This is a genomic window from Streptomyces sp. CA189 (genome assembly GCF_056428985.1).
Window position 1 is genome coordinate 1 of record NZ_JBWJVM010000051.1, and the last position, 57,671, is coordinate 57,671.

Genomic DNA, 57,671 nt, shown 5'->3' on the forward strand with positions numbered 1-57,671 from the left:
CTTCTACGGGGCTGCGAACACGCTCCGCAACGACGCCGCGGGGCCGCCCCGCGCCCGGCCGCCCTTCACCTATCCGGGTCGGTCCCCGGCTGCCCCCGGGCCCCGCCCCGGGTCCCGCGAGGAGCGAGGTGGACGCCGCGCGGCCCCGCCGCGGCACCCCGAAGGGGGACGCGGGCCGTCACGGACGGAGTCCGGGACCTCCGGGCGTGCTCCCGGCGTGACCCCGTCCGGCCCGGGCCGTCACCGGACGGAGTCCGGTACAGCCCGCCGAAGCAGCGGAGGCCCCCGGGGCCGAGGCGTGCGAGGGGGCGCCGCGAAGGAGTGGCGGCGGCCCGGTCGTATCCTGGGGGCGTTTCCGACTACCGAAAGCAGCCGGCCATGCGCGTGTACGTCCCCCTGACCCTGCCCGGGCTCGCCGAGGCGCACCGGGCGGGTGAGCTGGGCCCGGCTCCGCTGCGGGCGTACGCCGTCACGCCCGGGCTGCGCGAGTGGTACGTGTCGGACGACATCGAGGAGCTGGAGTACGCCGCCCTGACCAGGGCCGCCGCCGCCTCGCTCCGGATGATCGCCGAGGACGGGGCCGCGCCGCACAAGCGGGTCGTGGTGGCCGTCGACGTGGACGACAGGGCCGCCACCGCCACCCCCGGCGTCGACGAGGCCGCGCTCGGCCAGGTGGCCCTCGACGGGGCCGTACGGCTCTCGGTGGCGGCCGCGGTGCACGTGGACGCGGAAGAGGCCCTGGAGGACGTGAGCGCCGCCGTGGCGGCCGTTCCGGCCGCGGACGGGGGCGACGAGGACGCGCGGTCCACCGTCGACGGAGCCGAGGACCACGAGCTGCTGTGGTTCGGGGTCCAGGAGATCCCGGGGCTGCTGAAGTGAACCCGACACCCGAGAACCCCGTATCCGAGGGCCCCGCGCCCGTGCTCCCGACCCCCGAGGGCCCGGCGCTCGTGGTGCCGGCGCTCGTGGTGCCGGCGCCGGCGGGCACCGCTCCCGCGGGCCTGGCGGCCGCCGCGCCCGCTCCGGTGGTCCCGGCCCCCGCGCCGGCCCCGCACATCGTCTGGGACTGGAACGGCACGCTGCTCCACGACATCGACGCCGTCATAGCCGCCACCAACGCCTCCTTCGCCGAGCTCGGCCTCGCGCCGATCACCCTGGAGCGGTACCGCGAGCTGTACGTCGTACCGGTGCCGAAGTTCTACGAGCGCCTCATGGGCCGGCTCCCCACGGACTCCGAGTGGCTGGTCATGGACGAGGCCTTCCACCGCCACTACTGGGTGGCCGCCGAGGACGCCGGGCTCGCCGAGGGGGCGCTCGAACTCCTGCGGGGCTGGCAGGCGGAGGGGCTCACCCAGTCGCTGCTGTCCCTCGCGCCCCACGAGCAGCTCGTCCCGCTCGTCCGGGCGCACGGGATCGACGGGCACTTCCTGCGCGTCGACGGGCGTACCGGGCCCTCCCACACCACCAAGGCGGGACACCTCGTACGCCACATGGCTGCCCTGGACGGGACGGGAGTGACGGCCGGCCGTACGGTCCTCATCGGAGACGCCGTGGACGACGCGCTGGCCGCCGCACACGTGGGCGCGCGGGCCGTCCTCTATACGGGCGGTTCGCACAGCCGCGGCAGTCTGGAATCAGCCGGTGTCCCCGTCGTGGACAGCCTGGCGGAGGCCGTACGCACTGCTCGCGAGCTGGCCGGATAGCGACCGGAAGATGAGCGGAGAGCGACCGCGCCCCGGCCAGGCACGCACGGCCGGGCCAGTCCCTATCCAGAGTGTCAAAGTTACCCCCCCTCTTTTGTACACATACAGCTCATGACGAGCCGGGGGTGGAGCGAGATAGCCTGGTACCCGTGATCAGCGCGATAGTTCTCGGAGGCACTGAAGCCTCCGGCCGGCGCCCGGCGCACCACCGTGCCCGGGCCGTCGCTGATCCCCGCCCCCGGGACATCCTGCCGATCATGGCCGATTTCCTCCCGGTGGGCTCTCTCGACGGCATAGCGTCGATCCCGAACGGACACCGACATCCCGCCTCGCGGTGCTATGCCATTCCTTCCTTCACCTACGTCACGCAATGGCGCGCGACAGGAGCCAGAGGACATGCAGACCAAGCTGGACGAAGCAAAGGCCGAGCTGCTCGCGCGGGCGGCACGGGTAGCTGAGAACAGCCCGGCCGGGGGGCTACTTCCGACTGGGTCCGAGCAGGGGGAGCGTCCCGACCGGGACACGACTCTCGCCTACCTCCAGCGCTACTACCTGCACACCGCCCCGGAGGACCTGCTCGACCGGGATCCGGTCGACGTGTTCGGGGGCGCGCTCTCGCACTACCGGCTCGCGGCGAACCGTCCGCAGGGCACGGCGAACGTGCGGGTGCACACGCCCACGGTGGAGGAGAACGGCTGGACCTCCAGCCACTCCGTCGTCGAGGTGGTCACCGACGACATGCCGTTCCTCGTGGACTCCGTGACGAACGAGCTGTCCCGCCACGGGCGCGGCATCCACGTCGTGATCCACCCGCAGGTCGTCGTCCGCCGCGACGTCACCGGCAAGCTGATCGAGATCCTCGGCCCCGACTGCGACGCGCACGGTCCCCGCACCGAGCGCCCCCACGACTCGCTCGTCGAGTCCTGGATCCACGTCGAGATCGACCGCGAGACCGACAAGGCCGACCTCAAGCAGATCACCGCCGATCTGCAGCGCGTCCTGTCCGACGTACGCGAGTCCGTCGAGGACTGGGAGAAGATGCGCGACGCGGCGCTGCGCATCGCCCAGGACCTCCCCGAGGAGCCGACCGCCCCGGACCTGCGCGAGTACGAGCTCGAAGAGGCCCGCGAGCTGCTGCGCTGGCTCGCCGACGACCACTTCACGTTCCTCGGCTACCGCGAGTACAACCTCGTCGACGGCGATGCCCTGGCCGCCGTGCCCGGCACCGGCCTCGGCATCCTGCGCTCCGACCCGCTGCACCACGGTCAGGACGAGGCGCACCCCGTCTCGCCGTCCTTCAACCGGCTGCCGGCCGACGCCCGCGCCAAGGCCCGCGAGCACCGCCTGCTGGTGCTGACCAAGGCCAACAGCCGCTCCACCGTGCACCGCCCCTCGTACCTCGACTACGTGGGCGTGAAGAAGTTCGACGCCGAGGGCAACGTCGTCGGCGAGCGCCGCTTCCTCGGCCTGTTCTCCTCCGCCGCCTACACCGAGTCGGTGCGCCGGGTCCCGGTCATCCGCCGCAAGGTCGCCGAGGTCCTCGAAGGCGCCGGCTTCGCCCCGTCCAGCCACGACGGCCGCGACCTGCTCCAGATCCTGGAGACCTACCCGCGCGACGAGCTGTTCCAGACCCCGGTCGACCAGCTCCAGGCCATCGCCACCTCCGTCCTGTACCTCCAGGAGCGCCGCCGGCTGCGGCTGTACCTGCGCCAGGACGAGTACGGGCGCTACTACTCCGCGCTGGTCTACCTGCCGCGCGACCGCTACACCACCGGCGTGCGGCTGCGGCTGATCGCGATCCTGCAGGAGGAGCTCGACGGCATCAGCGTCGACTTCACCGCCTGGAACACCGAGTCGATCCTCTCCCGCATCCACTTCGTCGTCCGCGTCCCGCAGGGCACCGAGCTGCCCGTGCTGACCGACGCCGACGTCGAGCGGATCGAGGGCCGGCTGGTCGAGGCCGCCCGCTCCTGGGCCGACGGCTTCGGCGAGGCGCTCGTCGCGGAGCTGGGCGAGGAGCGCGCCGCCGAGCTGCTGCGCAAGTACGCGAACTCCTTCCCCGAGGGCTACAAGGCCGACCACTCGCCGCGCTCGGCCGTGGCGGACCTGGTCCACCTGGAGCGGCTGTCGGCCAGCGACCGCGAGTTCGCGCTGTCGCTGTACGAGCCGGTCGGCGCGGGCCCCGGCGAACGCCGGTTCAAGATCTACCGCACGGGCGAGCAGGTCTCGCTCTCCGCGGTCCTGCCGGTCCTGCAGCGCCTGGGCGTCGAGGTCACCGACGAGCGGCCGTACGAGCTGCGCTGCACCGACCGCTCCAACGCGTGGATCTACGACTTCGGTCTGCGGATGCCGCTGGCGACCGGCAACGGTGACGGCACGGCGACGGCCAACTACCTCGGCGACGACGCCCGCGAGCGGTTCCAGGACGCCTTCTCGGCGGTCTGGCAGGGCGACGCCGAGAACGACAACTTCAACACCCTGGTGCTCGGCGCCGGACTGACCTGGCGGCAGGCCGTGGTCCTGCGCGCGTACGCCAAGTACCTGCGGCAGGCCGGTGCGACCTTCAGCCAGGACTACATGGAGGACACCCTCCGCAACAACGCCCACACCACCCGGCTGCTGATCTCCCTCTTCGAGGCCCGGATGTCGCCGGGCCGCCAGTCCGCGGGCACCGAGCTCGTCGACGCGATGCTGGAGGAGCTGGACGGGGCCCTGGACCAGGTCGCCTCCCTCGACGAGGACCGGATCCTGCGGTCCTTCCTCACGCTCATCAAGGCGACGCTGCGCACGAACTTCTTCCAGCTGACCAACGCCGGCGAGCAGCACTCCTACGTGTCGATGAAGTTCGACCCGCAGGCCATCCCCGACCTGCCGGCCCCGCGTCCGGCCTTCGAGATCTGGGTGTACTCCCCGCGCGTCGAGGGCGTCCACCTGCGCTTCGGCAAGGTCGCCCGCGGCGGCCTGCGCTGGTCCGACCGCCGCGAGGACTTCCGTACGGAGATCCTCGGCCTGGTCAAGGCGCAGATGGTCAAGAACACCGTCATCGTGCCCGTCGGCGCCAAGGGCGGCTTCGTCGCCAAGAACCTCCCCGACCCGTCGGTGGACCGCGACGCCTGGCTCGCCGAGGGCATCGCCTCGTACAAGATTTTCATCTCGGCGCTGCTCGACATCACCGACAACATGGTCGGCGGCGAGGTCGTCCACCCCAAGGCCGTGGTCCGCCACGACGAGGACGACACCTACCTCGTCGTCGCCGCCGACAAGGGCACCGCGACCTTCTCCGACATCGCCAACGGGGTCGCCGAGTCCTACGGGTTCTGGCTGGGCGACGCCTTCGCCTCCGGCGGCTCGGCCGGCTACGACCACAAGGGCATGGGCATCACCGCCCGCGGCGCCTGGGAGTCCGTCAAGCGGCACTTCCGCGAGCTCGGGCACGACACCCAGACCCAGGACTTCACGGTCGTCGGCGTCGGCGACATGTCCGGCGACGTCTTCGGCAACGGCATGCTGCTCTCCGAGCACATCCGCCTGGTGGCGGCCTTCGACCACCGGCACATCTTCATCGACCCGAACCCGGACGCGGCGACCTCCTACGCCGAGCGCCGGCGCCTGTTCGACCTGCCGCGCTCCTCGTGGGCGGACTACGACAGCTCCCTGCTGTCCGCCGGCGGCGGGATCCACCCGCGCAGCGCGAAGGCCATCCCGGTCAACGCGCAGGTCCGCGCGGCCCTCGGGATCGAGGCGGGCGTCTCCAAGATGACCCCCGCCGAGCTGATGCAGGCCATCCTCAAGGCCCCCGTCGACCTGCTGTGGAACGGCGGCATCGGTACGTACGTCAAGGCGACGGCCGAGACGCACGCGGACGTCGGCGACAAGGCCAACGACTCCATCCGCGTCAACGGCTCCGACGTGTGGGCCAAGGTCATCGGCGAGGGCGGCAACCTGGGCCTGACCCAGCTCGGGCGCATCGAGTTCGCGCGCAGCGGCGCCGGCGGCGAGGGCGGCAAGGTCAACACCGACGCCATCGACAACAGCGCGGGCGTGGACACCTCCGACCACGAGGTGAACATCAAGATCCTGCTGAACTCGGTGGTCGCCGACGGGGACCTGACCGTCAAGCAGCGCAACAAGTTCCTCGCCGAGATGACCGACGAGGTCGGCCGGCTGGTGCTGCGCAACAACTACGCCCAGAACGTGGCGCTGGCCAACGGCGCCGCCCAGGCCCCCAGCCTGCTCCACGCCCAGCAGCGCTTCATGCGCCGCCTGGGCCGTGACGGCCTGCTGGACCGCGCCCTGGAGTTCCTGCCCAACGACCGGCAGCTCCGCGAGCTGCTGAACAACGCCAAGGGCCTGACCCAGCCGGAGCTGGCCGTCCTGTTCGCCTACACCAAGATCACGGTGGCGGACGAGCTCATCCACACCGGGCTGCCGGACGACCCGTACCTCGCCCGCCTGCTGCACGCCTACTTCCCGGGCGCGCTGCTCGCGAAGTTCCCCGAGCAGGTCGACGGGCACGCGCTGCGCCGCGAGATCATCACCACGGTGCTGGTCAACGACACCGTCAACAGCGGCGGCTCGACCTTCCTGCACCGCCTGCGCGAGGAGACCGGGGCCTCCCTGGAGGAGATCGTCCGGGCGCAGCTCGCGGCCCGCGAGATCTTCGGCCTGGCCGGGGTGTGGGACGCGGTCGAATCCCTCGACAACGTGGTCGCCGCCGACGTCCAGACCCGGATCCGGCTGCACTCGCGGCGGCTGGTCGAGCGCGGTACGCGCTGGCTGCTGAACAACCGTCCGCAGCCGCTCCAGATCACCGAGACCATCGAGTTCTTCGCCGAGCGGGTGGAGCGGGTCTGGTCGGACCTGCCGAAGCTGGTGCGCGGCGCGGACCTGGAGTGGTACGAGGCCGTCATGGCCGAGCTGATCGGCGAGGGCGTGCCGCAGGAGCTGGCGGCCAAGGTGGCCGGCTTCTCGTCCGCCTTCCCGACGCTGGACATCGTCGCGATCTCGGACCGTACGGGTGTCGAGCCGCTGGCCGTCGCCGAGGTGTACTACGACCTCGCCGACCGGCTGGACATCACCCAGCTGATGGACCGGATCATCGAGCTGCCGCGGGCCGACCGCTGGCAGTCGATGGCCCGCGCGTCCATCCGCGAGGACCTGTTCTCGGCGCACGCGGCGCTCACCGCGGACGTGCTGGCGGTCGGGAACGGGACCTCGACTCCCGAGGAGCGCTTCAAGGCGTGGGAGGAGAAGAACGCGGCGATCATCGGGCGGGCGCGGACGACTCTGGACGAGATCCAGGGGTCGGACGACTTCGATCTGGCGAACCTGTCGGTGGCGATGCGGACGATGCGCTCGCTCTTGAGGGCGCACGCGTAGCCCTGCGGGCGGCTGTACCGGTACGGGCCGGGCCCGGGACCCTCTTCGGGGTTCCGGGCCCGGCCCGTTCGTGTTCCGGTCCGTCGTGGGCGGGTGCGGCGCCGTTGCCGGGGGCGCTGCCCCCGGACCCCCGCTCCTCAAACGCCGGAGGGGCTGGATTTGGCCCGGAGGTGGTGGAGTTGGGTCAGCGCTTGTTGGTGAACTCTTCGTACGCGTCGCAGACCTCTTCCGAGGGGCCGTCCATGCGGAGGACGCCTGTTTCGAGCCAGATTGCGCGGTCGCAGGTTTCGCGGACCGTGCCGATGCCGTGGCTGACGAGGAAGACGGTGCCGGCCCGTTCGCGGAGCTGCTCGATGCGGGCCTGGCTGCGGCGCTGGAAGGCGGCGTCGCCGGTGGCCAGGGCCTCGTCGATCATCAGGACGTCGTGGTCCTTGGCGGCGGCGATGGAGAAGCGCAGGCGGGCTCCCATGCCGGAGGAGTAGGTGCGCATGGGCAGGGAGATGAAGTCGCCCTTCTCGTTGATGCCGGAGAAGTCGACGATCCCCTGGTAGCGCTCGCGGATCTGCTGCTTGGACATCCCCATGGCGAGGCCGCCGAGGACCACGTTGCGTTCGCCGGTCAGGTCGTTCATCAGGGCGGCGTTCACGCCGAGCAGGGACGGCTGGCCGTGCGAGAAGATCCGGCCGCGCGCGACCGGCTGGAGGCCTGCGATGGCGGACAGCAGGGTGGACTTGCCGGAGCCGTTGGTGCCGATCAGGCCGATGGCCTCGCCCTTGTACGCGGTGAAGCTGACGCCCTTGACGGCGTGCACCTCGCGGATGCCGGGAGCCGGCTTGCGGGAGAACAGCCTGCTCAGGGCCGCGGTCGCGCCGCCCTTGCGGCCGCCCGAGCCGTGCACCTTGTAGATCACGTGGACCTCGTCGGCGATGACGGTCGGGGTCCGGGTCTCGATCGGGGTTGCGGTTGCGGTGTCAGCCACGGCCGTACTCCTCCTCTGCCTTCCAGAAGAAAACGAACCCGCCGACGCCGGCGAGCAGCGCCCAGCCCAGGGCGATCAGCCAGACGTGCGGCGGGAGCTGGCCCGCCTTGTACGAGTCGATGAGCGCGAAGCGCATCAGGTCGATGAAGACGGCTGCGGGGTTGAGCTTGAGGGCCGTCGAGACCCAGTCCGGCAGGTGGTCCGTGCGGAGCATCTGGTCGATCGACCACATGACGCCCGAGGCGTACATCCAGGTCCGCAGGACGAAGGGCATCAGCTGGCTGACGTCCGGGCTCTTCGCCCCGATCCGCGCCATGGTCATGGCGCAGCCGGCGCAGAAGGCGGCCATGAGGAGGAGGGTGGGGAAGGCGAGCAGCCAGTTCAGGGTGGGGGTCTGGCCGAAGGCGAGCAGCAGGACGATCAGTGCGCCCATGGTGATCAGCAGCTGCTGGAAGAGCTGGACGACGGTGGACAGGGGCAGTGAGGCGCGCGGGAAGTGCAGGGCGCGCACCAGGCCGAGGTTGGACTGGACGGCGCGGGTGGAGGCGTTGATGCAGCTTCCGATGAAGTCCCAGACGAAGACGCCGGTGATCAGGAACGGCACGTAGTTCGTGATGCCGCGGCTGGCGTGCATGACGATGCCGAAGATGAAGTAGTAGACGGCCGCGTTGAGCAGCGGGGTCATCAGGTGCCAGACCTGGCCGAGGCTGGCCTGGCTGTACTGGGCGTGCATCCGGGCGGTGGCGTACGCGGTCACGAAGTGGCGCCGGCCCCAGAGCTGTGCGAGGTAGCGCGGGAGGGTGGGGCGGGCTCCGCTGAGGGTCAGGTCGTGGGCCGCCGCCAGCTCGGCGATGGGGTCCGGGGCCTGGTCCTTGCGCTTGTCCTTGGTCCGGCCCTTGGTGTTCGTGGGGGCCGGGGGTGGCGCGGTGGTCACAGTCACGGGGGTCGCTTTCGACGGGGTCAGGGCGTCGGCTGGCGATGGGACGGGTCCGTATCGTCGCTACGGTGAGGTTAGGTCGTTCGACGTCGGAACGCAACCGTATCGTCGTCGCGGGTTAAGCTCTGCTTATGACGCCTGAGCCTGCCGCCGCTGCCGCCGCCCCTGCCGCCCGTAGAGCCCCCGCGGGGGCCGCCGTTCTCCGTGAGGACGTGACCGAGGCGATCCGGGCGGCCGTCGTCGAGGAGCTGGCCACCGTCGGGTTCTCGAAGATGTCGATCGAGGGCATCGCGCGGCGGGCGGGCGTGGGGAAGACGGCCGTGTACCGCCGGTGGAAGTCGAAGCTGCACCTGGTGCTGGACCTGGTGGGGGCCTTCGCCGTGGACGGCCTGCCGGTGCCGTCGACGGGGTCGCTCTACGGGGACGTACGGGCGCTGCTGGAGGTGATGTCACATGTGCTGCGGCATCCGGTGGCCTCGGCGGTGATCCCCGACCTGCTGGTGGAGGCGGCGCGGAACCCGGAGATCGCGGATGCGGTGCGGGGGGCTCTGCTGGAGGGGCAGCGGCGGATGGCGGAGGGGATCGTCTCCGAGGCGGTCTCCCGGGGGGAGCTGCCGGTGGGGGTGGACGCGGGGAGGGCGCTCGATCTGGCGATCGGGCCGTTGTACTGGCGGCAGGTGGTCGTGCGGGACGCGGTGTCGCGGGGGTATCTGGATGACCTTGCGCGGTCGGTGGTCGCCGGGCTGACGGTCGGGGGGCCGGCGGCCTGAGGGGCTTCCGCTGCGCGGTGCGGAGTTCCCCTACCCGCCCTTCGCCCGTTCCCCGGGCTGTGCCCGGACCCCCCTGGGGCTCCGCCCCAGACCCCGCGCCTCAAACGCCGGCGGGGCTGGATTCGGGCTACGGCCAGCGGCCCGTCGTCAGGTGGGCCAGGGTGGGTTCCGGGGTGGCGGAGGGGGCCGCGGGGGTGGGGCGGCGGTCTTCCAGCGGGGTGATGGGGGTTGCTGGCTGGCTCAGGAAGACGCGGCGGACTACCCGCTCCGCCGCCTGGCCGTCGTCGTGCGTGCAGAACCGGGTCCGGAAGGACGTGCGGAGCTGTGCCGAGCGCGAGCCCTGCCAGTGGCCGGTGGAGAAGATGTCCACCAGCTCGTCCTCGGTGCGGGCGATCGCCCCCGGGGGGAAGGCGCGGAGGTCGAAGTACGTGCCGCGGGAGGCCTCGTACGCCTCCCAGTCGTCCGCGTGGATCACGATCGGGCGGTCCAGGGACGCGTAGTCGAACATCAGGGACGAGTAGTCCGTCACCAACGCGTCCGAGGCCAGGCAGAGTTCCTCGACGGAGGGGTGGGAGGAGACGTCGATGAGGCGCGGGTGGGGGTCCGGGGCGGGTGAGCCCGCGTACGTGAGGTGGGTGCGGGTGAGGATCGTGTAGCGCGGGCCCAGGTCGCGCAGGATGCGGTCGAAGTCCAGGTGTTCGGGGCGGCTGCGGCGGTAGTCGCGGTGGGTCGGCGCGTACAGGATCGCCGTGGAGCCCGGCGGGATGCCGAGGCGTTCGCGCATCTCCAGGACGTCGGCCTGGGTGGCCTGGTGGAACACGTCGTTGCGGGGGTAGCCGTATTCGAGCGTCGTGTACGAGGAGGGGACCGCCTTCTCCCAGACGAGGGTGGAGTGGCGGTTCGAGGAGAGCAGGTAGTCCCACTGGTCCGCGCCGCGGAGCAGGCCCGCGAAGTCCGTCGTGGGGGTGGCCGCCGGGCGGTCCTGGAGGTCGAGGCCGACCCGCTTGAGCGGGGTGCCGTGCTGCGTCTGGACGAGGATCTGGCCGGGGCGCTTGACCAGCGCACGGTCGAAGTTGACGTTCGTGACGAGGTAGGTGGCGCGGGCCAGGGCCGTCCAGTACGCCGCCGAGCCCGGGCGGAGGGCGGTGGTGTCGCGGGGCAGGGTCGAGGCGTGCGCCGGGTCGCAGATCCAGGCCGTCCGCATGCGCGGGGCGAGTTCGCGCAGCTTGGCCTCGATCGCCGCCGGGTTGCAGGCGTAACCGCCGTGCCAGTACGCGGAGAAGACCGCGAGCTCCGGGCGGAGCGGGAGCAGCCGCTGCGCGCGGTAGTGCAGGCGCAGAGCGGTTTCGCGCAGGCCCCGCCCCAGGGCGGCCCCGGCGCGGCCCGCCGTGAGCGAGGCCGAGCGGAGCAGGGAGAGGACGCGGTACGCGCGCCTCGTGCCCAGCCGCATCAGGAGGTGGCGGGTACGGTCCGTCCGGCTCAGCGACAGCGGCCGGGGGCCCGGCACCCGGTAGCGGCGCAGCAGGGCCGAGGCCCGGGCGAAGAACTCGGCCCGGGCGGCGCGCGGGAGCCGGCGCGGGTCCGCGTACAGGGCGCAGAAGTGCTCGGCCATCCGCCGGTGCACGGCGGGCCGCCAGCGCTCCAGCTCGGGGCGGGTGGCGAGGTAGCCGAAGACGCGGTCGTACTGGTCGAAGACGTCCAGGTGGCGGCGGGTGGACGTGGTCAGGATCGAGCCCGTGCGGCGCTGGCGGTAGTGCACGCAGACCCGGTCGAGGACGGCGACCGACTCCGCCGCCAGGAGCGCCGGATAGGTCCAGGGGGTGTCCTCGTAGAAGCCGGGCGGGAAGGCGAGGCCCTCGCGCTCCACGTACTCGCGGCGGTAGGTCTTGTTCCACACCACCATCAGCATGCCCAGGAGGGCGGGGCGGTCGGCGAGGCGGAAGCTGGCCGGGCCCTCCTCGGAGAGGCGGTGGGAGAGGCTGTTGCGGACCAGCTCGCCGGTCCAGTAGGTGCGCGCGTAGTCGTAGACGAGGACGTCCGGGGAGCCGGTGGCCTTCAGCCGGTCGGTGATGGCCTGCAGGGCGCCGGGCGCCAGGGTGTCGTCTCCGTCGAGGAAGACCAGGTAGTCGCCGGTGGCCCGGGACAGGCCCGCGTTGCGGGCCGGCCCCAGGCCCAGGTTGTGCGCCAGGTGCACGGCGGTCACCCGGGGGTCGCGGGCCGCGTAGTCGTCGATGATCGAACCGCAGGCGTCCGGGGAGGCGTCGTCGACCACGATCAGTTCGAGATCCGGGTACGACTGGGTCAGGACCGAGTCCAGACTCTCCTGGAGGTACGCCTGGACCTTGTACGCGGGCACGATGACGCTGAACCGGGGCACGGCACATCCAGGGGTCGGCGCGGGCATATGGCCCAGGAACCCCCGGCGTGGTGATCGGGTTACGCAGGGTGCGGCATTCGGGTTACGGAGCGTCAACCACGCACGTCAATGCCGTGATCCACACCGCTCTACTTGATCGCTCCGGCCATCACCCCCGAGACGAACTGCCGCTGGAAGGCGAAGAAGACGACGAGCGGCACGACCATCGACAGGAAGGCGCCGGGCGCCAGCACGTCGATGTTGTTCCCGAACTGCCGTACCTGCTGCTGGAGCGCGACCGTGACGGGCGGGTGCGCCGAGTCCGCGAACACCAGCGCGACCAGCATGTCGTTCCACACCCACAGGAACTGGAAGATGCCGAGCGAGGCGATCGCCGGACCGCCCAGGGGCAGTACCACCCGCGCGAACAGCCGCAGTTCGCCCGCCCCGTCGAGTCGGGCCGCCTCCAGCAGCTCGCGCGGGATCTCCGCGAAGAAGTTGCGCAGCAGGAACACCGCGAACGGCAGCCCGAAGGCGGTGTGGAAGAGGACCACGCCCGCCGTGGTCTCGAACAGGCCGATGGAGCCGAAGAGTTCGGAGACCGGGATCAGCGCCACCTGGACGGGTACGACGAGCAGCGCGACCACGATCAGGAACAGCCAGTCGCGGCCGGGGAACTCCAGCCAGGCGAAGGCGTATCCGGCGAACGCCCCCAGCGCGAGGACGAGCAGGGTGGCGGGCACGGCGATGGCCGCCGTGTCGAGGAGCGAGCCGGTGACGGTGTCGTTGGCCAGCAGCCGCTCGTAGTTGTCGGCCGTCAGCCGGGAGGGCGCCGTCAGCGCCTGCCACCAGCCGCCGTCGTTCAGCGCGGTGGGGGACAGGAAGGAGGAGACCAGCAGCCCGAGCGTGGGCAGCAGCCAGAACAGGCCCGCGAGGACCAGGAAGACGCGCAGCGCCCCGCCGGCCGCCCGGGAGGCGAGGGACCGCGCGGTCGGCGGGGTACGGGGCGGGGCGCCCGGCAGTGTGCTCATCGGCGGGCCTCCCGGCGCATCCGGCGGATGTTGTAGGCCATGACGGGAGCCACCAGGACCAGCAGGAGCACCGCGATGGCGCTGCCCAGCCCCGGATCGGCGTCCGTGCCGAAGGAGGTCCGGTAGAGCTGGAGCGCCAGGACGTTCGCGTCGTCCTGCACCGCGCCCGGGGCGATCACGAAGACCAGGTCGAACACCTTCATGACGTTGATGACCAGGGTGACCAGCACGACGGCCAGGACCGGCGCCAGCAGCGGCACGGTGACCCGCCGCAGCACCTGCCATTCGCTCGCCCCGTCCACCCGCGCCGCCTCCAGCAGCTCGCGCGGTACGGCGGCCAGCCCGGCCGCGATCAGCACCATCGCGAACCCGGCCCACATCCACACGTAGGCCCCGATCACCGCCGGGGTCACCAGCGTCGGGCCGAGCCACTCCACGCCCCCGTACGCCTCCCGGAAGTTCGAGGCGGGCAGCCGCAGCAGTGCGCCGTCGGCCGCGGCGGACAGGGTGAAGGTGCCGTCGGCCCGGGTTTTCGCCGAGTCGACCACCCGGCCGTCCTTGACCGCCTCGACCCGCAGCCCGGAGAGCGCGGACTCGGTGGCGTCGACCGTGTTCGTCGCGCCGCCCCCGCCCCGGGTGAAGTCCTGCCAGGCGGTGCCGGTGACCTTCCCGGGCTCGGCGGCGGCCGGCCGTGCCGTACGCGTTCCCGGGGGAAGCGCCTCCGGGGCGATGCCGACCAGCGGGAGCGGTGCGGGCACGCCCGCCCGTACCGGATCGCGGGTCACGTACGCGCCCCCGTCCGCCGGGACCAGCGGGGAGTCCCGGCCGGGGCGGGCCTTGGGGAACGCGGAGGACTCGGCGAAGGTGTCGTGGACGCCGACCCAGACGGCGTTGGCCACGCCCCGGTCGGGGTCGGCGTCGTAGACGAGCCGGAAGATGATGCCGGCGGCGAGCATCGAGATGGCCATCGGCATGAAGACGATCAGCTTGAAGGCCGTGCCCCAGCGCACCCGTTCGGTCAGCACGGCGAAGAGCAGGCCGAGCGCGGTGGCGGTGACCGGGGCCAGCACGACCCAGATCGCCGTGTTTCCCAGGGCGGTGCGGATCGTGTCGTCGCGCAGGATCTCCCCGTAGTTTCCGGCGCCCACGAACTCCTCGCCCGAGCGGTCGAAGAAGCTGCGGTAGAGCGAGTACCCGATGGGGTGCACGACGAGCGCGCCGAGCAGGACGAGGGAGGGCAGGAGGAACGCCGCCGCGGTCAGCCGGCGGCGCCGGCTCTCCGCGCTCCTGCGGCGCGACGGGGAGCCGGGGCCGGTCGCGGGGCGGCGCATCACCGGGGAGGCCCCGGGGGATCCGGTGGGGGAGGCCACGGGATCAGTTCCCGTAGGCCTTGGCCGCGTCCGCCTCCAGCCTCGCCTGCGTCCCCGCCACGTCGGCCGGGTTCGCCAGGAAGTCCTGGAGCGCCTTCCACTCGCCCGCGCCCGGGGTTCCGCCGAAGGCCGCCGGGGCCTGGTCCGACATGTCGAAGCGGAAGTCGTCGCCCGCCGCGATCAGGGCCTCGGCGATACCGCGCTGGATGTCGTTCGGGTACGCGGCCGGTTCGAGCGCCTTGTTCGGGGAGAGGAAGCCGCCCTCACGGGCCTGGATCCGCGCCGAGTCCGGCGAGGCCAGGAACGTCAGCAGCGCCTGCGCGCCCTTCGAGGCCTTCAGCGCGACCGCCACGTCGCCGCCCGAGACCACCGGGGCCTTGCCGCCGACCGAGGGGAAGGGGAAGACCAGCGCGTCCGTACCCACCTTCGCGTCCGTCTGCGCGATGTTCACCGCCACGAAGTCGCCCTCGAAGACCATCGCGGCCGCCGGCCGGTCGCCGCCGGTGAAGGTCTGCGTCACCGACTTCGGGAACTCGGTCGCCAGCGCCCCGCTCTGGCCGCCCGCCAGGAAGTCCTTGCGGCCGAAAAGCTCGGCGAGCGAGGTCAGCGCGCGCTTCACGCTGTCGTCCGTCCACTTGATCTCGTGCTTCGCCAACTGGTCGTACTTCTCCGGGCCCGCCTGCGAGAGGTAGACGTTCTCGAACCAGTCGGTCAGGGTCCAGCCGTCGGCCCCGGCCACCGAAACCGCCGGGGTACCGGACGCGGACAGGGTGTCGGCCGCGGTGAGGAGCTCCTTCCAGGTGGCCGGGGGACTCACGCCCGCCGCCTCGAAGGCCTTCGCGTTGTACCAGATCAGCGACTTGTTGGCGGCCTTGTAGTACACGCCGTACTGGGTGCCGTCGACCGCGCCCAGCTTCTTCCAGCCGGGCGAGTAGTTGTTGTCGAGCTGGGCCTGCGCGTCGGCGCCGACCGGCTGCGCCCACTTGTTCTTGACCGCCGAGACCAGCGCCCCGACCTGCGGGAGCAGCGCCACGTCCGGCGGGGCGCCGCCCGCGATCTTCGAGCCGAGGAAGGTGACGATCGGGTCCTGCGCCGGGACGAAGGTGACCGTGGCGCCCGTCCGCCGCTCGAACTCCTTCAGGACCTTGACGAAGTTCGCCTGCTCCGCGCCCGTCCAGACGGCGGCGACCTCCAGCTTCTCCCCGTCGAGCCGGGGCAGCGCGACGACCGGCCCGCCCGCGGTGCCGGTGCCGTCGGTGCCCTTCGCGGGCTCCTTGCCGTCGCCGTCGCCGCCGCAGGCGCTGAGCGCGAGCGCGCCGGCCACGGCCAGAGCGGCCCAAGTGTGCTGTGTACGCAGGGATTTAGTGCGGCTCGTTCCGTGCTTGCGCATGGCGGTGCCCCCGATGCCTCGCTGGCGATGGTGTGTCCTGAGCCACAAGGTCTACGCCGCCCCGCGCACCCCCGCAATACCGCCTCGCGGCGTACGGGGGTGTGCGGAGGACCGCTCGCGGGGCCGCTCGGGTGCCCGGTTCAGGGGGCCGGCGGGAACAGCACCGGTACCGCCGACACCAGGTGCGAGGCCCGGTCCAGGGCGCTGGCCAGCAGCGCCAGGTCCGTCGGGCCGTTGCCCAGCTCGCGGACCGGGCGACGGGCCGGCGGATCGCCCATCCGCTCCCACTCCACCGGCACCACCGTCGGCCGCAGCGTCGCCGTCCGGGGGATCCGGCCGGTGACCCGGCCGCCCTGGAAGGGGACCGTGCGGCCGTCGGCGTACCGGAGCACGCCGCGGCCGGGGCCCGGCTGGTCCGGGGCGTCGAGCTCCACCCGCAGGGTCGTCAGCCGGGCCAGCTCGGTGTCGGCCGTCCGGTCCGGGCGGGCGCTGGTGGCCACCAGGTGCACCCCGAGCCGGGCTCCCTCGCGGGCCACCGCCTCCAGCGCGCGGACCACCGAACCGGCGGCGGGCCGGCCCGTGCTGCCCAGGCCCGGCGCGACCAGCGCGTCGAAGTCGTCCACGAGCACCACGAGGCGGGGCAGCGGGCTGGGCCCGGCCGCCTGATCGGTACGGGCGGCCGAGGAGCGCAGCCGCAGGGTGCCGGAACGCTGCGGTTCGAGATCGCCGCGCAGCTCGCCGGGGGTGGGCTGGCGGGGCGAGACCATCCGGTCGGAGACCTCGTGCACAGCGTGCCACTCGGAGAACGGCACCCCGTCCAGGAGCTCGGCCCGCCGTTTGAGCTCGGCGCCCAGCGCCTGCGCGAACTCCCGCATCCGCAGCGGGTCCGAGGCCACCAGGTGCGCCGAGACGTGCGGCAGCTCCGTACAGGGCAGCAGGCCGTCGCCGCGCTCGCCGCCGGCGCCGTCGAGCAGGACCAGGCCGAGCCGGTCGGGCCGGGCGGCGGCCGACAGGGAGGCCGCGACGGAGCGCAGCAGTTCCGTACGGCCGCTGCCGGCGGGCCCCTCGATCAGCACGTGCGGCCCGTCGGTGACCAGTTCGGCGCCCACCGGACCGCGCCGACCGGTGCCCAGGACTATCTCCGCGAGCCCGCCGACGCGCTGCCCCTGGTCGGTGGCGGCGGCCCAACGGGCCATCAGGGACGCCGGGGTGGCCCGGGCCAGCCCCAACTCGTCGAGCAGCCGGGAGGTCTGGGGCAGGTTGGCGGCGGCCGGCCGGTAACCGCCCTCCGCGACCGGGGAGTCGGCCTTGAGGGGGGCCAGGGCGCGGGCGAACCGCTCCGCCCAGGCCGCCGATACGGCGTCCGCCGTGGCCGTCCCGCCGGAGGCGGCCGGTTTGCCGCCGGAGACCGCGAAGGTCCGTACGGTCGTGGCCACATCACCGCTGAGCAGCGCGGCGGTCGAGCAGTCCCGGAAGGCGGGGGCGGCCGCGCAGGCCGCCTCGTAGGTCTCGGCGACCGGTGAGGCGGGCGTCGCGGCCGGGGCCTCGGCCAGGGCCAGCACGTGGATCCCGGCGGCCGGCCCGTGCGAGGTCAGCCGGGCGGTGATGTCCCGCAGCGCCCCCGGACCGGGGTCCCCGTCGAGGACCAGGAGGGTGAACGGGCCCCGGTAGCCGTACGAGGCCTCGCGGACCGCGTCCGGGCCGGCGGCGGCCCAGTGGGTGCCGAGGGGGCCGTCGTCGAGCCGCCGGGTCAGCTCCCCGGCGCGGGCGGCCGCCTGATCGCGGTCGTACGCGAGCAGCAGCCGGCAGTCCTGACCGTGCGCGGGGCGCACGTGGGGCAGCCAGCCGAGCCAGCCCCAGTCGCGGCGGCGTTCGGCGAGCGGGCGGGCCCGGTCGGTGGAGATCAGCACGATCTCCAGGCGCTGGCCGGGGGCGTGCAGGGCCGCCAGCCGTGCGATGACGGAGCGGGCCACACCGGTCAGCCGGGCCCGGGGTCCGGCGACGCCGAGCGCGCCGGTCTCGCGGAGCGCGACCTCGCTGCCCGCGCCGAGCGTGACATCGAGCCCGGCGGGCCCGGCCCACAGCCGCGGGGCCGGCCCGAGGGCGGTGAGGAGCAGGGCCGCGGGATCGTCGGAGCCGGGCCGCGCGGCGACGGCTGCCGCCGTCTCGGCGACCACCTCCACCTCGGCGGCCTCCGCCCCGCGCACCCACTTCCGCGCCCAGGCCCCGATCCCGCGACGCCCTCCACGGCGGGGTTCGGCCCCGGCCCCGGCCTCGGCCTCGGCTCCGGATCCGGCCCCGGCACCGGCCTCGTGGGACGGCGCGGGTTCCTCCCAGCCGCCCGCGCCGTGGTGCTCGACACCGGTCCGCGGCGACGACCCCGACCCGGCCTGGCCCTGCGGGCCGGCGGGACCGCCCGGGTGTGCCGGCCCGGCGGCGTGCGGGCTGGGGGCTGCGCCCGGGTGTGCTGCGTAGGGCTCGGTGTTCGGTGAGGCCGGTCCGGCCGCGGAACCGGTCCCGGCGGGCCGGTTGGGGAGCACGTGGTGCCCTGCTCCCGAGGTGCCGGACCCGGGCCCGGGCCGGGCGATGCGGCCCGCCCGGAGCGGGCCGGCGCCGTCCCGGTCGGCCTCGTCGTACGGCCAGGGGTCCGGGGAGGCGGAGCCTGACCCGCCCCGGGCGGCGGGGGCAGCTCCGGCGTGGCCGTCCCAAGGGGCCCCGGCCGCGGCCGGGGTGCCGTACCCGGGGCCGCCGGCCACGGAGTCGCGCCGGACGGGGTCGGGGGCGGAGCCCCCGTTTCGGGAAGGGGCGGGGTGGGGGATCTGCCCCGGTGCCCCCCGGCCCCCCGGGCCGGGGTACGCCCCGCCGGTGGCGCCGGGCGCAGCGCCGGCCCAGGCTCCGCCGTCAGGGTGCGACCCCCCCGCGCCGGGGCCGGTCCACGCTCCGCCGGAGGCGCCGCCCCCGGGGTGCGGTCCCGCCGCGGGGGCGGGCGTACCGCCGGTGCGGACCGCATCGGGGTGGCCGGGGTCCCCGTCCGGGTGGGGTCCCGGGAGGGGCACGGAGAGGTGGCCCTCCAGGTCCGGGGTGAGGGGGAGGGGAGCGGGGGCCGGGCCCACGGCCAGCCGGAGGGTGGACTCGCCGACCCGCAGCAGCGCCCCCGGCGCGAGCGCCACCCGCTCCGCGCCGACCACCGCGCCGTCGAGCGTCGTACCGTTCGTCGACCCGAGGTCGGCCACGGCCACCCGCCCGTCGGGGAGCACCGTCACGGTGCAGTGCAGGCGCGATACGTCCGGATCGTCCAGCGGGACGTCCGCGTCGGCCGAGCGCCCGATCCGGATCGCTCCGGGGTGCAGCAGGTGCACCCCGCCGGCGTCCGGTCCGGCCACGACGTGCAGCTGCGGCCCGTCGCCGAGGGAGGTCGCGGCCGCGGTCCCGTCCGTCCGGACGTCGGGGCCGGGCACGTTCAGGGACAGCACCGCCCCGTCCACGAGCGGCGGCTCGCCGAGCGCGCACCGCGCGGGGTCCAGGCGCTCCGCACCGGCGTACAGCACGACCGTGCCGCCGGTGTCGGGTCCGCCGACGGTCGCCGCGAGCCCGGAGGCCACCGCGGACAGCGCGGTGCCGGCGGGCGCGGTGACGAGTACGTCACAGCTCGCCGGCGCGCCTCCTCCGCCGGAACCCCCGCCGGAGGCGGTCGCGGTGGCGGTCTGGTGGCCGCTGCGCGACCCCGACCCAAGGACGGTCAGCCGGATCTGCATCGCCGTCAGCGGTCCCTTCTGCGCGGTGCGCGGTGCGTGCGCCCGGCAGGGACCCGCGGGACGGTCACCCATGCCGTTCGCATGCGGTGCCCGTCCGTCCGCCCCCACCCGGCACGGACGCGTCGTCCGGTCAGGTCTGCTTGGAAGGCGGGGCTCCCGTCCCGGCCGTTCCGTACGGGTGCATCCTCGCACCTGTCGTCCTCAACACGCCCGCCACCCACCGGCAAGTGATCTTGATCGGTCGCGGACCGGCACCGGACCTGCAAGCGGGCCGATCGGATATCGACACCAAGGCCGGGAAAATCGCCCGCGGCATACGCCGCAAACATCACCCTTCGCGCATATGTCCGGCAACCAACCTCCCTCACCCCGCGTCTTCCCTCGGGACAAGCCCTAGAGTGGGCCGGAAAACCATTTCGCAGATCAGACGACAGCAGGGAGCGCGCGACGTGCGGCCAGTCGGCAGCAAGTACCTGCTCGAGGAGCCGCTCGGGCGCGGCGCCACGGGCACCGTCTGGCGCGCCCGCCAGCGGGAGGCGGCCGGTGCGGAGGCGGCGGTAGCCGGCCACCCCGGCGAGACCGTGGCCATCAAGGTCCTCAAGGAGGAGCTGGCCCAGGACCCGGACATCGTCATGCGCTTCCTGCGCGAGCGCTCGGTCCTGCTGCGCCTGACCCACCCCAACATCGTCCGCACCCGCGACCTCGTCGTCGAGGGCGATCTCCTCGCCCTCGTCATGGACCTCATCGACGGCCCGGACCTGCACCGGTACCTGCGCGAGAACGGTCCCTTCACCCCGGTCGCCGCGAGCCTGCTCACCGCCCAGATCGCGGACGCGCTCGCCGCCAGCCACGCCGACGGCGTGGTCCACCGCGACCTGAAGCCCGCCAACGTCCTGGTCGACGAGCGCGACGGCCAGATGAAGCCGATGCTCACCGACTTCGGCATCGCGCGCCTGGCCGACTCCCCGGGCCTGACGCGCACGCACGAGTTCGTCGGCACCCCGGCCTACGTCGCCCCCGAGTCCGCCGAGGGCCGCCCGCAGACCTCCGCCGTGGACATCTACGGCGCCGGCATCCTGCTCTATGAGCTCCTCACCGGCCGGCCGCCGTTCGCGGGGGGTACCGCGCTGGAGGTCCTGCACCGCCACCTCAGCGAGGAGCCGCAGCGCCCGCCGAACGTGCCCGAGCCGCTGTGGACGGTCATCGAGCGCTGCATGCGCAAGGAGCCCTACGAGCGCCCGAGTGCGGAGACCCTGGCGCGCGGCCTGCGCGTCGTCGCCTCCGGCATCGGCGTGCACTCCACGGCCGCCGAGGTCGAGGCCGCCCTCGGCGTCGGCGCGCTCCTCGCACCCGATCCCTCGCCCGCGCCGGTGCCCGAGACCCCGGGCGCCGCGGACGCCACGCAGATGCTGCCCGGCGCGGCCGGGGCCTCCCCGATGGGGGCCTACGACCCCAACGCGATGACCAGCGTGATGCCGCCGGTCGGCGCGGCCGACGCCACGTCCGTACTCCCGAGCACGGGGGCGCCCGGGGCCGACCCGACCTCCGTGATGCCGCCCGTGCAGCGGCCGGACCAGCCGCACCCGTGGCAGTCGCAGATGCAGGCCGCCCGTGACCGCAACGAGCAGACGCAGATGCACTACCTGGACCCGAGCGAGGATCCCCTGCGCCGCCGGCCGCAGCGCCAGGGCCCGCCGCCGCAGCAGCACCAGCAGCCTCAGCGGCCCCAGCAGCAGCCGCAGCGACCGCAGCAGCCTCCGCAGCAGCAGCCGTACCGGCAGGCTCCGCCGCCGCAGCAGCAGTACCAGCAGCCCCAGCAGTACCCGCAGCAGCAGTACGCGCCGCAGCCCCCGCCGCAGCACTATCAGCCGCAGCAGCAGCAACCCCAGCAGTACCAGCAGCCGCAGGGGCAGCCCCAGTACCGCCAGCCCCAGCCGCCGCCCCAGCAGCAGCCCCCTCAGGGGCCGCCGCCGCGTCAGCAGCCGCCCCGGCGGGAGCCCCGCGAGCCGCGCCGCAGCGCGAACCCGGTGAAGATCCCGGGGCTGGGCTGCCTCAAGGGCTGCCTGGTGATGATCCTGGTGTTCTTCGTCGCGGGCTGGCTGGTCTGGGAGTTGACCCCGCTCCAGGAGTGGGTCGGCACCGGCCGGGGCTGGTGGGACCAGGTGTGGACCTGGGGCTCGGACGTCGTGGACTGGGTCACCGCGATCGGCGAGGCCACGGGCGGCGGTACGAGTCCCTGATCTCCGCGCGCTTCCCGAGGGCGCTGTACCGGCGCAATCCACCCGAACCGGGCCTTGTACCGGTGACTTCGTGGATTTGTCGACTTCCGGGACGTGATTTCGCCCGCAGAAGTGAAGGTCGCCGCGATCCGTGGACTCCAACACCCACCTGGCCGCGTAGCTTTGGTGCGTACGCCAGCCGCTGAGGGAGCAGTTGTGGCACGGAAGATCGGCAGCCGGTACACCGCGCACCAGATCCTGGGACGCGGCAGCGCGGGCACGGTGTGGCTGGGCGAGGGGCCTGACGGCCCCGTCGCCGTCAAACTGCTGCGCGAGGACCTCGCGTCCGACCAGGAACTGGTCGGACGGTTCGTCCAGGAGCGCAGCGCGCTCCTGGGCCTCGAGCACCCGCACGTCGTCTGCGTCCGCGACCTCGTCGTCGACGGCAACGACCTCGCCCTCGTCATGGACCTCGTCCGCGGTACGGACCTCCGCACGCGCCTCGACCGCGAGCGGCGGCTCGCCCCCGAGGCGGCCGTCGCCATCGTCGCGGACGTCGCCGACGCGCTGGCCGCCGCGCACACGGCCGGGGTCGTGCACCGGGACGTGAAGCCGGAGAACGTCCTCCTCGACATGCAGGGCCCGCTCGGCCCGGGCGGCGCGCATCCCGCGCTGCTCACCGACTTCGGCGTGGCCAAGCTCATCGACTCACCGCGGCGGGCCACCGGCGGACGGGTCTCGGCGCCCACGACCCGGATCATCGGCACGCCCGACTACCTGGCGCCGGAGATCGTGGAGGGGCTGCCGCCGCGCGCGGCGGTGGACATCTACGCCCTGGCCACCGTGCTGTACGAACTGCTCGCCGGTTTCACGCCGTTCGGCGGCGGGCATCCCGGGGCGGTGCTGCGGCGCCACGTGACGGAGACCGTCGTCCCGCTGCCCGGCATCCCCGACGAGCTGTGGCAGCTGATGGTCCAGTGCCTGGCCAAGGCCCCCGCCTCGCGGCTGCGGGCCTCGGAGCTCTCGCTGCGGCTGCGGGACCTGCTGCCGCTGCTGGCGGGGATGCCGCCGCTGGACGTGGACGAACCGGACGAGCCGGAGCAGTCGGACTTCGTTGAACCGGAGGCGGCCGCGGATCCGGTGCGGCGGCGGGGCGTGGTTCCGCTGGTCCCCGGCTCCTCCACGGATTCCAACCGGGACACCCACACCTCGATGCGGGTGCCGGGGCCGGACGAGCTGGCGGGCGGGGCCCTGGGCACGGCCCGGGTTCCGCGCCCCGCCGGGGGGCACCGGCCGGGCTCCGCGCGGCACCGGGCGGAGACCGTCCGCAAGCGGCGGCTCGCGCTGTCGGCTGCCGCGGTGGCGCTGGTCGCGGCCGTCGGCGTCGGCGGCTGGCTGGCCGTCTCCTCCGACTCGGCGCCGCCCCAGGACAACAAGCAGTCGGGCTCCACGGCCCCGTAGCCGGGTGCGGGTGGGCGGGCCCTGCGGGGCGAAGTCCCCTACCCGCCCTTCCACCGTTCCCCGGGCTGCGCCCGAACCCCTCCTGGGGCTCCGCCCCAGACCCCGCGCCTCAAACGCCGGCGAGGCTGAAATGTCGCTCCGCGCCAACCCACCCCAGGCAAATCCAGCCCCTCCGGCGTTTGAGGAGCGGGGGTCCGGGGGCTGGCCCCCGGGGAACGGGCGAAGGGAGGGTAGGGGACTGGCTCCGCGGAGCAGCCCGAGCCTGCTCCGCGGGGGCTTCGGCGGCTACGCCCCCGTCAGCTCCGGGTGCCAGCGGTGCGCCACCGCCGGGTGGGCGCGGACCCAGCCCTTCAGTTCGTTGCGGCCGTACTCCGCGTGCAGCGGGTTCGACGCGTCGTGCGCTATCCCCGGCGCCGCGTCCAGGTAGTCACCCGGGACCGTCTCGATGACGGCGTCCAGCCGTGGGTTGTAGAAGAACGGCACCGAGAACCGCTCCACGCTCCCCGCCGGGCTCACCACGCGGTGGTCCGTCGCCGTCAGGTACCCCTCCGTCGCGATCTCCAGCAGCTCGCCCAGGTTGACCACGAAGGCCCCGGGCATCGGGGGGACGTCCAGGAAGGCGCCGTCCCGGACCACCTGGAGCCCGCCCACCGAGTCCTGGAGGAGGAGGGTGAGGAAGCCGTAGTCCTTGTGGGCCCCGACCCCCTGGTCGGTGCCCGTCGGGGCGGATCCCGGGTAGCGGATCAGCTTCGTGTGCAGGTGGGGCCGGTCCGCGAAGGCCGCGTCGAAGAAGTCCTCCGGGGCGCCGATCGAGGCGAGCAGCTCCCGGAGCAGGCGGTGGGCCACCGCCGCCAGCCGGGACTGCCACTCCAGGACCACGTCCCGCAGTTCCGGGAGCGCCCCGGGCCACTGGTTCGGGCCCTCCAGCCACAGGTACGCCGGGTCGTCCGGGCCCACGTCCCGCGCCGCCCGCTCCGCGCCCACGTCGAGCTGGTCGCGCCAGTCGGAGGCGCCGCCGGTCAGTTCGTGCCCGATGCGGGTGTAGCCGCGGAAGTGCGGGGAGTTGAGATTGCTCACGGCCAGCCGGTCCGCCTCCGGGAGGGCGAAGAACGCCCTGGTCAGCTCCAGGATGCGGGCGGTCTCGGCGGGGGTGACCCCGTGCCCGGTGAGGTGCAGGAAGCCGCTGTCCCGGGCGGCCGCGTGCAGTTCTTTGCGGAAGGAGTCGCGCAGCTCCGGATCGTCCGCTTGGGACAGGTCCAGGACCGGGAGGGAGGGCGGAGAAGAGGGAGAAGGGTGCGCGGACGGCATGACGGCTCCGTTTCGGGATGTCACGGGGTCCTGTCCCCAGGGATGGCGGGGGCCGCGGCTGGGGAGGGCCGCCGGCAGGGTTGGCGCCGGGACCGCGAGGCCGCGTACAGGACCAAGTCGGATCGGGGTGGATCAGGCTTGGGGATGGTCCGGCGGCAGACAGCTCGTCGTCGTGACACGCATGTGGTCCACATGGCGGCGCTTGACGAGGAAGACGGTCATATCGTGAGCGTACGCCCGTGCGACCCGCCATTAGTACGGGTGATTCGGCCTGGCCGGAGAGCGCCCCCCGGGGACCGGCTACGCTGGACCCGTGGCAGTCGTCGATGTTTCCGAAGAGCTGAAGTCCCTCTCCTCGACCATGGGGTCGATCGAGGCCGTCCTGGACCTCGACAAGCTGAGGGCAGATATCGCCGTGCTCGAGGAGCAGGCCGCCGCGCCGTCCCTGTGGGACGACCCGGAGGCCGCCCAGAAGATCACGAGCAAGCTTTCGCACCTCCAGGCGGAGGTCCGCAAGACCGAGAGCCTGCGCGGGCGCATCGACGACCTCGCGGTGCTGTTCGAGCTCGCCCAGGAAATGGACGACGCGGACACCCTCGCCGAGGCGGAGACCGAGCTGGTCTCCGTACGCAAGGCACTGGACGAGATGGAGGTCCGCACCCTGCTCTCCGGCGAGTACTCCGAGCGCGAGGCGCTGGTCAACATCCGTGCCGAGGCCGGCGGCGTGGACGCCTCCGACTTCGCCGAGCGCCTCCAGCGCATGTACCTGCGCTGGGCCGAGCGCCACGGCTACCCGACCGAGATCTACGAGACCTCGTACGCGGAAGAGGCCGGCATCAAGTCGACCACCTTCGTGGTCAAGGCCCCGTACGCCTACGGCACCCTCTCCGTCGAGCAGGGCACGCACCGCCTCGTCCGGATCTCGCCCTTCGACAACCAGGGCCGCCGCCAGACCTCCTTCGCGGGCGTCGAGGTGCTGCCGGTCGTCGAGTCGAGCGACCACGTCGAGATCGACGAGGGCGAGCTGCGCGTGGACGTGTACCGCGCCTCGGGCCCCGGCGGCCAGGGCGTCAACACGACCGACTCGGCGGTCCGCATCACGCACCTGCCGACCGGCATCGTGGTCTCCTGCCAGAACGAGCGCTCGCAGATCCAGAACAAGGCCAGCGCGATGAACGTGCTCCAGGCCAAGCTGCTGGAGCGGCGCCGCCAGGAGGAGAAGGACAGGATGGACGCCCTCAAGGATGGCGGAAGCTCCTGGGGCAACCAGATGCGCTCCTACGTCCTGCACCCGTACCAGATGGTCAAGGACCTCCGGACGGAGTTCGAGGTCGGCAACCCGCAGGCGGTGCTCGACGGCGAGATCGACGGCTTCCTGGAGGCCGGGATCCGCTGGCGCAAGCAGCAGGAGCAGACCGCGTAGCAGTCGGAACCGACGGAAGGGCCCGGACGCCGTAAAGGTGTCCGGGCCCTTCCGGTTTTCGAGTCTGATCGGGACGTGGCGGCTGAGGAACTACGCCGTCTGCTGAGCCACCAGTGCCAGCGCGGCCACCAGGATCACCAGCAGCGCGACGAGCGCCACCGGGTTGAGACCGCCGGAGAAGGGGTCCTCCCGCTGGAGGCGCCCCCGGTTCGCCCGGCACACCGGGCAGCGGCCCTGGCTGACGGGTGCGGCGCAGTTCGCGCACACGAGCCGGTCATATGTCATGCGCTCCTCCTTTCGTCCCCTCGGTTACAACGGTCGCGGGAACCGGTCCGTTCCCCCTCCCACTGTGCCAGCTTCGATGACATTCGGCGCGGCCCCTCCGGGCAATCGCGGTCGGCACCTCTCGGACCAGGGGATATATCGGGCAACTCCGGACGCCGGGTCCACACCTCGCGCCTGTTCGCGTATGGTCACGCACACCTACTCCCGGCGACCGTGGTGCACCCGTGATCCGATTCGACAACGTCTCCAAGTCCTACCCGAAGCAGAGCCGCCCCGCACTCAGAGATGTCTCCCTGGACATCGCGAAGGGCGAGTTCGTCTTCCTGGTCGGCTCCTCCGGCTCCGGCAAGTCCACCTTCATGCGGCTCATCCTGCGCGAGGAGCGGGCGAGCCACGGCCAGGTGCACGTCCTGGGCAAGGACCTCGCCAAGCTCTCCAACTGGAAGGTTCCGCAGATGCGGCGCCAGCTGGGGACCGTCTTCCAGGACTTCCGGCTCCTGCCCAACAAGTCGGTGGCCGACAACGTGGCCTTCGCCCAGGAGGTCATCGGCAGACCGCGCGGCGAGATCAAGAAGGCCGTCCCCCAGGTCCTGGAACTCGTCGGCCTCGGCGGCAAAGAGGACCGGATGCCCGGCGAGCTCTCCGGCGGTGAGCAGCAGCGCGTGGCCATCGCCCGTGCCTTCGTCAACCGGCCGGCGCTGCTGATCGCGGACGAGCCCACCGGCAACCTGGACCCCCAGACCTCCGTCGGCATCATGAAGCTGCTGGACCGGATCAACCGGACCGGCACCACCGTGATCATGGCGACCCACGACCAGCAGATCGTCGACCAGATGCGCAAGCGCGTCATCGAACTCGAGCAGGGCCGTCTCGTCCGCGACCAGTCGCGCGGCGTCTACGGCTACCAGCACTGAAAGGCTCCTGAGACGCGATGCGCGCCCAGTTCGTCATGTCGGAGATCGGGGTCGGTCTCCGCCGCAATCTGACCATGACCTTCGCGGTCATCATCTCCGTGTCCCTGTCGCTGGCCCTGTTCGGCGGGTCCCTGCTCATGCGCGACCAGGTGAGCAAGATGAAGGGGTACTGGTACGACAAGGTCAACGTCTCCATCTACCTCTGCAACAAGAGCGACGCCGAGGCCACCAACGGGGCCTCCTGTTCCAAGGGCGCGGTGACCCCGGAGCAGAAGCAGGCGCTGGAGACCGAGCTCAAGGGCATGGACCTCGTCGAGGCCGTCACCTACGAGTCCTCCGACGAGGCCTTCAAGCACTACAAGGAGCAGTTCGGGCACACCGCCCTGGCCGCGTCCATCACCCCGGACCAGATGCCCGAGTCCTTCCGGGTGAAGCTCAAGCAGCCGGAGAAGTACAAGGTCATCACGACCTCCTTCTCCGGACGCGACGGAGTCCAGTCGGTGGAGGACCAGCGCACCGTGCTGGACAACCTCTTCAGACTCCTCGGCTACCTCAACTGGGCCGCCCTCGGCATCATGTTGATCATGCTGGTCGTGGCCCTGCTGCTGATCGTCAACACGGTGCGCGTCTCGGCCTTCAGCCGTCGGCGCGAAACCGGGATCATGCGCCTGGTGGGCGCCTCCAGCTTCTACATCCAGGTGCCGTTCATCATGGAGGCGGCCTTCGCCGGCCTGATCGGCGCGCTGCTCGCCTGCGGGATGCTCGGCGCGGGCCAGTACTTCGTGATCGACCACGGCGCCGCGCTGCGCGACAAGATGGAGCTCATCAACTTCATCGGCTGGGACTCGGTCCTGACCAAGCTGCCGCTGGTGCTGGTCATCGGTGTGCTGATGCCCTCACTGGCCGCCTTCATCGCGTTGCGCAAGTACCTGAAGGTGTGACGAGTGCCCCGCGAGCGGTACGGCCAACCACCCGTACCGCCGCGGGGCTTGTCCTAGACTCGGCGCCATGCCGGGACTGCCCGCCTTCTGTCTCCGGCCCCGCGACGCACGTCGCGGGGCCGTTTTGACGTTGGTCTTCCTCGCCGCCGTGGGTACCGGCGCGTTCACCGGGAGCTGGGACCGCACCGCCTCCGGCCCGTCCGAGGGCCCCGCCGCCCTGGTGGCGGGTACGGAGCCCGCCGCGGCCGTACCCGGGCCGCGGGCACCGGTGCGGCCGCACCGCGAGGCGGGCACCGCCGACCGGGACGCGGTGGCCCGCGCGGCCGCCGAGGCCGTCGCCGAGGGCAAGTCCGCCAAGTCGGCGGCCCAGGAGGTCGTCAGCCGCAGCGGGGACCGCTGGGGCACGGTGTACGACCAGGGGGAGTACGAGGCCTTCGCCGGCGACCTGGACGGCCACTGGACGGGCGTCGGCCTGTGGGCCGGCCGGCTGCGCGACGGCCGCATCGAGATCGACCGGGTCCAGCCCGGCGGCCCCGCGGCGCGGGCCGGGATGCGCGCCGGGGACCGGCTGTTGAGCATCGACGGGCAGGGCGTGACCGGGCTCAGGGTGGCCGAGGTGGTGGCCCTGCTGCGCGGGAAGGCCGGCACCTCGGTGGTGCTGAAGCTGACCCGCGGCGGGGCCGACTTCACGGAGACCGTGCGGCGCGAGGAACTGCGCAGCGAGCCCGTGACGGTCCGATCGCTCCCCGGCGGGATCACGGTCATCAAGGTGGCCTCCTTCACCCGGGGTTCCGGCGACCGGGTCCGCTCCGCCGTCCGCGCCGCGCCGCCCGGCGGCGGGGTCATGCTCGACCTGCGCGGCAACACCGGCGGCCTGGTCACCGAGGCCGTGACGGCCGCCTCCGCCTTCCTGGACGGCGGGCTGGTGGCGACGTACGACGTACGCGGTGCACAGCGCGCCCTCTACGCGGCCCCGGGCGGCGATACGGCCCGGCCGCTGGTGGCGCTGATCGACGGCGGCACGATGAGCGCGGCCGAGCTGGTCACCGGCGCCCTCCAGGACCGCGGCCGCGCGGTGGCGGTCGGTACCCGCACCTTCGGCAAGGGGTCGGTGCAGATGCCCACGGAGCTGCCGGACGGATCGGTGGCGGAGCTGACGGTGGGTACGTACCGCACTCCGGCGGGCCGCAGCCTGGACGGTGCGGGCATCACCCCGGACCTGGCGGCGGCGGACCGGGTCGAGGAACGGGCCCGCACGGTATTGAGTGGCATCGGGGTGGGTCCGTAGTGCGAAAATGGCCGCACTATGGCTAAGGAAACAGGGCGCAAGCTGATCGCCCAGAACAAGAAGGCGCGGCACGACTACACGATCATCGACACCTACGAGTGCGGCCTCGTGCTCACGGGTACCGAGGTCAAGTCCCTGCGCCAGGGCCGTGCCTCGCTGGTGGACGGCTTCGTGTCGGTGGAGAGCGGCGAGGCCTGGCTCTACAACGTGCACGTGCCGGAGTACAGCCAGGGCACCTGGACCAACCACAGCGCGCGGCGCAAGCGCAAGCTCCTCCTGCACCGCGAGGAGATCGACAAGCTGGACTCGAAGACGGGGGAGACGGGCAACACGATCGTGCCGCTCGCCCTGTACTTCAAGGACGGCCGGGCGAAGATCGAGATCGCGCTGGCGAGGGGCAAGAAGGAGTACGACAAGCGGCAGTCGCTGCGCGAGAAGCAGGACACGCGCGAGACGAACCGGGTGATCTCGGCGGTGAAGCGCAAGGAGCGCGGCCAGCTTTAACCTCCTGGCACACCGTGGTCCACTTCGCGTACCATGGCGTCAGCACCACGCGCTTGCGGGTGGTGCCGGTCGAGCGGGACGCATGGAGAGCGCCTGCTGGATCTCATAACTGAACAGCGTGAAACATGGGGATGATCGGTTTCGACAGCGGATGTCGATGTAGGGGAAGCGAGCCGAGAAAGCGGCAATGATCTCGTTAACCATATGTCGCAAACAATAATCGCCAACTCCAAGAGCGATAACTCCCGCTTCACCCTCGCTGCCTAATAACAGTGAGCTGAAGCCTCTGTGAGGAGCGTCAGCCCGGAAGTGGTCCCGGTCCGGATCCTGGCGTCAATTAGGGATCTAAACCTCTAACTCCGGTCACGGGGGATAGAGGGAAATCAAACAGTGACTGAGCCCGTCGGAGACTTGTCCGTGTGATCTCCGGGGCCGAGAAAAGCGCAGCGGAATGCGCTCGGAGAAGCCCTACTTCTGCACCGTTGGACGCGGGTTCGATTCCCGCCATCTCCACCACCCCATGTTGAGAAAGCCCCCGGCTCGCGAGATCTCTCGCAGGCCGGGGGCTTTTTCGTGTGCGGGGGCGCCGGGGGCCGGGCGCCGGGAGCGGGGGGTGTGGGTGGGACCTGGCCCGTGGGCCGTGGGCCGTGGGCCGGAAGGTGGTCGGGTTCGGCCGACCGGTCGTACCGCAGCGCGGCGCTCACCCGTGCGCGGGTCCGCATATCTGATGATCACGGCGATTGCGCAAGCCCGATCGAATCGAAAGGCGCACCCCCATGTCTCTCGCCTCCTGGGCGGACCTCTCGGCAGCGCGGCGGCAACTCGCCGCCGGTGCCGTCACCCTCGGTCTGACGGTGGCCCTGGTCCTGCCCGCGACCGCCGCGGCCGCCAGTCCGTTCGGCGGCGGTCACGACCGCGCGGACGGGAAGGTGACCACCAAGGGCGCCCAGTCCGTCCACGCTGGTCCGACGACGAAGGCGAAGCGGGTGGGGTCCCGCCACGGCGGCTCGCGCGTCGGGCTCAAGTGCAAGCTGCGCGGTGAGGCGGTCTACGGCAATGACATCTGGTACCTGCTCGCTGACCGCCAGGGCTGGATGGCCGCCCGCTACGTGAAGAACCATCACCCGGTTCCGTGGTGCCCCGTCAAGCCGCCGGTCAAGGGGGAGAAGGGCGACAAGGGGGACCAGGGTGAGAAGGGTGACCGGGGTGAGCCCGGCCTGAAGGGCGACAAGGGCGACAAGGGTGACCGGGGCGAGCACGGCGGCCCGGGGGCCGCCGGGCCGAAGGGCGCCCCGGGACGGGACGGCGCGCCGGGGGCCAAGGGCGACCCCGGCGAGCGGGGGCCGGCCGGGCCCCGGGGCGAGCGGGGCCAGGACGGCGCTCCGGGCGAGCGGGGCCGGGACGGCGCCGCCGCGGACCAGGGCGACCGGGGGGAGCGCGGCCCGGCCGGGCCCAAGGGCGAGTCCGGACGGGACGGAGACCAGGGCCCGGCCGGACCTGAGGGCCCCAAGGGTGGCCTGGGAGCCAAGGGAGACCGAGGCGAATCCGGCCCCCAGGGCCCGGCCGGATCCGACGGCGCCACCGGCGCGAAGGGTGACCCCGGTGCCGTCGGTGCGCAGGGCGAGCAGGGCCCGAAGGGCGACAAGGGTGACGCCGGTGTTCAGGGCGCGGCCGGGCCGAAGGGTGAGGCCGGGGCGGCCGGGCCCACCGGCGCGAAGGGCGACACGGGTGCCGAGGGCGAGGTCGGCGCTCCGGGTGGGCAGGGTCTGAAGGGCGACAAGGGCGATGCCGGTGTTCAGGGCGTGGCCGGGCCGAAGGGTGAGTCCGGGACCGCCGGGCCCACCGGTGCGCAGGGCGCGAAGGGCGACACGGGTTCCGAAGGTGCGGTCGGTGCCGCCGGATCGCAGGGTCCGAAGGGCGACAAGGGCGACAAGGGCGATGCCGGTGTTCAGGGCGTGGCCGGGGCAGTGGGGCCCACTGGTGCGCAGGGCCCGAAGGGTGACACGGGTGCCGAGGGCGCGGTCGGCGCTGCGGGCGCGCAGGGCTTGAAGGGCGATAAGGGGGACAAGGGGGAGACCGGGGCACAGGGTTTGGCCGGGAACGGTGTGAACGGAGCGAAGGGCGACACCGGAGCGAAGGGCGACACCGGCGCCCAAGGGCCTGCCGGTGCGCAGGGGTTGAAGGGCGATGCCGGAGCCCAGGGTCCGCAGGGTCCCCAGGGGATCAAGGGCGACAAGGGCGATCAGGGCGATCGCGGACCGGCCGGGCCGACGCGGGACCCGATCACCCTCGTCGGTGAGGTCCAGGCCGTAGCGAAGGGAACCTCCAGCAACTACAACGGTCCGGTCTGCCCGACCGGTACCAAGGTGATCGGCGGCGGCTTCTACCAGACCGCCAGCCCCTCCGACGCGAACCTGCTGACCTCGCACCCGAACACCGATGCCAACCGGTGGCAGGTGTGGCTGAAGAACCCCGCCAGCGCCGGAGACACCGGCGTCCGCGTCTACACCATCTGCCAGCCCACCGGCTGACGGCCCCTCCGGAGACACCGCGCCCCCACGGCCGCCCGAGCGGCGTGGGGGCGCGGTCCTGCTCCCCGGCGGCTGCTCCGCCGCGCCGGCGCCCCCGCTGCGGTCCCGGTCGCCCGACGGCCCGTACCCGCCCGGGACCCGTCACCCGGAGTCCGGGCGGGGTGCAGGCCCGGGAGCCGTCCGCGCGAGCCCCAGCGCGAGCAGCGCCGCCGCCGCCGGGAGGGCGTACGGGGCCGTCGTGCCCCAGTGGTCGATCGCGGAGCCGGCCGTCGCGGAGCCCGCCGCGATGCCCGCGAAGAGGGCGGTGACGGCGAGGGTCATGCCCTCGTTGAGGCGGCCCGGCGGGGTCACGGCGTGGACCCGGGACATCGCGGTGACCATGACCGGGGCCGTGGCCATGCCGGCCAGCAGGAGGGCCAGGGCCAGGGGGAGCAGGGAGCCGGTGGCCGCCGCCGCCCAGGGCAGTGCCATGGCGAGGGCCAGGACGCCCAGACAGACGGGGAGCGTGCGCGGGCGCAGGGTGCCGTAGAGGAGGCCGGCCGCGAAGGAGCCGGCCGCCTGGAGGGCGAGGACCGGGCCCGAGAGCGCGCCGAGGCCGTGGGCGCCGAGGTGGGCGATGGAGGTGATCTCCATGGAGCCGAACATCGCCCCGAGGGCGAGGAAGAGCGGCAGCATCCCGCCCAGGGCGCGGAGCGGGGAGGGTCCGCGGACCGCGGGCGCCGGCGGGGGCTCGGTGGCGCGGTGGGCCGTGAAGACCAGCATCCCGGTGAGGAGCAGTACGGCCCCGGTCAGGGTGCCCGCCTCCGGGAACGCGGCGGTGCACAGGAACGCGGCCGCCACCGGCCCGAGCATGTACGCCAACTCGTCCGCGGCCTGTTCGAAGGACATCGCGGTGTGCCGGGAGGCCGGGTCGCCCCGCAGCAGGTGGGTCCAGCGGGCGCGGGACATGCCGCCGATGTTGGGGGTGGTCGCGGTGGCGGCGTAGGAGGCGAAGAGGGTCCACGCGGGGGCTCCGGTACGGACGCACGCGATCAGGGAGAGCGAGCCGAGGACCGCGATCAGGGTGGCGGGCACCGCGACCCGGGCCTGCCCGTGCCGGTCGACCAGCCGGGCCGTCCAGGGCGCCACGAGGGCGGTGGCGGCCAGGCCGACCGCCACGACCGCGCCGGCGAGGGCGTACGAGCCGCGCTGCCCGGCGATCATCATGACGGCGCTGACGCCGAACATGCCCATGGGGAGCCGGGCGATGAGGTTCCCCGCGGTGAACCCGCGGGTGCCGGGGAGCGCGAAGAGCCGGCGGTACGGGCCCGGGGCGCGGGTCGGCCGCGATGCCCGTGCCGGGTGCTGCGGCCGGGCGGGGTGTCCCGGCCGGGCCGGGGCGGCGGCGAGTACCAGCGTGGTGCCGGTGACAGCCATGAGCGGGGATGCGGTCGGCGGAGTGGTGGCGGTCGTGGTGGGCATGGGTCAAGGCTCGGGCCGGGGGCCGTCGGCGGTCCAACACCTGTTCGGGGGCCATTCACCGCTTCGTGTTGTTAGTCTCCGCACGTGACTCCCCGAGACGTGGAACCCCGCCTGCTGCGCGCCTTCCTCGCCGTCGCCGAGGAACTGCACTTCACCCGCGCCGCCGCCCGGCTCTACGTGGCCCAGCAGGCCCTCAGCCGCGACGTGCGACGGCTCGAACAGACCCTGGGCGCGCCCCTGTTCGTCCGCACCACCCGCGCCGTCGAGCTGACCCCGGACGGGGAGCGGCTGCTGCCCCTGGCCCGGGGCGTGCTGCGGGCGCACGAGGAGCTGGCCGGGGCCTTCGCGGGGCCCCGGCCGCTGCTCGTCGACCTCAACACCGACGGCCCCGGCACCGCCCGGACCGTTCTGGAACGGGCTCGCGAACTCGCCCCCGACTGCGAGCTGATGGCCCGTTTCGAGTCCGGGCTCACCCACGCCGCCGCCGAGATCGCCGCGGGCCGCCTCGACGTCTCCTTCGGGTACGCCGACGGCCTCGACCCGGCGCTGCGGGCCCGCCTCGCGCGGATGCCCGTACGGTACGAGCCGCTCGCGGTGCTGCTGCCCGAGGGGCACGCGCTGGCCGCGCTGGACGCCGTACCGCTGGACGCGCTGCGCGGCGAGACGGTGTACACCGGGGCCGGGAACCCGCGGACCCTGGAGTGGACCGGGCTGGCCCGCGAGCTGTTCGCCGGGCGGGGCGTCGCGCCCGCGCCGCCCGCGCCGGTGGCGGTGGGCAAGGAGGAGTTCCGCCGGGTCATGGTCAAAACGGGCAATCCGGTGCTCGCCACGGTGGGATTCGTCGACATGCCCGGCTGCGTCAAGCGGCCGCTGACCGCCCCGGTGCCGCTGTCGCCGCTCTCCATGGTGTGGCGGAAGGGATCGAGCCATCCCGGGCTCGACGCGCTGCGCCGCGCCGTCGCGGAGCTCGGGGCCGGGCACGGCTGGCTGGAGGTGCCCCCGGACAGCTGGCTGCCCGCGCTCACACCCGGCCCGGGCCGCGGGTGAGTGCAAGGTTTCCCGCCGGTCATCCGGCGGGGACCGGGGCTGAAACGAGCCCTTCCTACGGTCGTCACCACGGACGAGACGCGACGAGCCCGACGAGCCCCGACAGGGCCGAGGGCGCGACGAGCGCGACGTGATCGCAGCAGCTGTGGAGGCGTGTGATGACCAGTACGACCGCACCGCGCAAGGGTGGCCGCTGGATCGAGCGGTGGGACCCCGAGGACGAGACCTTCTGGCGCGAGACGGGTGAGAAGACCGCCCGCCGCAACCTGATCTACTCCGTGCTCTCCGAGCACATCGGGTTCTCGATCTGGTCCCTGTGGTCGGTGATGGTGCTCTTCATGGGCCCGCAGTACGGGATCGACCCGGCCGGCAAGTTCTTCCTCATCGCCACCGCCACCTGCGTGGGCGCCCTGGTCCGCGTCCCCTACACCTTCGCCGTGGCCCGCTTCGGCGGCCGCAACTGGACGGTCGTCAGCGCCCTGCTGCTGCTCGCGCCGACGGTCGCCGCCTGGCTGGTGATGGAGCCCGGGACCTCGTACAACACCTTCCTGCTGGTGGCCGCGCTGACCGGGGTCGGCGGCGGGAACTTCGCCTCGTCGATGACGAACATCAACGCCTTCTTCCCGCTGCGCAAGAAGGGCTGGGCCCTCGGCCTCAACGCGGGCGGCGGCAACATCGGCGTCCCCGTCGTCCAGCTCGCCGCCCTGCTGGTCATCGGCACGGCCGGGGCCGGCCACCCGCGGCTGCTGCTCGGCGCCTACATCCCGCTCATCGTGATCGCGGCGGTGCTCGCCGCGGTGCGGATGGACAACCTGGCGCCCGTGCGCAACGACACCGGAGCCGTCCGCGACGCGGCCCGCGACGGGCACACCTGGATCATGGCGTTCCTGTACATCGGCACCTTCGGCTCCTTCATCGGCTACAGCTTCGCCTTCGGGCTGGTCCTCCAGACGCAGTTCGGCCGCACCCCGCTCCAGGCGGCCTCGCTCACCTTCATCGGACCGCTGCTCGGCTCGCTGATCCGGCCGGTCGGCGGGGCCCTAGCGGACCGCTTCGGCGGCGCCTGGATCACCCTGGGCACCTTCGTGGCGATGGCGGCGGCGACCGGAGTGGTGATCCTGGCCTCCGTACGGGAATCCCTGCCGGTGTTCCTGATCGGCTTCGTGGGGCTGTTCGTCCTCAGCGGGCTCGGCAACGGCTCCACCTACAAGATGATCCCCGGCATCTTCCAGGCGAAGGCACTGGCCCGCGGGATGAGCGGCGAGGACGCGGCCGCGTACGGGCGGCGGCTGTCCGGCGCCTCCATGGGACTCATCGGCGCGGTCGGCGCGCTCGGCGGGCTCGGCATCAACCTGGTCTTCCGGGAGGCCTTCCTGACCTCCGGCTCGGGCACGGGGGCCTTCGTGACCTTCCTCGGCTTCTACGCGGTGTGCTGCGCCGTCACCTGGGCGGTATACCTTCGCCGGCCCGCCCAGGTGATGATCCCCACGGCCGGTGCGCAGGCGAAGCCGCAGCTCACCTCGGTGTAACGGCGGCCACACGTCGGTTAACGGCACCGAAATACGCGTGAACCGAGCCTGATACGCCCCCAGGGCAGGCTCGGTTCACGCGAACGTCACGAGTGCGTGTGAACGCGACACCGGACCCGACACGGGACCCGACGCCGGACCCGACCACTGCGCGAGGCAGGTCACCATGCACGACACCCACACCGGTCCGCCGGCCGGCCCGCTCGCCGGATTCACCGTCGGGGTCACCGCCGCCCGGCGGGCCGACGAGCTCATCGCCCTGCTGCGCCGCCGCGGGGCCACCGTGCTGCACGCGCCCGCCCTGCGGATCGTGCCGCTCGCCGACGACACCGAACTGCTGTCCGCCACCAAGGAGCTGATCGGCTGCGCGCCCGACGTGGTGGTGGCGACCACCGCCATCGGCTTCCGCGGCTGGATCGAGGCCGCCGACGGGTGGGGGCTCGGCGAGGAACTGCTCGGGCGGCTGCGCGAGACCGAACTGCTGGCGCGCGGACCGAAGGTGAAGGGCGCGATCCGGGCCGCCGGGCTCGTGGAGACCTGGTCCCCGCGCTCGGAATCGCTCGCCGAGGTACTGGACCGGCTGCTCACGGCCGGGGTGACCGGCCGGCGCATCGCCCTCCAGCTGCACGGGGAGCCGCTGCCCGGGTTCATCGAGGCCCTGCGGGCGGGCGGGGCCGAGGTGGTCGGCGTACCCGTCTACCGGTGGATGGCGCCGGAGGACCTCGGGCCGCTGGACCGGCTGATCGACGCGGTGGCCGCCGGCGCGGTGGACGCGGTGAGCTTCACCTCCGCGCCCGCCGCGGCCTCGCTGCTGTCGCGGGCCGCGGAGCGGGGCGTACGGGAACCCGTGATCGAGGCGCTGACCGGCGGATCGGTCCTCTCCGCGTGCGTGGGGCCGGTGACGGCCCTGCCCCTGCAGGCCGAAGGGGTGGCCACGGTGCAGCCCGAGCGCTTCCGGCTCGGCCCCCTCGTGCAGCTCCTGTGCCAGGAACTCCCCGCCCGGGCCCGCGTGCTCCCGGTGGCCGGGCACCGGCTGGAGCTGCGCGGCCACGCGGTCCTCGTCGACGCCGAGCTGCGCCCCGTCCCGCCGGCCGGGATGGCCCTCCTGCGGGCCCTGTCCCGCCGCCCGGGCTGGGTCGTGGCCCGCTCCGAACTCCTGCGCGCCCTCCCCGGCGCGGGCCGCGACGAACACGCGGTGGAGACGGCGATGGCCCGCCTGCGCGTGGCCCTGGGCGCGCCGAACCTGATCCAGACCGTCGTCAAGCGCGGCTACCGGCTGTCGCTGGACATGGCCGCCGACACGAAGTACGCGGACGGCTGAGGGCCCGGGCCGGCCGGACCGGGCCGGAAGCGGGCGTGCCCGGAAGCGGACGGCGCACCGGCCTGGCCGGGGCCGGGCCCGTCCGTTAGCGTGCCCGGATGATCATTGACGGTGTGGAGATGAGGGAGATCCGGCCGGCGGACGCCGCCGGGATCGCCGAGGTGCTGGAGCGCAACCGGGAGTACATGGCCCCCTACGAGCCGTGGCGGGCCGAGGACTTCTACACCGAGGCGGCGCAGCGGGTACGGGTCGAGGAGCTGCTCGCGGCCCGGGCGGACGGGCGGGCGAGGCCGTTCGTGCTGCTCGCCGCCGACGGGGTGGTCGGGGCGATCAACCTCCAGGACATCGTGCGCGGGGCGCTGCGCAGCGGTTCCATCGGCTACTGGGTGGACCAGGCCTGGGCCGGCAAGGGGCTGGCCACCGCCGCGCTGCACGAGGTCTGCCGGATCGCCCGGGACGAGGAGCGGCTGCACCGGGTCTCGGCGGGCACCCGGGTGGAGAACCTGGCCTCGCAGCGGGTGCTCGCGAAGGCGGGCTTCGAGCAGTACGGGCTCGCGCCCCGCTACCTCCACGTCGGCGGAGACTGGCAGGACCACCGGCTCTTCCAGCTGCTCCTGAACGACGAGCCGCCCGCCCTCTAGCCGAGTGCCCGCCGGACGGGCACTCTGGGGGCACGCCCCGAGAGGGAGGCGGTGACGGGTATGTGGTTCGACTCCGGGCGGGTGTGCCTGGATCTGGTGGCGACCTTTGCGCCCCACGCGAATACCGAGGGCATCCGGGACGGTGACGGGCTGCGGCTGTGGCTGACCGGAGCCGGGCTGGTGCCCGACCGGACGCCGCTCGCCCGGGTCGGGGACGACTGGGTGTCGGCCTTCCGGGTGCTGCGCGCCGACGTCGAGAGCCTCGTACGGGCCGAGCTGGCCGGAGCCGCGCCGCCCGGGGCCGCGCTGGCCCGGGTCAACGCGGCGGCCGCCGGTCCACCCCCGGGACTGTGTGCCGTACAGGACCAAGAAGGGCACCTCGTACGAGAGTTGTGCGGCGGCGTCGAATGCGCCGGGCTGCTCGCCGCCGTGGCCCGGGACGCCGTCGAACTGCTCACCGACCCCGGCGAACGGGACCTGCTGCGGGCCTGCGAGGGCGACGGCTGCGCCCGGGTCTACCTCGACACCTCGCGCGGACACCGCCGCCGCTGGTGCTCCAGCGAGCTCTGCGGAAACCGCGAGCGCGTGGCCCGGCACCGGCGGCGCGTCCTCGCGTCACGCCCCGGCTGACCCGGTCCGCGGCGCCCGCCGGGCGTGATCTTCGTCTTGATCCGCGAGCCGTCCCGGAAGGGGCGTGCGCTCACGGGCCCCTTCGCGTACGGTTGACGGCTGCCCATGCACGTCAGAAAGGGGCCTTGGTGGCCGCGCAGAATGCCGCTGTCGACAGCACGGCGGATTCCGTCCGCGATCGGGAGATCGCGGTCGAGCAGACGCATCTCGATCACGTGTACCGACGCCTTGAGGAGAAGATCCACGAGGCGGAGTTCCTGATGAACGACGCCGCCAAGCGTGGCCAGGTCGGCACGCCCGGCGCCCTCGCGGAGCGGGACGCGCAGGTGTTCCGAGCCGGAATCCACCTGAACCGTCTCAACAACGAGTTCGAGGACTTCCTGTTCGGCCGCATCGACCTGGTCCTCGGCAAGGACGGGGAGCGGGGCCCCGACGGCGCCTTCACCTCCGTCGATCCCGCCGACGACGCGATCCGTACCGACCTCACGGCCGATATCGCCGAGACGCTCCACATCGGCCGCATCGGGGTCCTCGACTCCGACTACGCGCCGCTCGTCATCGACTGGCGGGCCCCCGCGGCCGCGCCGTTCTACCGCTCCACCCCCAAGGAGCCCGGCCGCGTCGTGCGCCGCCGGGTCATCCGCTCCAAGGGCCGCAAGGTGCTCGGCGTCGAGGACGACCTGATGCGCCCCGAGGTGACCGCCTTCCTCGACGGGGAGGAGCTGCCCGCCATCGGCGACGGCGCCCTGATGGCCGCCCTCGGGCGGGCCCGCACCCACTCGATGCGCGACATCGTCTCCTCCATCCAGGCCGAGCAGGACCTCGTCATCCGGGCGCCCGCCGCCTCGGTCGCCGAGGTCGCGGGCGGACCGGGCACCGGCAAGACCGCCGTCGCCCTGCACCGCGCCGCCTACCTGCTCTACCAGGACCGGCGGCGCTACTCCGGCGGCATCCTGATCGTCTCCCCGACGCCGCTGCTCGTCGCCTACACCGAGGGCGTCCTGCCCTCCCTCGGCGAGGAGGGCCAGGTCGCCATCAGGGCGCTCGGCTCGCTCGTCGACGGGGCCGAGGCGACCACGTACGACGACCCGTCCACCGCCAGGATCAAGGGCTCGTCCCGGATGCTGAAGGTGCTGCGCAAGGCCGTACGGGGCGCCCTGGAGTTCGGCGGTCCCGGCGGGGCCCCGGCCCCCGACCGGCTCCGCGTGGTGGCCTTCGGGCGCCGCCAGGAGCTGGAGGCCGGCGACCTCGACCGGATCCGGCAGAACGTCCTGTCCGGCACCGCCCCGGTCAACCTGCTGCGCCCGCGCGCCCGCAAGCTCCTGCTGGACGCGCTGTACTCGAAGTCCGGCGGGGCCGGCCGGCACAGCGATCCGGAGCTCGCGGCCGAGCTGCGCTCCGCCTTCGACGAGGACATCTCGACGGAGGACGCGTTCATCGACTTCCTGAACGCCTGGTGGCCCGAGCTGACCCCGCGCCGAGTCCTGGCCTCCATGGCGGACGAGCGGCGCCTGTCGCGCTGGTCGCGCCGGGACCTGAACCCGCGCGAGACGCGGCAGGTGGCGCGCTCCCTGCGCCGGGTGGGCCCGGACGGCAAGGGCGCCCTGTCGGTGCACGACGTGGCGCTGCTGGACGAGCTCCTGCAGCTGCTGGGCGCGCCCGCGCGGCCCAAGCGGAAGCGGCAGATGGACCCGCTGGACCAGCTGAGCGGGCTGGAGGAGCTGATGCCGACCCACGAGGAGACCCAGTGGGAGCGGGCCGAGCGGCTCGCGGCGGAGCGCACCGAGTACGCGCACGTCATCGTCGACGAGGCGCAGGACCTGACGCCGATGCAGTGGCGGATGGTCGGCCGCCGGGGCCGGGGCGGCACGTGGACGGTGGTCGGGGACCCGGCGCAGTCCTCGTGGACCGATCCGCAGGAGGCGGCCGCCGCGCGCGACGAGGCGCTGGGCACCCGGCCGCGGCGCAAGTTCACCCTGACGGTGAACTACCGCAACCCGGCCGAGGTCGCCGAGGTCGCCTCGCGGGTGCTGAAGCTGGCGGCGCCGGGCACGGAGCCGCCGACCGCGGTGCGCTCCACGGGCCTGCTGCCGCGCTTCACGGCGGTGCCCCCCAACGAAGAGGACCTGCGCTCCACCGTCGTGGAGGAGACCCGGCGGCTGCTGGGGCAGGTGGACGGCACGGTCGGCGTGGTCGTGGCCATGGACCGGCGGGCGGAGGCCGCGGGCTGGCTCGCGGACCTGGGGGAGCGGGCGGTCGCCCTGGGCAGCCTGGAGGCGAAGGGCCTGGAGTACGACGCCACGGTGGTCGTCTCCCCGGCGGAGATCGCGGACGAGTCCCCGGCCGGCCTGCGGGTGCTCTACGTGGCCCTGACGCGCGCGACGCAGCAGCTGACGGTGATCTCCACCGATCGGGACTCGCCGGACGCCGAGGGGGTCGCGGCGCTGCTCCAGCCGTGAGCCCGTCGGCTGACCAACGGTGAGCCGCCCGTCGGCTGAACCGGCCGTGAGCCCGTCATAGGGCCGGTTGGTCGGCGGCCAAGGGCGTGGTCCCCGCAACCGGTCTCCGGTGGGGGGATCGCTTCGGGCGAACCTTTGTTAGCCTGGGTTACGGCACCGACTCGATCCAAGCCCCCGGGCCCAACCTTAGTCGCCTAGAGCGACCACTTGCCGCGAGGCGAGCATGGCGGGTCGGTGTCATAGACGTATGAAGCACCAGGTCCGCGTCCTCCACCCAGTGGGGGGCGCGGACCTTTTTGTATGGGCCACCCATTCCGTAGACCCCGGTTATCTCGTATGGTGGAAGAGTTCTTCCGAAATTTGTAGCTGGTTACCTTGTACCGGCTGGTAGGTGGGACGATCGGACAACAGGTCCTGCCATACCTGCCATGTGCTCGGCGGCGCAGCGCGGGACCCTGTGTGTACAAGAACCAGGGACAGAAGAGGAACACGGCCATGGCAACGGCGCCCAGCGTCTCGTACTCGATGACGGTCCGCCTGGAAGTGCCCGCGAGCGGTACCGCGGTCTCCCAGCTCACCACCGCCGTGGAGTCCTCCGGTGGCTCGGTCACCGGCCTCGACGTGACCGCATCCGGCCACGAGAAGCTCCGTATCGACGTCACCATCGCCGCGACGTCCACGGCGCACGCCGACGAGATCGTCGAGAAGCTCCGCGGGATCGAGGGCGTCAGCCTCGGCAAGGTCTCCGACCGAACCTTCCTGATGCACCTCGGCGGCAAGATCGAGATGCAGTCGAAGCACCCCATCCGCAACCGCGACGACCTCTCGATGATCTACACCCCGGGCGTGGCCCGCGTGTGCATGGCGATCGCCGAGAACCCCGAGGACGCCCGCCGTCTGACCATCAAGCGCAACTCCGTCGCAGTCGTGACGGACGGCAGCGCCGTGCTGGGCCTCGGCAACATCGGCCCGATGGCCGCGCTGCCCGTCATGGAGGGCAAGGCGGCCCTCTTCAAGCGTTTCGCCGGCATCGACGCCTGGCCGATCTGCCTCGACACCCAGGATCCCGACGAGATCGTCGCGGTCGTCAAGGCGATCGCCCCGGGCTTCGCGGGCATCAACCTGGAGGACATCTCCGCGCCGCGCTGCTTCGAGATCGAAGCCCGGCTCCGCGAGGCCCTCGACATCCCCGTCTTCCACGACGACCAGCACGGCACCGCCATCGTGGTCCTCGCCGCCCTCACCAACGCACTGCGCGTGGTGGGCAAGGCCGTTGGCGACGTCAAGGTGGTCATGTCGGGCGCCGGCGCCGCCGGTACCGCCATCCTCAAGCTGCTCCTCGCCGCGGGCGTCAAGAACGCCGTCAGCGCCGACATCCACGGTGTCGTGCACGCGGACCGCCCCGACCTCGTCGACGCGGCCCCCGACTCCCCGCTGCGCTGGATCGCCGACAACACCAACCCCGAGGGGTACACGGGCACTCTGAAGGAGGCCGTGGTCGGCGCCGACGTCTTCATCGGCGTCTCGGCCCCCAACGTGCTCAGCGGCGAGGACGTGGCCGCCATGGCGGAAGGCGCGATCGTGTTCGCGCTCGCGAACCCGGACCCCGAGGTGGACCCGGCGATCGCCCGCCAGACCGCCGCCGTGGTGGCCACCGGCCGTTCCGACTTCCCGAACCAGATCAACAACGTGCTGGTCTTCCCGGGTGTGTTCCGCGGCCTGCTGGACGCCCAGTCGCGCACCGTGAACACCGACATGATGCTGGCCGCCGCGAGCGCCCTGGCCGACGTGGTCGGCGAGGACGAGCTGAACGCGAACTACATCATCCCGTCGGTCTTCAACGACAAGGTCGCGGGCGCGGTCGCCGGAGCCGTCCGCAAGGCGGCCTCCGCGGCCGTGACGGCGCCCACCTCCGTCTGATCCCCGGCGCGTCGCGGGATGCGGGCCCCCCGGGCCGCCCATAGGGTTGCGGGGATGCCCGCGTGGCCCGCGGTCTGCGTCTGCCGGACGTCATCCGGACACCATCCGGACGCCTTCCGGTGCGGACGGAGCGTCACCGCGGCGTGACTGTGGCGCTTTTCGTGTGACCCCGGCGGGTGCCGGATTGGCTTTCCCGCCGGTGGTGGGGGCAGGATGCGTAACCGGGCGAGAGGGTCTGACGTCAGACCCGGGTCCGGGGACTGTCCTAGGGCCCTGGCAGCATCGGCTTCGATCTCACGCCTCTAAGGCACGTTGAACACGGGAGTACAACATGAACCGCAGTGAGCTGGTGGCCGCTCTGTCCGAGCGCGCCGAGGTGACCCGCAAGGACGCCGACGCCGTTCTGGCCGCGCTCGCCGAGACCGTCGGCGAGATTGTCGCCAAGGGCGACGAGAAGGTCACCATCCCCGGCTTCCTGACCTTCGAGCGCACCCACCGTGCCGCTCGCACCGCGCGCAACCCGCAGACCGGCGACCCCATCCAGATCCCGGCCGGCTACAGCGTGAAGGTCTCCGCGGGCTCCAAGCTCAAGGAAGCCGCCAAGGGCAAGTAGTCCGCCCTTGTGCCGAGGGCCGCACCGGCCCTCGGGACGGCAGTAGTACGTATTACGCCAGAGGCGGCCACCCGGCACCGGGTGGCCGCCTCTCGGCGCTCCCGGCGCGGCGGGTGGCCCCCGGGAGCCAGAACGCCCCCACAGGCCCTGTACGGGGCTTGTGGGGGCGTTCTGGGCCGGTCTGCGTGGATCTACGGCGTACCGGCGTACCGGAGTGCCGGTCAGACGAGGTCGCCGCCCGGGAGCTCGACCTTGGCGCCCAGTTCCACGAGCTTCTCCATGAAGTTCTCGTAGCCCCGGTTGATCAGGTCGATGCCGTGGACCCGAGAGGTGCCCTCGGCGGCGAGCGCCGCGATCAGGTACGAGAACCCGCCGCGCAGGTCGGGGATGACCAGGTCGGCGCCCTGGAGCTTGGTGGGCCCCGAGACGACGGCGGAGTGCAGGAAGTTGCGCTGGCCGAAGCGGCAGGCGCTGCCGCCCAGGCACTCCCGGTACAGCTGGATGTGCGCGCCCATCTGGTTGAGCGCGGAGGTGAATCCCAGGCGGGACTCGTAGACCGTCTCGTGGACGATCGAGAGGCCGGTGGCCTGGGTCAGCGCCACGACCAGCGGCTGCTGCCAGTCGGTCTGGAAGCCGGGGTGGACGTCCGTCTCCAGCGCGATGGCGTTGAGCGGGCCGCCCGGGTGCCAGAAGCGGATGCCGTCGTCGTCGATCTCGAACGCCCCGCCGACCCGGCGGAAGGTGTTCAGGAAGGTCATCATCGAACGCTGCTGCGCGCCACGCACGTAGATGTTGCCGCCGGTGGCGAGGGCCGCGGACGCCCAGGAAGCGGCTTCCAGCCGGTCCGGGAGCGCCTTGTGGTTGTAGCCGCCCAGCCGGTCCACACCGGTGATCCGGATGGTCCGGTCGGTGTCGACGGAGATGATCGCGCCCATCTTCTGCAGGACGCAGATGAGGTCTTCGATCTCCGGTTCGACGGCGGCGTTGCTGAGCTCGGTGACGCCCTCGGCGAGGACGGCCGTCAGCAGCACCTGCTCGGTCGAGCCGACCGACGGGTAGGGCAGGCGGATCTTGCAGCCGCGCAGTCGCTGCGGGGCCTCCAGGTACTGACCGCCCTCGCGCTTCTCGATGGTCGCTCCGAACTGGCGGAGCACCTCGAAGTGGAAGTCGATCGGCCGGCCGCCGATGTCGCAGCCGCCGAGGCCGGGGATGAAGGCGTGGCCGAGCCGGTGCAGCAGCGGGCCGCAGAAGAGGATCGGGATGCGCGAAGAGCCCGCGTGCGCGTCGATGTCCGCGACGTTCGCGCTCTCGACGTGCGAGGGGTCGAGCACCAGCTCGCCCGGTTCGTCACCGGGGCGGACGGTCACCCCGTGCAGCTGGAGCAGCCCGCGCACGACCCGGACGTCCCGGATGTCGGGAACGTTGCGCAGCCGGCTGGGCTCACTGCCGAGCAGGGCCGCGACCATCGCCTTGGGTACGAGGTTCTTCGCGCCGCGGACACGGATCTCGCCCTCGAGCGGAGTTCCGCCGTGGACAAGCAGTACATCGTCACTGATGCCGGTCATGAATCTCGCGTTCCGGAGAGGGGTGGGCAGGGGGGCCAGTGAAAAGGGTAAGGGGCATGACCCCCCTGTTCGTAAGGCTGACGGGGCCGTAGGACTGTCATGAATTCGCCACAACACCCTCGGTGCCCGCCAGGTGGCGGAGCGTCTCCTTCCGCCCGGGATCGGGCCGGCGGCCCGTGCGCGCCCCGCGCTGCCGCCGTGCGCCCTGAGCTGCGTACGGTCCGGATGTGCCGTCCACTCCCCCTCACGGGCGAATGTGCGAGATCATGTCGCCATGACCGAGGTGTCCTCCCTCACAGGGCGGCTGCTCGTGGCCACCCCCGCCCTCGCGGACCCGAATTTCGACCGCGCGGTGGTGCTGCTGCTCGACCACGACGAGCAGGGCTCGCTCGGCGTCGTCCTCAACCGCCCCACCCCGGTGGGCGTCGGTGACGTCCTGCTGTCCTGGGCCCCGCTGGCCGGAGACCCCGGAGTGGTCTTCCAGGGCGGCCCGGTGGCGCTGGACTCCGCGCTGGGGCTGGCGGTCATCCCGGGCGAGGAGGGGCCGCTCGGCTGGCGCCGCGTGCACGGGGCGATCGGCCTCGTCGACCTGGAGGCCCCGCCCGAACTCCTCGCGGCGGCCCTGGGGGGCCTGCGCATCTTCGCCGGGTACTCGGGCTGGGGCCCGGGGCAACTGGAGGAGGAACTGGGCGTGGGCGCCTGGTACGTCGTCGACTCGGAGCCGGGCGACGTCTCCTTCCCCGATCCGGAGCGGCTGTGGCGCGCCGTGCTGCGGCGCCAGCGCAGCGAGCTGGCCATGGTGGCCACGTACCCGGACGACCCGTCGCTGAACTGAGCCCGCCGTCCGGGCCGCTGCCCGGGCCCCGTCCGTCCGGCCGCCGCTCAACCCTCGCGCGCGAGGGTCGGTACCCTGGCAGTCATGAGCACTCTTGAGCCCGATCGCGGGACTGGTACGGGGACCCTCGTAGAGCCGACGCCGCAGGTGTCCCACGGCGACGGCGACCACGAGCGCTTCGCCCACTACGTCCAGAAGGACAAGATCATGGAGAGCGCGCTCGGGGGCACCCCCGTCGTCGCGCTCTGCGGCAAGGTCTGGGTACCGGGCCGGGACCCGAAGAAGTACCCGGTCTGTCCCATGTGCAAGGAGATCTACGAGTCCATGGGCCCCGGCGGGGACAAGGACAAGGGCGGCAAGGACGGAAAGTAGTCGTCCGGCCCTCCCGAAGCGGGACGAAGGCCCTCGGTGCGCACCTGTGCGTCCGGGGGCCTTTGCCGTGCCCTGGGGGCGGGTTAGGGTCGCCGCGTCAGCGCCCTGTGAAACGTACGTTGCACCTGATGCAACGGTGGAGGAGTCGAGGCCATGCCCGAGTTGATTCCGGAGCCGCGGTACGCGCGATTCCTGCCCGACGGCGGCACGTACGAGCTCACCGACCCGCTCCTCGACGCCGGACCCGGCGCCGAGGGCACGGCCCGCTGGCTGCGCCGCGAGCTCGGCGCCGCCACCGGCTGGGCGCTCCCGGCCCCGGTCAGCGGGGAGGCGTACGGCGAACGCCCGGTGATCCGGCTCGCGCTGCGCCCCGAGATCGGGCGGGGTACCGGGCCGGAGTCGTACGAGCTCCACCTCACGGCGGGGTCCGTCCTCCTGGAGGGCGCCGACGCGGCGGGCCTCTTCTACGCCGCCCAGACGCTGCGTCAGCTCCTCGGGCCCGACGCCTGCCGGCGGGCGCCGCTGCCCGGAGCGGTGTGGCGGCTGCCGGTCGGGGACCTCCTGGACGGGCCGCGCTTCGGCTGGCGCGGGATGATGCTCGACGTGGCCCGGCACTTCGTGCCCAAGGACGGGGTGCTGCGGTACATCGACCTGCTCGCCGCCCACAAGCTCAACGTGCTGCACCTGCACCTGACGGACGACCAGGGCTGGCGGGTCGAGATCAAGCGCCATCCGCGGCTCACCGGGGTCGGCGCGTGGCGGGCCCGCAGCCGGTGGGGCCACCGGGCCTCGCCGCTGTGGAACGAGACCCCGCACGGCGGCTTCTACACCCAGGACGACCTGCGCGAGATCGTCGCGTACGCGGCGGAGCGGCACGTGCGGGTGGTGCCGGAGATCGACGTGCCGGGGCACTCGCAGGCAGCGATCGCCGCGTACCCGGAGCTCGGGAACACGGACGTGGTGGACACGGCGGCGCTGGAGGTGTGGGACGACTGGGGCGTCAACGAGAATGTGCTCGCGCCCACCGAGGCCGTCCTGCGGTTCTACGAGGGGGTCTTCGAGGAGCTGCTGGAGCTGTTCCCGGCGGAGGTCTCGCCCTTCGTGCACGTGGGCGGCGACGAGTGCCCGAAGGCGCAGTGGCGGGAGTCCGCGGTGGCCCAGGAGCGGATCCGGGAGCTGGGGGTCGACGGGGAGGACGGTCTGCAGTCCTGGTTCATCCGGCACTTCGACGGCTGGCTCGCGGAGCGCGGCCGCCGGCTCATCGGGTGGGACGAGATCCTGGAGGGCGGACTGGCCCCGGGAGCGGCCGTGTCCTCCTGGCGCGGCTACGCGGGCGGCATCGCCGCCGCCGAGGCCGGCCACGACGTGGTGATGTGCCCCGAGCAGCAGGTGTACCTGGACCACCGTCAGGCGGCCGGTGAGGACGAGCCGATGCCCATCGGGTACGTACGGACATTGGAGGATGTGTACCGGTTCGAGCCGGTACCGCCGAAGTTGTCCGAAGAGGCCGCCGCCCACGTGCTGGGCGCGCAGGCCAACGTGTGGACCGAGGTGATGGAGGACCAGAGCCGCGTCGACTACCAGGTGTTCCCGCGCCTCGCGGCCTTCGCCGAGGTGGTGTGGTCCCGGCTGCCGCAGCCGGAGGAGCGGGACTACGCGGACTTCGAGGCGCGGATGACGGCCCACTACCGGCGCCTGGACGCCCTCGGCGTCGACTACCGGCCGCCGGGCGGTCCGTTGCCGTGGCAGCGCAGGCCCGGAGTGCTCGGCCGCCCGATCGAGGGAGCGCCCCCGAACGTGTGACGAGCCCCCCCCCGCGGGGAGGAGCGCGAGCTCCCTCGCGCGGAAGGGGTGCGGAGCGGCGCCGCCGGGGTGGGAACGGGGCGCCGCCGGGGTGGGAACGGGCCTCCGCCGGGGTGGGATCGGGGGCGGAGCGGGACCGGATCACGGCCGGATCGCGGCCGGATCGCGGTGGGATCGGGGTGGGATCGCGCGGGTGGTGCGTGGGGCGGTACGTGGGGCTGCGCGGGTGGTGTCGCCGGTGGTGCGCGGGCGGTGGACCCTCGCGTCCGGTGCTCCGGAAGATGTGCCAGAGTTGCCACGTCCAGGCGGTGAGCACGTACCGTACGGCGGACAGGCGTGAGCGCCGGGACCGGGACATCGGGAAGGGGCAGCTGGGTTGACCACGCACGCACCGCACGCACCGCAGGCACGGGACTCGTCCCAGGGGCCCCGCAGCGACCCGCGGGCGGGGAACGCGGCGCAGTCCGTGACGCTGCCGGCCTCGCTCGACGAGGCCGTGGCGGCGCTCGCGGCCATGCCCGCCGCCGTCCCCGTGGCGGGCGGCACCGACCTCATGGCCGCCGTCAACGCGGGACTCCTGCGCCCCGCCGCCCTGGTCGGCCTCGGCCGGATCAACGAGATCCGCGGCTGGCAGTACCAGGACGGCCACGCGCTGCTCGGCGCCGGCCTCACGCACGCGCGCATGGGCCGGCCGGACTTCGCCGCCCTGATCCCGGCCCTGGCCGCCGCCGCGCGCGCCGCGGGCCCGCCGCAGATCCGCAACGCCGGCACCCTGGGCGGCAACATCGCCACGGCCGCGCCGACGGGCGACGCGCTGCCGGTGCTGGCCGCGCTGGAGGCCGTACTCGTCATCGTCGGGCCCGGCGGATCGCGGCGCGAGATCCCGGTCTCGCACCTGCTGGCCGGCCGGGAGATGCTCCGCCCCGGAGAGCTGATCGGCTTCGTGCGGGTGCCGTTGCTGCACGCGCCGCAGGTGTTCCTCAAGGCCACGGGGCGTACGGGACCGGGGCGCGCGACGGCCTCCGTGGGGCTCGTGCTGGACCCCGCGCGCCGGGGTGTGCGCTGCGCGATCGGCGCGGTCGCCCCGATGCCGCTGCGGCCGCTGGAAGCCGAGCAGTGGGTTGCTTCGTTGATCGACTGGGACGGGGACCGCAGTCTGGCCCCCGAGGCGCTGGAAGCCTTCGGCGAGTACGTCGCGGCGGCGTGCGTGCCCGACCAGGGGGAGCCGGTGGCTCCCGCAGTACTGCATTTGCGGCGGACGGTGGCCGTACTGGCACGGAGGGCCCTGGGGAGGGCGCTGAGCTCATGAGTGAGAACGAGAACACGGGTCCCGCGGGTCCTGCGGGCTCCAACTGGGGCTGGGAGCCGGTGCCGCACGGCGGCGAGTACGACTCCGACGCGACGGCCTTCGTGAAGCTGCCGCAGGACATGCTCGACGCACTCGGCACCGGGGAGCCCCTCGCGGCCCCCGGGCACGGCTACGTGCCGCCGCCGATGATCGTGCCGCTGGGCACGGGGAGTACGGATCCGACGGCCACCGGCACCTGGACCATCCCGGTGCAGTGGCCGGAGGCCGGTGCGGCGGCTCCGGCGGACACGGGCACGGGCTCGGGGGCCGCGGCGCGGGCGCCGATCCCGGCGTCGGTGCCGATTCCGGCGTCGGTGGCCGCGGCGTTCGCGGATCCGGCGGCGGAGCCGGCGGCCGAGCCCGTCGCGGAGTCCTACGGGGAGCTTTACGCCGAGCCCTTCGCCGAGCCCTTCGGGGAGCCTTACGCGGAGTCCTTCGGCGACCCCTTCGCGGGGAGCCGGGCCGCCGCGCACGAACCGGGGTCCACCGCCGAGTGGCGGTTCCCCGAGGCGGCGGCGAGCGACGTGTGGACCCCGGGAGGCACGGGCGACACGGGCAGCTTCGGCCAGCTCGCGGCCTCGGCCGACTGGAGCCAGGCCCCGGCGACACTGCCCGGCGGGGCCGCGGCCCCGTGGGCGACCCATCCGGACTTCGAGGGTGCGCGCGGGTACGTGGCGCAGCAGCCGGGCGGGGACGGGCCGGGCTCCGACCCGCTGGGCTCCGGGGTGCTTCCCGGGGCTTCCGTGCAGGCCGGCGGACCCTTCGGCTCCGCCTCGGCCCTGGGGCGCGGACCGCGCGTGCTGGGCGGCCCGGGCGTCGGTACCCCGCTGGACGGGGAGCCGGGCTACCCGGCCCCGCACGACATCGAAGCCGCCCACGGTCCGGCGCAGGTCCCGGACTCGGGGGAGCGGCCGCATCCGGGGAACGAGGGCGAAGCCGGGGGTGCTGACGAAGCCCGGGGTGCAGACGACGTAGTGGCTGCCGATGGGGTCGCGGCCGCGGGCGCAGCCGGGGCCGGGGCCGTCGAGGCGGAGCACGGGTTCGGCGCAGGCGTGCCGGGCTCGGGCGGAGCCGGGGACCAGGGCGGGACCGGGGCCGGGGACCGGGCCGGAGGCGGGGCCGTCGAGGCGGAGCCGGGTGACGGCGGAGCCGTGCCGGCCGCCGGCGGAGCCGTGGCCGCGCCCGCGCCGGGTACGGACGACGCCGACCTGGCTGTCGAGACCGCTCCGGCGGGGGCGGCCGAAGGGATTCCGGGCGAGGGGGCGACGTACGAGGAAGAAGCCGCCGACGGGGCGGACGCCGCGGCCGTCGCCCATCACGAGCACCCGTCGGCCTCCTACGTGCTGCGCGTCAACGGGGCCGACCGCCCCGTCACCGGCGCGTGGATCGGCGAGTCCCTCCTCTACGTGCTGCGCGAGCGCCTCGGCCTCGCCGGCGCCAAGGACGGCTGCTCGCAGGGCGAATGCGGCGCCTGCGCCGTGCAGGTCGACGGCCGGCTCGTCGCCTCCTGCCTCGTCCCCGCGGCCACCGCGGCGGGCAGCGAGGTCCGGACCGTGGAAGGTCTCGCGACCGACGGGGAACTGTCGGACGTACAAGAGGCGTTGTGCAGGTCGGGTGCGGTGCAGTGCGGGTTCTGCGTGCCCGGCATGGCCATGACCATCCACGACCTGCTGGAAGGCAACCACGCCCCCAGCGAGCTGGAGACCCGCCAGGCACTGTGCGGGAACCTCTGCCGCTGCTCGGGCTACTCGGGCGTCATCGAGGCCGTGCGCGAGGTCGTGGCCGAGCGCGGCTCGGCGGCGGAAGCGGCCGCCGCGGCCTCGGCCGAGGCCCGGATCCCGCACCAGGCCCCGCCGGGCGAGGGCGGCGTCCACGGGATGCAGGGCAACCAGGGGATGCAGGGGGTGCAGGGGATGCAGGGGAACCACGGGATGCAGGGCAACCAGGGCGACCACGGACTCCACGGCGACCACGGCACCCACGAGGGAGGCACGGCGTGAGCGCCCACGACGCGGCGACGGTCCCGGTAACGGTCGCGACACCGATCTCCGAGGGCGCGGAGCCGTCGGAGTCGGCCGTCCCGCGCGGCATCGGCGCGTCCGTCCCGGCCGCCGACACCCGCGCCAAGACCGAGGGCACCTTCCCCTACGCCGCCGACCTGTGGGCCGAGGGCCTCCTCTGGGCCGCCGTGCTGCGCTCCCCGCACGCCCACGCCCGCATCCTCTCCATCGACACCTCCGCCGCCGTCGAGATGCCCGGCGTGCGGGCCGTCGTCACCCACGCCGACGTCCCCGGCGCCACCACCCACGGCCGCCGCATCGCCGACCGGCCCGTCTTCGCGCACGACGTGGTCCGCCACCACGGCGAGCCCATCGCCGCCGTCGCCGCCGACCACCCGGACACCGCGCGCCTCGCGGCCGCCGCGATCGCCGTCGAGTACGAGCTCCTCGACCCGGTCACCGACCCCGAACAGGCCTTCGGCGCCCCCGACCTGCACCCCGACGGCAACCTGATCCGGCACATCCCGCTGCGCTACGGCGACCCCGAAGCCACCGGCGAGGTCGTCGTCGAGGGCCTCTACCGCATCGGCCGCCAGGACCCCGCCCCCATCGGCGCCGAGGCCGGACTGGCCGTGCCGCGCCCCGACGGCGGCGTGGAGATCTACACCGCCTCCACCGACCCGCACACCGACCGCGACCTGGCCGCCGCCTGCTTCGGCCTCGAACCGGACCGCGTACGGGTCGTGGTCACCGGGGTCCCGGGCGCGACGGCCGACCGCGAGGACGCCGCGTTCCAGCTCCCGCTCGGCCTCCTCGCCCTGCGCACCGGCTGCCCGGTGAAGCTGGCCGCCACCCGCGAGGAGTCCTTCCTCGGCCACCCGCACCGCCACCCGACGCTGCTGCGCTACCGCCACCACGCGGACGCGGAGGGCCGGCTGGTCAAGGTCGAGGCGCAGATCCTGATGGACGCGGGCGCCTACGCCGACGCCTCCTCGGAATCCCTGGCGGCGGCGGTGGCCTTCGCCTGCGGCCCGTACGTCGTCCCGCACGCCTTCGTGGAAGGCTGGGCGGTACGCACCAACAACCCCCCGTCGGGCCACGTGCGCGGCGAGGGCGCCATGCAGGTCTGCGCGGCCTACGAGGGCCAGATGGACAAGCTGGCGGCGGCCCTAGGCATCGACGGCGCCGAGCTTCGCCTGCGCAACGTCCTGGCCACCGGCGACCTGCTCCCGACGGGCCAGACGGTCACCTGCCCCGCCCCCGTGGCGGAACTCCTGCGCGCGGTCCGCGACCACGAACTGCCCGCCCTCCCCAAGGACACCCCGGAGGAGGACTGGCTGCTCCCGGGCGGCCTGGAGGGCGCGGGCGAGCCGGGCGCGGTTCGGCGCGGGGTCGGGTACGGGGTCGGCATGGTCCACATGCTCGGCGCGGAGGGCGCCGACGAGGTGTCCACGGCCACCGTGAAGATCGTCGGCGGCGCCGCGACGGTCATCTGCGCCGCCGTCGACACCGGCCAGGGCTTCTCCACGCTCGCCCGCCAGATCGTCCAGGAGACCCTGGGCGTGGACGAGGTCGTCACGGCCCCGGTCGACACCGACCAGCCGCCGGCGGGCCCCTCAGCCCACGGCCGCCACACCTGGGTCTCGGGCGGCGCGGTGGAACGCGCGGCGAAGATGGTCCGCACCCAACTCCTCCAGCCGATGGCCCACAAGCTCGGCATGTCCATCGAACTCCTCCAGATCGCGGATGGCCGGATCACGTCGTACGACGGCGCCTTCTCCACGACCGTCGCGGAGGCGATGGAGGGCAAGGAGCTCTGGGCCACGGCCCAGTGCCGCCCCCACCCGACGGAGCCGCTGGACGGGGACGGCCAGGGCGACGCCTTCGTGGGCCTGGCCTTCTGCGCGATCCGCGCGGTGGTCGACGTGGACATCGAGCTCGGCTCGGTACGCGTCGTGGAGCTGGCGGTCGCCCAGGACGTCGGCCGCGTCCTCAACCCCCGCCAGCTGGAAGCACGTATCGAAGCGGGCGTCATCCAGGGCGTGGGCGCGGCCCTGACGGAGAACCTCCGCACGGCCTCGGGCTTGATCCGCCACCCGGATCTGACGGGCTACGCCCTCCCCACCTCCCTGGACGCCCCGACGGTCCGCATCGTCAAACTCGTCGAGGAACGCGACGTGGTGGCCCCCTTCGGCGCCAAGCCGGCGAGTGCCGTCCCGGTGGTCACGGCCCCGGCAGCGGTGGCCTCGGCGGTCCGCGCGGCCACGGGCCGCCCGGTCAACAGGCTCCCTATCCGGCCATCGGCGGCGGTGGCGGCGCCCAACTCGTAACCTTGTGACCCTGATTGCACCTGCAACCCGGAACTTGGGCCTGTCGGACTCTGTCGATAGAGTGTTTGTGGACACTGGCGACGTGTGTGTGCGAATGCGCGTGAAGCGGGTGTGAACGGGGACGACGGGGAGTCGGGGAGGCCATCGTGGCAGTGGACTATGGGCCGGGCGTGTTCGGGCGGGACTTCGGCGTGGGCGTAGCCTCGCCGGCGGTTCTGGGCGCGCTGCAGGTTGAGTACGAATCGCTGACGGACTACAAGAAGCGGGTCGACGGTCTGCTGTTGAAGCTGGACGGTTCCCCGGCGAGCGACAAGAAACTGGCGGACGGCACGATCCCGGAGAACTCCCTCGGCGAGGGCTTCGCGGAGGCCAAGCGCCTGTTCGCGGCCTACTCGAACGTGCACGCGCAGTTGGTTGCGCTGTCGAAGGGGCTGGCCGACCAGATCGAGGGGCTGGGCATCGCGATCCAGACGAGCGGTCGTGGTTTCGAGGGCGTGGACGAGGACACACAGCGGCGGATGCTGGCGATCAGCAAGCAGGCCGACGCGAACTACGTCCCGGAACGGGATCCGCTCGCGAACTACGCCCCGGAACGGGATCCGCTCGCATCTCCGCCTCCGTACAACTCGGCGTCCCAGGGCGCAACTTCAGGTGCAACGCAGGGTGGGGGCTTCTGATGGCATCGAACTTCGAGAGCTACACGCACCAGGAACTGCTGGCCATGCTCGCCTCGGCCAATGCGGAGACCCTCAAGGCGCGCGGCGCCCAGCTGACGGACGCCGCGGCGACCATCAAGGAGATCGGCGAGAGCCTCAAGGACCACCGGACGACCGGCTGGGAAGGCGAATCGGCCACGGCCTTCCAGGACTGGGTCAGCCGCACGGGCAACGCGACGCTGCGCCTGGGCGAGTACAGCGCCGAGGGCGGCAAGCAGCTGACGCAGGCCAGCCAGGTCGTCATCGAGGTCAAGGCCAACATGCCGAAGTACGACTCGGCGGCGGCCGCCAACCTCGACGCGGCCCGCGAGTACCGCAACGACCCCGACGCGGCGCAGATCGGCATGCAGGCGCACTCGAAGCTGAGCGGCGACCGGCAGCAGGCGATCCAGCAGATGACGAAGCTGGCGCAGGGGTATGAGGCTTCGGCCACTGGGATGGAGAGGGCGGAGATTCCGACGTTTCCGCCGCCTCCGGCAACGTTTGTACCAGGGGACGTCGACGGTGGGGAACATCTGCACCGGTCTGGAGGGGCTGCTCAGGGGGCTAACGGAGGGGCTGCTCCAGGGGTAGTTGGAGGGGCTTCGCAGGGGGTAATTGGGGCAGGCGGCTCGTCGTATGCCCCGTCACCAGCAGGTCCTGGTGGTTCGCCGCCTGGCTCCGGTTCTGCGTCCGGACCGCAGCCGTCGCCGGCACCCGTTCCGGTGCCCCCGGACCGCAACATTGGTACCGGTCTCGACACCGTGGGCCCGACGCCGAGCACGACCCTTCCACCGGCCCCGGGAGTGCCCGGAGGCCCCAGTCCGGTCGGTCCGGGCGGTGGTGGTCCGGGTGTCACACCCGGCGGGTTCGTCCCGCCCCTGACGCTGCCGCCGGGCGGTGGCGTACCGAAGCCGATCGGCGGTGTCGGCCCGGGCGGCTTCGGCCCCGGCGGGGTTGGCGGGAAGGGCGGCGGACTAGGCGGTGTTGCCGGGCTGCCTCCGCGCGACAGCGGGATCTCGGGCGGCCGGCCGGTGACGCCCAGTGGGCCGAGCGCGAGCATTCCGCGTGGCACGGTCATCGGTGGTGAGGGCGCACAGACGGCTGGGCGTGGCATGGGTATGGGCGGCGGCATGGGTATGGGCGGTGGCGGGGCGCAAGGCGGTCTCGGCAGTCCCATGGCCGGTCGCCGTCTCGCCACCGAAGCGGGTGGCGTCGTCGGTGGACACCAGCCGGGTGCGGGCGGTCGCTCAATCGCTGGTGGTCAGCCGTTTACTCAGGGCGGTTCCGGGCTGGTTCGCGGTGGATCGGGTGCGGGTCCAATGGCTGGTCCTATGGGCCACGGTGGTGCTGGTGCACCTACTCCGGGCCGACGTGGTGATGGCCGACAGGGTGAGCGCCCTGACTACCTGGCTGAGGACGAAGAGACGTGGCAGGGCGACGGTCGCGTCGTTCCGCCGGTGATCGACTGAGTGGAGCGGACGTTGCAAGGGATGCACATGCGTAAGGCGACGGCGGCCTTGGTGGGTCTTCTGCTGGCCGGGGTTGCTGCGACTCCGGCGCATGCGGAGACCATCCGGTCCCAGCAATGGCATCTCACGTCGATGAAGGCCGATGACATCTGGAAGACGAGTACAGGTAAGGGCGTAACGGTCGCCATCATCGACAGCGGTGTAGAACGTCTCCCGGAGCTGGAGGGACAAGTTCTCCCCGGGAAGGATTACGCACCGTCTTCGTACAAGGGAGATGAGCGAACGGACTGGAACGACCACGGAACCACTATGGCCGCGATCATCGCGGCTACGGGCAATCACCCCAGTGGTGACGGGGCGTTCGGGCTTGCGCCCGGAGCCAAGATCCTTCCGATTCGTGTGCCGCAGGGTGAGAACCCAGCGAACCCTGCTTGGACCGAAGCGATTCGGTATGCGGCAGATACAGACGCGAAGATCATCAACATCTCCCTGGCTACACCTAATGAAGATCCGGCACGCCTTGATGCCGTGAAGTACGCCCTTTCCAAGGGGAAGCTGATCTTTGCTGGTGTGGGAAACAACGGGGACGCGGGCAACAGGGTTCTCTACCCGGCCGCAACTCCCGGCGTGGTGGGTGTCGGAGCCGTCGACGCGAATGGCAAGGTGACGGCAGAATCGCAGCATGGAGCTCAGGTAGATCTGTCTGCACCTGGGGTCGACATTGTGACGGCTTGCGCTGGCAAGAGTCAGCTGTGCAAGAACCACGGCACAAGCGACGCCACCGCCCTCGCCTCCGCCTCTGCCGCGCTGATCTGGTCCGCCCACCCGGACTGGACCAACAACCAGGTGCTCCGGGTCATGATGAACACCGCTGGCAAGCCCGTAGACGGCGCCGAGCGCAGTGACTTCATCGGCTACGGCACCGTCCGCCCCCGCATCGCCGTACCCAATCCCGGCGACCCCGGCCCCGCGGACGTCTACCCGCTCCCCGACCTGGCCGCAGCCGGCGGCGGGACCGGGACGAAGGCTCCCTCAGCCTCCTCCTCGGCCAGCCCTGGGGCCCCCGCCCCCGCCCCCGCTCCCCAG

Annotated in this window: 40 protein-coding genes and 1 other RNA gene (1 of these 41 running past the window's edge); 30 read left to right on the forward strand and 11 right to left on the reverse strand. The window is 72.9% G+C overall.

Annotated features, from left to right (window positions below; genetic code table 11):
- Window positions 1–378: 378 nt before the first annotated feature.
- The 3 genes from AC061S_RS29750 to AC061S_RS29760 all read left to right on the forward strand — a co-directional run bounded on the left by AC061S_RS29750 (window position 379) and on the right by AC061S_RS29760 (window position 7,082).
- Window positions 379–879, forward strand: a complete 501-nt coding sequence (locus AC061S_RS29750) for a DUF6912 family protein (RefSeq protein WP_478688985.1) — start codon at window positions 379–381, stop codon at window positions 877–879.
- A gap of 146 nt (window positions 880–1,025) precedes the next feature.
- The gene (locus AC061S_RS29755; protein ID WP_478689019.1) at window positions 1,026–1,703 is read left to right on the forward strand and encodes an HAD family hydrolase; all 678 of its coding nucleotides are present in this window, start codon (window positions 1,026–1,028) and stop codon (window positions 1,701–1,703) included.
- A gap of 396 nt (window positions 1,704–2,099) precedes the next feature.
- On the forward strand, window positions 2,100–7,082 hold the full coding sequence (locus tag AC061S_RS29760) for an NAD-glutamate dehydrogenase (RefSeq protein WP_478688986.1): 4,983 nt from the start codon (window positions 2,100–2,102) through the stop codon (window positions 7,080–7,082).
- A gap of 184 nt (window positions 7,083–7,266) precedes the next feature.
- On the opposite strand, the gene AC061S_RS29765 is transcribed toward AC061S_RS29760, so the two are convergent.
- The gene (locus AC061S_RS29765; protein ID WP_478688987.1) at window positions 7,267–8,061 is read right to left on the reverse strand and encodes an ABC transporter ATP-binding protein; all 795 of its coding nucleotides are present in this window, start codon (window positions 8,059–8,061) and stop codon (window positions 7,267–7,269) included.
- Window positions 8,054–9,001 (reverse strand): ABC transporter permease, encoded by a 948-nt coding sequence (locus AC061S_RS29770; protein ID WP_478688988.1) that lies wholly within the window; start codon window positions 8,999–9,001, stop codon window positions 8,054–8,056. The genes AC061S_RS29765 and AC061S_RS29770 overlap by 8 nt, the downstream gene beginning before the upstream one ends.
- Window positions 9,002–9,129: 128 nt before the next feature.
- On the opposite strand from AC061S_RS29770, the gene AC061S_RS29775 reads away from it, so the two are divergent.
- A complete protein-coding gene (locus tag AC061S_RS29775) occupies window positions 9,130–9,768 on the forward strand; it encodes a TetR/AcrR family transcriptional regulator (RefSeq protein ID WP_478688989.1) in 639 nt (212 codons plus the stop codon).
- A 127-nt stretch (window positions 9,769–9,895) separates the two neighbouring features.
- On the opposite strand, the gene AC061S_RS29780 is transcribed toward AC061S_RS29775, so the two are convergent.
- From AC061S_RS29780 to AC061S_RS29800, 5 genes are all read right to left on the reverse strand, one after another.
- Complete coding sequence (locus AC061S_RS29780) at window positions 9,896–12,145, reverse strand: bifunctional glycosyltransferase/CDP-glycerol:glycerophosphate glycerophosphotransferase (protein ID WP_478688990.1); 2,250 nt, start codon at window positions 12,143–12,145, stop codon at window positions 9,896–9,898.
- 128 nt (window positions 12,146–12,273) lie between these two features.
- Window positions 12,274–13,155, reverse strand: coding sequence for a carbohydrate ABC transporter permease (locus AC061S_RS29785; RefSeq protein WP_478688991.1), 882 nt, complete (start codon window positions 13,153–13,155; stop codon window positions 12,274–12,276).
- The gene (locus AC061S_RS29790) at window positions 13,152–14,486 is read right to left on the reverse strand and encodes a carbohydrate ABC transporter permease (RefSeq protein WP_478689020.1); all 1,335 of its coding nucleotides are present in this window, start codon (window positions 14,484–14,486) and stop codon (window positions 13,152–13,154) included. The genes AC061S_RS29785 and AC061S_RS29790 overlap by 4 nt, the downstream gene beginning before the upstream one ends.
- Window positions 14,487–14,529: 43 nt before the next feature.
- Complete coding sequence (locus tag AC061S_RS29795) at window positions 14,530–15,915, reverse strand: ABC transporter substrate-binding protein (protein ID WP_478688992.1); 1,386 nt, start codon at window positions 15,913–15,915, stop codon at window positions 14,530–14,532.
- Between the two features lie 140 nt (window positions 15,916–16,055).
- Window positions 16,056–19,670 (reverse strand): FHA domain-containing protein, encoded by a 3,615-nt coding sequence (locus AC061S_RS29800; RefSeq protein ID WP_478689021.1) that lies wholly within the window; start codon window positions 19,668–19,670, stop codon window positions 16,056–16,058.
- 449 nt (window positions 19,671–20,119) lie between these two features.
- On the opposite strand from AC061S_RS29800, the gene AC061S_RS29805 reads away from it, so the two are divergent.
- Both AC061S_RS29805 and AC061S_RS29810 read left to right on the forward strand, forming a co-directional pair.
- Window positions 20,120–21,910 (forward strand): serine/threonine-protein kinase, encoded by a 1,791-nt coding sequence (locus AC061S_RS29805; RefSeq protein ID WP_478688993.1) that lies wholly within the window; start codon window positions 20,120–20,122, stop codon window positions 21,908–21,910.
- Between the two features lie 195 nt (window positions 21,911–22,105).
- Window positions 22,106–23,350: a serine/threonine-protein kinase gene (locus tag AC061S_RS29810; protein WP_478688994.1), complete on the forward strand. Its 1,245-nt coding sequence runs from the start codon at window positions 22,106–22,108 to the stop codon at window positions 23,348–23,350.
- A gap of 285 nt (window positions 23,351–23,635) precedes the next feature.
- Here the strand turns inward: AC061S_RS29810 and AC061S_RS29815 are convergent, their stop codons facing one another.
- Window positions 23,636–24,658 carry an isopenicillin N synthase family dioxygenase gene (locus AC061S_RS29815; RefSeq protein WP_478688995.1) on the reverse strand — a complete coding sequence of 341 codons (1,023 nt, stop codon included), beginning with the start codon at window positions 24,656–24,658 and terminating at the stop codon, window positions 23,636–23,638.
- A 313-nt stretch (window positions 24,659–24,971) separates the two neighbouring features.
- On the opposite strand from AC061S_RS29815, the gene prfB reads away from it, so the two are divergent.
- On the forward strand, window positions 24,972–26,081 hold the full coding sequence (gene prfB, locus AC061S_RS29820; protein WP_478688996.1) for a peptide chain release factor 2: 1,110 nt from the start codon (window positions 24,972–24,974) through the stop codon (window positions 26,079–26,081).
- Window positions 26,082–26,171: 90 nt separating this feature from the next.
- Here prfB and AC061S_RS29825 read toward each other — a convergent pair whose 3' ends face one another.
- On the reverse strand, window positions 26,172–26,366 hold the full coding sequence (locus AC061S_RS29825; protein ID WP_478688997.1) for a hypothetical protein: 195 nt from the start codon (window positions 26,364–26,366) through the stop codon (window positions 26,172–26,174).
- Between the two features lie 224 nt (window positions 26,367–26,590).
- Between AC061S_RS29825 and ftsE the strand changes: the two genes are divergently transcribed.
- From ftsE to AC061S_RS29855, 6 genes are all read left to right on the forward strand, one after another.
- Entirely contained in the window at window positions 26,591–27,280 is a 690-nt protein-coding gene (gene ftsE / locus AC061S_RS29830; RefSeq protein ID WP_243337359.1) for a cell division ATP-binding protein FtsE, read from the forward strand.
- 17 nt (window positions 27,281–27,297) lie between these two features.
- A complete protein-coding gene (gene ftsX, locus AC061S_RS29835; protein WP_250741071.1) occupies window positions 27,298–28,221 on the forward strand; it encodes a permease-like cell division protein FtsX in 924 nt (307 codons plus the stop codon).
- Window positions 28,222–28,288: 67 nt separating this feature from the next.
- Entirely contained in the window at window positions 28,289–29,509 is a 1,221-nt protein-coding gene (locus AC061S_RS29840) for a S41 family peptidase (RefSeq protein WP_478688998.1), read from the forward strand.
- Between the two features lie 18 nt (window positions 29,510–29,527).
- Window positions 29,528–30,013, forward strand: a complete 486-nt coding sequence (gene smpB, locus AC061S_RS29845) for an SsrA-binding protein SmpB (protein ID WP_478688999.1) — start codon at window positions 29,528–29,530, stop codon at window positions 30,011–30,013.
- 127 nt (window positions 30,014–30,140) lie between these two features.
- Window positions 30,141–30,529, forward strand: a transfer-messenger RNA (tmRNA) gene (gene ssrA, locus AC061S_RS29850).
- Window positions 30,530–30,789: 260 nt separating this feature from the next.
- A complete protein-coding gene (locus AC061S_RS29855) occupies window positions 30,790–32,544 on the forward strand; it encodes a collagen-like domain-containing protein (RefSeq protein WP_478689000.1) in 1,755 nt (584 codons plus the stop codon).
- Window positions 32,545–32,685: 141 nt separating this feature from the next.
- Here AC061S_RS29855 and AC061S_RS29860 read toward each other — a convergent pair whose 3' ends face one another.
- Window positions 32,686–34,005 carry an MFS transporter gene (locus AC061S_RS29860; RefSeq protein ID WP_478689001.1) on the reverse strand — a complete coding sequence of 440 codons (1,320 nt, stop codon included), beginning with the start codon at window positions 34,003–34,005 and terminating at the stop codon, window positions 32,686–32,688.
- Window positions 34,006–34,089: 84 nt separating this feature from the next.
- Between AC061S_RS29860 and AC061S_RS29865 the strand changes: the two genes are divergently transcribed.
- From AC061S_RS29865 to AC061S_RS29900, 8 genes are all read left to right on the forward strand, one after another.
- Window positions 34,090–35,052, forward strand: a complete 963-nt coding sequence (locus AC061S_RS29865) for a LysR family transcriptional regulator (RefSeq protein ID WP_478689002.1) — start codon at window positions 34,090–34,092, stop codon at window positions 35,050–35,052.
- A gap of 158 nt (window positions 35,053–35,210) precedes the next feature.
- Entirely contained in the window at window positions 35,211–36,581 is a 1,371-nt protein-coding gene (locus AC061S_RS29870) for a nitrate/nitrite transporter (protein ID WP_478689003.1), read from the forward strand.
- A 166-nt stretch (window positions 36,582–36,747) separates the two neighbouring features.
- Complete coding sequence (locus AC061S_RS29875; protein WP_478689004.1) at window positions 36,748–37,902, forward strand: uroporphyrinogen-III synthase; 1,155 nt, start codon at window positions 36,748–36,750, stop codon at window positions 37,900–37,902.
- A 98-nt stretch (window positions 37,903–38,000) separates the two neighbouring features.
- Window positions 38,001–38,543: a GNAT family N-acetyltransferase gene (locus tag AC061S_RS29880; protein WP_478689005.1), complete on the forward strand. Its 543-nt coding sequence runs from the start codon at window positions 38,001–38,003 to the stop codon at window positions 38,541–38,543.
- A 60-nt stretch (window positions 38,544–38,603) separates the two neighbouring features.
- Window positions 38,604–39,173 carry a CGNR zinc finger domain-containing protein gene (locus AC061S_RS29885; protein WP_478689022.1) on the forward strand — a complete coding sequence of 190 codons (570 nt, stop codon included), beginning with the start codon at window positions 38,604–38,606 and terminating at the stop codon, window positions 39,171–39,173.
- A 128-nt stretch (window positions 39,174–39,301) separates the two neighbouring features.
- Window positions 39,302–41,632, forward strand: a complete 2,331-nt coding sequence (locus AC061S_RS29890; protein WP_478689006.1) for a HelD family protein — start codon at window positions 39,302–39,304, stop codon at window positions 41,630–41,632.
- 495 nt (window positions 41,633–42,127) lie between these two features.
- On the forward strand, window positions 42,128–43,552 hold the full coding sequence (locus tag AC061S_RS29895; RefSeq protein WP_478689007.1) for an NAD-dependent malic enzyme: 1,425 nt from the start codon (window positions 42,128–42,130) through the stop codon (window positions 43,550–43,552).
- Window positions 43,553–43,883: 331 nt separating this feature from the next.
- Entirely contained in the window at window positions 43,884–44,165 is a 282-nt protein-coding gene (locus AC061S_RS29900; RefSeq protein WP_007264399.1) for an HU family DNA-binding protein, read from the forward strand.
- A gap of 221 nt (window positions 44,166–44,386) precedes the next feature.
- Here AC061S_RS29900 and murA read toward each other — a convergent pair whose 3' ends face one another.
- The gene (murA, locus tag AC061S_RS29905; RefSeq protein WP_383951820.1) at window positions 44,387–45,730 is read right to left on the reverse strand and encodes a UDP-N-acetylglucosamine 1-carboxyvinyltransferase; all 1,344 of its coding nucleotides are present in this window, start codon (window positions 45,728–45,730) and stop codon (window positions 44,387–44,389) included.
- 274 nt (window positions 45,731–46,004) lie between these two features.
- Here murA and AC061S_RS29910 point away from each other — a divergent pair, with 274 nt between their 5' ends.
- From AC061S_RS29910 to mycP, 9 genes are all read left to right on the forward strand, one after another.
- Window positions 46,005–46,565, forward strand: coding sequence for a YqgE/AlgH family protein (locus AC061S_RS29910; protein ID WP_478689008.1), 561 nt, complete (start codon window positions 46,005–46,007; stop codon window positions 46,563–46,565).
- Between the two features lie 84 nt (window positions 46,566–46,649).
- Window positions 46,650–46,937, forward strand: a complete 288-nt coding sequence (locus AC061S_RS29915) for a DUF3039 domain-containing protein (RefSeq protein ID WP_243337322.1) — start codon at window positions 46,650–46,652, stop codon at window positions 46,935–46,937.
- Between the two features lie 153 nt (window positions 46,938–47,090).
- On the forward strand, window positions 47,091–48,740 hold the full coding sequence (locus AC061S_RS29920) for a beta-N-acetylhexosaminidase (RefSeq protein WP_478689009.1): 1,650 nt from the start codon (window positions 47,091–47,093) through the stop codon (window positions 48,738–48,740).
- A gap of 376 nt (window positions 48,741–49,116) precedes the next feature.
- On the forward strand, window positions 49,117–50,049 hold the full coding sequence (locus tag AC061S_RS29925) for an FAD binding domain-containing protein (protein WP_382976312.1): 933 nt from the start codon (window positions 49,117–49,119) through the stop codon (window positions 50,047–50,049).
- Entirely contained in the window at window positions 50,046–52,088 is a 2,043-nt protein-coding gene (locus AC061S_RS29930; protein ID WP_478689010.1) for a (2Fe-2S)-binding protein, read from the forward strand. Before AC061S_RS29925 ends, AC061S_RS29930 begins: the two co-directional genes overlap by 4 nt.
- A gap of 44 nt (window positions 52,089–52,132) precedes the next feature.
- Window positions 52,133–54,418, forward strand: coding sequence for a xanthine dehydrogenase family protein molybdopterin-binding subunit (locus tag AC061S_RS29935; protein WP_478689023.1), 2,286 nt, complete (start codon window positions 52,133–52,135; stop codon window positions 54,416–54,418).
- Between the two features lie 146 nt (window positions 54,419–54,564).
- Window positions 54,565–55,095, forward strand: coding sequence for a hypothetical protein (locus AC061S_RS29940; RefSeq protein ID WP_478689011.1), 531 nt, complete (start codon window positions 54,565–54,567; stop codon window positions 55,093–55,095).
- Complete coding sequence (locus AC061S_RS29945) at window positions 55,095–56,585, forward strand: WXG100 family type VII secretion target (RefSeq protein WP_478689012.1); 1,491 nt, start codon at window positions 55,095–55,097, stop codon at window positions 56,583–56,585. The genes AC061S_RS29940 and AC061S_RS29945 overlap by 1 nt, the downstream gene beginning before the upstream one ends.
- A gap of 27 nt (window positions 56,586–56,612) precedes the next feature.
- Window positions 56,613–57,671, forward strand: partial view of a type VII secretion-associated serine protease mycosin gene (mycP, locus tag AC061S_RS29950; protein WP_478689013.1) — the 5' portion only. The gene runs 132 nt beyond the window's last position; 1,059 of the gene's 1,191 nt are visible here — the first part of the coding sequence; its start codon is at window positions 56,613–56,615; the stop codon falls past the right edge of the window.

Coding starts and splice junctions, on each gene's coding strand:
- AC061S_RS29775 (WP_478688989.1), top strand. CDS start 9,130: ATGACGCCTGAGCCTGCCGCCGCTGCCGCCGCCCCTGCCGCCCGTAGA.
- AC061S_RS29760 (WP_478688986.1), top strand. CDS start 2,100: ATGCAGACCAAGCTGGACGAAGCAAAGGCCGAGCTGCTCGCGCGGGCG.
- AC061S_RS29880 (WP_478689005.1), top strand. CDS start 38,001: ATGATCATTGACGGTGTGGAGATGAGGGAGATCCGGCCGGCGGACGCC.
- AC061S_RS29750 (WP_478688985.1), top strand. CDS start 379: ATGCGCGTGTACGTCCCCCTGACCCTGCCCGGGCTCGCCGAGGCGCAC.
- AC061S_RS29790 (WP_478689020.1), bottom strand. CDS start 14,486: ATGCGCCGCCCCGCGACCGGCCCCGGCTCCCCGTCGCGCCGCAGGAGC.
- AC061S_RS29920 (WP_478689009.1), top strand. CDS start 47,091: ATGCCCGAGTTGATTCCGGAGCCGCGGTACGCGCGATTCCTGCCCGAC.
- murA (WP_383951820.1), bottom strand. CDS start 45,730: ATGACCGGCATCAGTGACGATGTACTGCTTGTCCACGGCGGAACTCCG.
- AC061S_RS29825 (WP_478688997.1), bottom strand. CDS start 26,366: ATGACATATGACCGGCTCGTGTGCGCGAACTGCGCCGCACCCGTCAGC.
- AC061S_RS29870 (WP_478689003.1), top strand. CDS start 35,211: ATGACCAGTACGACCGCACCGCGCAAGGGTGGCCGCTGGATCGAGCGG.
- AC061S_RS29895 (WP_478689007.1), top strand. CDS start 42,128: ATGGCAACGGCGCCCAGCGTCTCGTACTCGATGACGGTCCGCCTGGAA.
- AC061S_RS29800 (WP_478689021.1), bottom strand. CDS start 19,670: ATGCAGATCCGGCTGACCGTCCTTGGGTCGGGGTCGCGCAGCGGCCAC.
- AC061S_RS29875 (WP_478689004.1), top strand. CDS start 36,748: ATGCACGACACCCACACCGGTCCGCCGGCCGGCCCGCTCGCCGGATTC.
- AC061S_RS29945 (WP_478689012.1), top strand. CDS start 55,095: ATGGCATCGAACTTCGAGAGCTACACGCACCAGGAACTGCTGGCCATG.
- AC061S_RS29930 (WP_478689010.1), top strand. CDS start 50,046: ATGAGTGAGAACGAGAACACGGGTCCCGCGGGTCCTGCGGGCTCCAAC.
- AC061S_RS29840 (WP_478688998.1), top strand. CDS start 28,289: ATGCCGGGACTGCCCGCCTTCTGTCTCCGGCCCCGCGACGCACGTCGC.
- ftsX (WP_250741071.1), top strand. CDS start 27,298: ATGCGCGCCCAGTTCGTCATGTCGGAGATCGGGGTCGGTCTCCGCCGC.
- smpB (WP_478688999.1), top strand. CDS start 29,528: ATGGCTAAGGAAACAGGGCGCAAGCTGATCGCCCAGAACAAGAAGGCG.
- AC061S_RS29910 (WP_478689008.1), top strand. CDS start 46,005: ATGACCGAGGTGTCCTCCCTCACAGGGCGGCTGCTCGTGGCCACCCCC.
- AC061S_RS29900 (WP_007264399.1), top strand. CDS start 43,884: ATGAACCGCAGTGAGCTGGTGGCCGCTCTGTCCGAGCGCGCCGAGGTG.
- AC061S_RS29815 (WP_478688995.1), bottom strand. CDS start 24,658: ATGCCGTCCGCGCACCCTTCTCCCTCTTCTCCGCCCTCCCTCCCGGTC.
- AC061S_RS29915 (WP_243337322.1), top strand. CDS start 46,650: ATGAGCACTCTTGAGCCCGATCGCGGGACTGGTACGGGGACCCTCGTA.
- AC061S_RS29860 (WP_478689001.1), bottom strand. CDS start 34,005: ATGCCCACCACGACCGCCACCACTCCGCCGACCGCATCCCCGCTCATG.
- AC061S_RS29855 (WP_478689000.1), top strand. CDS start 30,790: ATGTCTCTCGCCTCCTGGGCGGACCTCTCGGCAGCGCGGCGGCAACTC.
- AC061S_RS29885 (WP_478689022.1), top strand. CDS start 38,604: ATGTGGTTCGACTCCGGGCGGGTGTGCCTGGATCTGGTGGCGACCTTT.
- AC061S_RS29785 (WP_478688991.1), bottom strand. CDS start 13,155: ATGAGCACACTGCCGGGCGCCCCGCCCCGTACCCCGCCGACCGCGCGG.
- AC061S_RS29795 (WP_478688992.1), bottom strand. CDS start 15,915: ATGCGCAAGCACGGAACGAGCCGCACTAAATCCCTGCGTACACAGCAC.